General features: G+C 63.4%; 57 protein-coding genes and 1 pseudogene (2 of these 58 only partly in view). 30 read left to right on the forward strand and 28 right to left on the reverse strand.

The annotated features are described in order from the left end of the window. On the reverse strand, positions 1–414 hold the 5' end (the start) of the coding sequence (gene lon / locus ACSVIK_RS00485; RefSeq protein WP_442442407.1) for an endopeptidase La. The gene continues 1,983 nt to the left of window position 1, outside the view; 414 of the gene's 2,397 nt are visible here — the first part of the coding sequence; the start codon lies at positions 412–414; its stop codon lies beyond the left edge, outside the window. 73 nt (positions 415–487) lie between these two features. Next, entirely contained in the window at positions 488–1,192 is a 705-nt protein-coding gene (locus ACSVIK_RS00490; RefSeq protein WP_442442408.1) for a hypothetical protein, read from the reverse strand. 239 nt (positions 1,193–1,431) lie between these two features. Here ACSVIK_RS00490 and ACSVIK_RS00495 point away from each other — a divergent pair, with 239 nt between their 5' ends. After that, positions 1,432–2,181, forward strand: a complete 750-nt coding sequence (locus ACSVIK_RS00495; RefSeq protein ID WP_442442409.1) for an AraC family transcriptional regulator — start codon at positions 1,432–1,434, stop codon at positions 2,179–2,181. 115 nt (positions 2,182–2,296) lie between these two features. Here ACSVIK_RS00495 and lpcA read toward each other — a convergent pair whose 3' ends face one another. From lpcA to minC, 12 genes are all read right to left on the reverse strand, one after another. Continuing rightward, positions 2,297–2,884 carry a D-sedoheptulose 7-phosphate isomerase gene (gene lpcA / locus ACSVIK_RS00500; protein ID WP_442442410.1) on the reverse strand — a complete coding sequence of 196 codons (588 nt, stop codon included), beginning with the start codon at positions 2,882–2,884 and terminating at the stop codon, positions 2,297–2,299. Between the two features lie 12 nt (positions 2,885–2,896). Further along, entirely contained in the window at positions 2,897–4,186 is a 1,290-nt protein-coding gene (locus ACSVIK_RS00505; protein WP_442442411.1) for a M18 family aminopeptidase, read from the reverse strand. A gap of 179 nt (positions 4,187–4,365) precedes the next feature. After that, entirely contained in the window at positions 4,366–5,841 is a 1,476-nt protein-coding gene (locus ACSVIK_RS00510) for an outer membrane protein transport protein (protein ID WP_442442412.1), read from the reverse strand. Between the two features lie 99 nt (positions 5,842–5,940). Further along, positions 5,941–6,459 (reverse strand): alkane oxidation protein activator PraB, encoded by a 519-nt coding sequence (praB, locus tag ACSVIK_RS00515; RefSeq protein ID WP_442442413.1) that lies wholly within the window; start codon positions 6,457–6,459, stop codon positions 5,941–5,943. Between the two features lie 606 nt (positions 6,460–7,065). Next, positions 7,066–8,331, reverse strand: a complete 1,266-nt coding sequence (locus ACSVIK_RS00520) for an efflux RND transporter periplasmic adaptor subunit (protein ID WP_442442414.1) — start codon at positions 8,329–8,331, stop codon at positions 7,066–7,068. Further along, positions 8,321–9,805: a TolC family protein gene (locus ACSVIK_RS00525; RefSeq protein ID WP_442442415.1), complete on the reverse strand. Its 1,485-nt coding sequence runs from the start codon at positions 9,803–9,805 to the stop codon at positions 8,321–8,323. The genes ACSVIK_RS00520 and ACSVIK_RS00525 overlap by 11 nt, the downstream gene beginning before the upstream one ends. Continuing rightward, positions 9,798–11,012 carry an ABC transporter permease gene (locus tag ACSVIK_RS00530; protein ID WP_442442416.1) on the reverse strand — a complete coding sequence of 405 codons (1,215 nt, stop codon included), beginning with the start codon at positions 11,010–11,012 and terminating at the stop codon, positions 9,798–9,800. The genes ACSVIK_RS00525 and ACSVIK_RS00530 overlap by 8 nt, the downstream gene beginning before the upstream one ends. Further along, complete coding sequence (locus ACSVIK_RS00535) at positions 11,009–11,713, reverse strand: ABC transporter ATP-binding protein (protein ID WP_442442417.1); 705 nt, start codon at positions 11,711–11,713, stop codon at positions 11,009–11,011. The genes ACSVIK_RS00530 and ACSVIK_RS00535 overlap by 4 nt, the downstream gene beginning before the upstream one ends. Before the next feature lie 246 nt (positions 11,714–11,959). Beyond that, complete coding sequence (locus ACSVIK_RS00540; protein WP_442442418.1) at positions 11,960–12,595, reverse strand: RluA family pseudouridine synthase; 636 nt, start codon at positions 12,593–12,595, stop codon at positions 11,960–11,962. Positions 12,596–12,744: 149 nt separating this feature from the next. Beyond that, entirely contained in the window at positions 12,745–12,999 is a 255-nt protein-coding gene (gene minE / locus ACSVIK_RS00545; protein ID WP_159970531.1) for a cell division topological specificity factor MinE, read from the reverse strand. Further along, positions 12,996–13,811: a septum site-determining protein MinD gene (gene minD / locus ACSVIK_RS00550; RefSeq protein ID WP_442442419.1), complete on the reverse strand. Its 816-nt coding sequence runs from the start codon at positions 13,809–13,811 to the stop codon at positions 12,996–12,998. Before minD ends, minE begins: the two co-directional genes overlap by 4 nt. A gap of 292 nt (positions 13,812–14,103) precedes the next feature. Continuing rightward, positions 14,104–14,832, reverse strand: coding sequence for a septum site-determining protein MinC (minC, locus tag ACSVIK_RS00555; protein ID WP_442442420.1), 729 nt, complete (start codon positions 14,830–14,832; stop codon positions 14,104–14,106). Between the two features lie 226 nt (positions 14,833–15,058). Here minC and ACSVIK_RS00560 point away from each other — a divergent pair, with 226 nt between their 5' ends. Together ACSVIK_RS00560 and ACSVIK_RS00565 are read left to right on the forward strand one after the other, a co-directional pair. Continuing rightward, positions 15,059–15,991 carry a lipid A biosynthesis lauroyl acyltransferase gene (locus ACSVIK_RS00560; protein ID WP_442442421.1) on the forward strand — a complete coding sequence of 311 codons (933 nt, stop codon included), beginning with the start codon at positions 15,059–15,061 and terminating at the stop codon, positions 15,989–15,991. 91 nt (positions 15,992–16,082) lie between these two features. Continuing rightward, the gene (locus ACSVIK_RS00565) at positions 16,083–17,258 is read left to right on the forward strand and encodes a patatin-like phospholipase family protein (RefSeq protein WP_442442422.1); all 1,176 of its coding nucleotides are present in this window, start codon (positions 16,083–16,085) and stop codon (positions 17,256–17,258) included. Between the two features lie 3 nt (positions 17,259–17,261). On the opposite strand, the gene ACSVIK_RS00570 is transcribed toward ACSVIK_RS00565, so the two are convergent. The 4 genes from ACSVIK_RS00570 to ACSVIK_RS00585 all read right to left on the reverse strand — a co-directional run bounded on the left by ACSVIK_RS00570 (position 17,262) and on the right by ACSVIK_RS00585 (position 20,713). Then, the gene (locus ACSVIK_RS00570) at positions 17,262–18,116 is read right to left on the reverse strand and encodes a pirin family protein (protein ID WP_442442423.1); all 855 of its coding nucleotides are present in this window, start codon (positions 18,114–18,116) and stop codon (positions 17,262–17,264) included. A 112-nt stretch (positions 18,117–18,228) separates the two neighbouring features. Next, positions 18,229–18,999 carry an MlaA family lipoprotein gene (locus ACSVIK_RS00575; protein ID WP_442442424.1) on the reverse strand — a complete coding sequence of 257 codons (771 nt, stop codon included), beginning with the start codon at positions 18,997–18,999 and terminating at the stop codon, positions 18,229–18,231. Continuing rightward, positions 18,992–20,290: a serine/threonine protein kinase gene (locus ACSVIK_RS00580; protein ID WP_442442425.1), complete on the reverse strand. Its 1,299-nt coding sequence runs from the start codon at positions 20,288–20,290 to the stop codon at positions 18,992–18,994. The genes ACSVIK_RS00575 and ACSVIK_RS00580 overlap by 8 nt, the downstream gene beginning before the upstream one ends. 198 nt (positions 20,291–20,488) lie before the next feature. Then, the gene (locus ACSVIK_RS00585) at positions 20,489–20,713 is read right to left on the reverse strand and encodes a DUF2061 domain-containing protein (RefSeq protein WP_442442426.1); all 225 of its coding nucleotides are present in this window, start codon (positions 20,711–20,713) and stop codon (positions 20,489–20,491) included. Between the two features lie 202 nt (positions 20,714–20,915). On the opposite strand from ACSVIK_RS00585, the gene ACSVIK_RS00590 reads away from it, so the two are divergent. The 6 genes from ACSVIK_RS00590 to ACSVIK_RS00615 all read left to right on the forward strand — a co-directional run bounded on the left by ACSVIK_RS00590 (position 20,916) and on the right by ACSVIK_RS00615 (position 25,735). After that, on the forward strand, positions 20,916–21,290 hold the full coding sequence (locus ACSVIK_RS00590) for a DUF2784 domain-containing protein (protein WP_442442427.1): 375 nt from the start codon (positions 20,916–20,918) through the stop codon (positions 21,288–21,290). 99 nt (positions 21,291–21,389) lie between these two features. Continuing rightward, entirely contained in the window at positions 21,390–22,202 is an 813-nt protein-coding gene (locus ACSVIK_RS00595) for an SDR family oxidoreductase (protein ID WP_442442428.1), read from the forward strand. Positions 22,203–22,321: 119 nt separating this feature from the next. Beyond that, complete coding sequence (locus tag ACSVIK_RS00600) at positions 22,322–23,461, forward strand: MFS transporter (RefSeq protein ID WP_442442586.1); 1,140 nt, start codon at positions 22,322–22,324, stop codon at positions 23,459–23,461. Positions 23,462–23,534: 73 nt separating this feature from the next. Continuing rightward, positions 23,535–23,963, forward strand: coding sequence for a hypothetical protein (locus ACSVIK_RS00605; RefSeq protein ID WP_442442429.1), 429 nt, complete (start codon positions 23,535–23,537; stop codon positions 23,961–23,963). Positions 23,964–23,969: 6 nt separating this feature from the next. Continuing rightward, positions 23,970–24,302, forward strand: a complete 333-nt coding sequence (locus tag ACSVIK_RS00610) for a YnfA family protein (protein WP_442442430.1) — start codon at positions 23,970–23,972, stop codon at positions 24,300–24,302. Between the two features lie 167 nt (positions 24,303–24,469). Next, positions 24,470–25,735: an OprO/OprP family phosphate-selective porin gene (locus tag ACSVIK_RS00615; RefSeq protein ID WP_442442431.1), complete on the forward strand. Its 1,266-nt coding sequence runs from the start codon at positions 24,470–24,472 to the stop codon at positions 25,733–25,735. 903 nt (positions 25,736–26,638) lie between these two features. Here ACSVIK_RS00615 and ACSVIK_RS00620 read toward each other — a convergent pair. The 4 genes from ACSVIK_RS00620 to ACSVIK_RS00635 form a co-directional block, all read right to left on the reverse strand. Continuing rightward, the gene (locus ACSVIK_RS00620; RefSeq protein WP_442442432.1) at positions 26,639–29,152 is read right to left on the reverse strand and encodes a penicillin acylase family protein; all 2,514 of its coding nucleotides are present in this window, start codon (positions 29,150–29,152) and stop codon (positions 26,639–26,641) included. Between the two features lie 98 nt (positions 29,153–29,250). Beyond that, entirely contained in the window at positions 29,251–29,715 is a 465-nt protein-coding gene (locus ACSVIK_RS00625; protein WP_442442433.1) for a DUF2489 domain-containing protein, read from the reverse strand. Between the two features lie 7 nt (positions 29,716–29,722). Continuing rightward, complete coding sequence (locus ACSVIK_RS00630) at positions 29,723–29,917, reverse strand: SEC-C metal-binding domain-containing protein (RefSeq protein WP_442442434.1); 195 nt, start codon at positions 29,915–29,917, stop codon at positions 29,723–29,725. Positions 29,918–29,921: 4 nt separating this feature from the next. Continuing rightward, positions 29,922–30,419: an LEA type 2 family protein gene (locus tag ACSVIK_RS00635; RefSeq protein ID WP_442442435.1), complete on the reverse strand. Its 498-nt coding sequence runs from the start codon at positions 30,417–30,419 to the stop codon at positions 29,922–29,924. Positions 30,420–30,648: 229 nt separating this feature from the next. Between ACSVIK_RS00635 and ACSVIK_RS00640 the strand changes: the two genes are divergently transcribed. Further along, the gene (locus tag ACSVIK_RS00640; RefSeq protein ID WP_442442436.1) at positions 30,649–31,185 is read left to right on the forward strand and encodes a hypothetical protein; all 537 of its coding nucleotides are present in this window, start codon (positions 30,649–30,651) and stop codon (positions 31,183–31,185) included. A gap of 105 nt (positions 31,186–31,290) precedes the next feature. On the opposite strand, the gene ACSVIK_RS00645 is transcribed toward ACSVIK_RS00640, so the two are convergent. From ACSVIK_RS00645 to ACSVIK_RS00655, 3 genes are all read right to left on the reverse strand, one after another. Further along, positions 31,291–32,412 carry a hypothetical protein gene (locus ACSVIK_RS00645; protein WP_442442437.1) on the reverse strand — a complete coding sequence of 374 codons (1,122 nt, stop codon included), beginning with the start codon at positions 32,410–32,412 and terminating at the stop codon, positions 31,291–31,293. A 78-nt stretch (positions 32,413–32,490) separates the two neighbouring features. Then, positions 32,491–32,970 (reverse strand): YchJ family protein, encoded by a 480-nt coding sequence (locus ACSVIK_RS00650; protein WP_442442438.1) that lies wholly within the window; start codon positions 32,968–32,970, stop codon positions 32,491–32,493. 4 nt (positions 32,971–32,974) lie between these two features. Further along, entirely contained in the window at positions 32,975–33,472 is a 498-nt protein-coding gene (locus ACSVIK_RS00655) for a DUF6231 family protein (protein WP_442442439.1), read from the reverse strand. 490 nt (positions 33,473–33,962) lie between these two features. Here ACSVIK_RS00655 and ACSVIK_RS00660 point away from each other — a divergent pair. From ACSVIK_RS00660 to ACSVIK_RS00670, 3 genes and pseudogenes are all read left to right on the forward strand, one after another. Beyond that, positions 33,963–34,319 (forward strand): annotated as a pseudogene (locus ACSVIK_RS00660) (OmpA family protein); the annotation flags it as partial. Between the two features lie 162 nt (positions 34,320–34,481). Then, complete coding sequence (locus ACSVIK_RS00665; protein ID WP_442442440.1) at positions 34,482–34,790, forward strand: DUF1145 domain-containing protein; 309 nt, start codon at positions 34,482–34,484, stop codon at positions 34,788–34,790. Then, on the forward strand, positions 34,783–35,544 hold the full coding sequence (locus ACSVIK_RS00670; protein WP_442442441.1) for a collagen-like protein: 762 nt from the start codon (positions 34,783–34,785) through the stop codon (positions 35,542–35,544). Before ACSVIK_RS00665 ends, ACSVIK_RS00670 begins: the two co-directional genes overlap by 8 nt. 40 nt (positions 35,545–35,584) lie before the next feature. Here ACSVIK_RS00670 and ACSVIK_RS00675 read toward each other — a convergent pair whose 3' ends face one another. Next, positions 35,585–36,049, reverse strand: a complete 465-nt coding sequence (locus tag ACSVIK_RS00675) for a CopD family protein (RefSeq protein WP_442442442.1) — start codon at positions 36,047–36,049, stop codon at positions 35,585–35,587. 130 nt (positions 36,050–36,179) lie between these two features. On the opposite strand from ACSVIK_RS00675, the gene dinG reads away from it, so the two are divergent. From dinG to ACSVIK_RS00715, 8 genes are all read left to right on the forward strand, one after another. Next, a complete protein-coding gene (gene dinG, locus ACSVIK_RS00680) occupies positions 36,180–38,324 on the forward strand; it encodes an ATP-dependent DNA helicase DinG (protein ID WP_442442443.1) in 2,145 nt (714 codons plus the stop codon). Positions 38,325–38,419: 95 nt separating this feature from the next. After that, the gene (locus ACSVIK_RS00685; RefSeq protein WP_442442444.1) at positions 38,420–39,565 is read left to right on the forward strand and encodes a serine hydrolase domain-containing protein; all 1,146 of its coding nucleotides are present in this window, start codon (positions 38,420–38,422) and stop codon (positions 39,563–39,565) included. 68 nt (positions 39,566–39,633) lie between these two features. After that, the gene (locus ACSVIK_RS00690; RefSeq protein WP_442442445.1) at positions 39,634–40,284 is read left to right on the forward strand and encodes an OmpA family protein; all 651 of its coding nucleotides are present in this window, start codon (positions 39,634–39,636) and stop codon (positions 40,282–40,284) included. A gap of 192 nt (positions 40,285–40,476) precedes the next feature. Beyond that, entirely contained in the window at positions 40,477–41,124 is a 648-nt protein-coding gene (pdxH, locus tag ACSVIK_RS00695) for a pyridoxamine 5'-phosphate oxidase (RefSeq protein ID WP_442442446.1), read from the forward strand. 620 nt (positions 41,125–41,744) lie between these two features. After that, positions 41,745–42,281: a ProQ/FinO family protein gene (locus ACSVIK_RS00700; RefSeq protein ID WP_442442447.1), complete on the forward strand. Its 537-nt coding sequence runs from the start codon at positions 41,745–41,747 to the stop codon at positions 42,279–42,281. A gap of 75 nt (positions 42,282–42,356) precedes the next feature. Next, positions 42,357–43,472: a CdaR family transcriptional regulator gene (locus tag ACSVIK_RS00705; RefSeq protein ID WP_442442448.1), complete on the forward strand. Its 1,116-nt coding sequence runs from the start codon at positions 42,357–42,359 to the stop codon at positions 43,470–43,472. Positions 43,473–43,739: 267 nt separating this feature from the next. After that, positions 43,740–45,107 carry a GntP family permease gene (locus ACSVIK_RS00710; RefSeq protein ID WP_442442449.1) on the forward strand — a complete coding sequence of 456 codons (1,368 nt, stop codon included), beginning with the start codon at positions 43,740–43,742 and terminating at the stop codon, positions 45,105–45,107. Between the two features lie 55 nt (positions 45,108–45,162). Next, entirely contained in the window at positions 45,163–46,299 is a 1,137-nt protein-coding gene (locus tag ACSVIK_RS00715; RefSeq protein WP_442442450.1) for a glycerate kinase, read from the forward strand. On the opposite strand, the gene ACSVIK_RS00720 is transcribed toward ACSVIK_RS00715, so the two are convergent. After that, positions 46,273–46,533: a hypothetical protein gene (locus ACSVIK_RS00720; RefSeq protein WP_442442451.1), complete on the reverse strand. Its 261-nt coding sequence runs from the start codon at positions 46,531–46,533 to the stop codon at positions 46,273–46,275. The genes ACSVIK_RS00715 and ACSVIK_RS00720 overlap by 27 nt on opposite strands. A 139-nt stretch (positions 46,534–46,672) precedes the next feature. Here ACSVIK_RS00720 and ACSVIK_RS00725 point away from each other — a divergent pair, with 139 nt between their 5' ends. The 9 genes from ACSVIK_RS00725 to ACSVIK_RS00765 all read left to right on the forward strand — a co-directional run bounded on the left by ACSVIK_RS00725 (position 46,673) and on the right by ACSVIK_RS00765 (position 54,266). Beyond that, positions 46,673–47,134: a hypothetical protein gene (locus ACSVIK_RS00725; protein WP_442442452.1), complete on the forward strand. Its 462-nt coding sequence runs from the start codon at positions 46,673–46,675 to the stop codon at positions 47,132–47,134. A gap of 288 nt (positions 47,135–47,422) precedes the next feature. Further along, positions 47,423–50,215, forward strand: coding sequence for a monovalent cation/H+ antiporter subunit A (locus ACSVIK_RS00730; RefSeq protein ID WP_442442453.1), 2,793 nt, complete (start codon positions 47,423–47,425; stop codon positions 50,213–50,215). Position 50,216: 1 nt separating this feature from the next. Continuing rightward, positions 50,217–50,546 (forward strand): Na+/H+ antiporter subunit C, encoded by a 330-nt coding sequence (locus ACSVIK_RS00735; protein ID WP_442442454.1) that lies wholly within the window; start codon positions 50,217–50,219, stop codon positions 50,544–50,546. Continuing rightward, positions 50,543–52,048, forward strand: coding sequence for a monovalent cation/H+ antiporter subunit D (locus ACSVIK_RS00740; protein WP_442442455.1), 1,506 nt, complete (start codon positions 50,543–50,545; stop codon positions 52,046–52,048). The genes ACSVIK_RS00735 and ACSVIK_RS00740 overlap by 4 nt, the downstream gene beginning before the upstream one ends. Continuing rightward, entirely contained in the window at positions 52,045–52,548 is a 504-nt protein-coding gene (locus ACSVIK_RS00745) for a Na+/H+ antiporter subunit E (protein ID WP_442442456.1), read from the forward strand. The genes ACSVIK_RS00740 and ACSVIK_RS00745 overlap by 4 nt, the downstream gene beginning before the upstream one ends. After that, complete coding sequence (locus tag ACSVIK_RS00750) at positions 52,533–52,802, forward strand: K+/H+ antiporter subunit F (protein ID WP_159973263.1); 270 nt, start codon at positions 52,533–52,535, stop codon at positions 52,800–52,802. The genes ACSVIK_RS00745 and ACSVIK_RS00750 overlap by 16 nt, the downstream gene beginning before the upstream one ends. A 160-nt stretch (positions 52,803–52,962) precedes the next feature. After that, a complete protein-coding gene (locus ACSVIK_RS00755; RefSeq protein ID WP_442442457.1) occupies positions 52,963–53,295 on the forward strand; it encodes a Na+/H+ antiporter subunit G in 333 nt (110 codons plus the stop codon). An 81-nt stretch (positions 53,296–53,376) separates the two neighbouring features. Next, a complete protein-coding gene (locus ACSVIK_RS00760) occupies positions 53,377–53,889 on the forward strand; it encodes a GNAT family N-acetyltransferase (protein WP_442442458.1) in 513 nt (170 codons plus the stop codon). Next, positions 53,886–54,266, forward strand: coding sequence for a hypothetical protein (locus tag ACSVIK_RS00765; protein WP_442442459.1), 381 nt, complete (start codon positions 53,886–53,888; stop codon positions 54,264–54,266). The genes ACSVIK_RS00760 and ACSVIK_RS00765 overlap by 4 nt, the downstream gene beginning before the upstream one ends. 112 nt (positions 54,267–54,378) lie before the next feature. Here ACSVIK_RS00765 and ACSVIK_RS00770 read toward each other — a convergent pair whose 3' ends face one another. Next, positions 54,379–55,170, reverse strand: partial view of an NAD(P)/FAD-dependent oxidoreductase gene (locus ACSVIK_RS00770; protein ID WP_442442460.1) — the 3' end only. The gene runs 813 nt beyond the window's last position; the window shows 792 of its 1,605 coding nt (coding positions 814–1,605); its start codon lies beyond the right edge, outside the window; the stop codon is at positions 54,379–54,381.

Consider the following 55,170-nt stretch of genomic DNA (forward strand, 5'->3'; position numbering starts at 1 on the left):
CACCTCGGCCAGATACGGGCCACGGCGGCTGAGCCAGCCACGGATGCGCACGCGGGTCAGGCCCTGGGCGACGAACTGCAGCTTGCCACCTTCTTCGCTGACATGGTGCACGCGCACCAGAGTGCCGTGCTCGGGCAGGCTGTCGAGATCGAATTCGCCGTGTTCGTCCGGTGGGGTGTCGACGAAGAACACCGCCATGCACTTGTGCTCGGTGTTGCCGACCCGCGTCAGGGTGCGACCCCAGGGCTGCTGGTTGACGATCACCGGCAACACCTGCGCCGGGAAGAACGGGCGGTTGTGGATGGGGATGATGTAGAGCTTGTCCGGCAACTGCTGTGCGGGCAGTACCAGGCCGGTACTGCTGGCCTGGGCGTGAACCTCAATGCTGTCTGGGGTGTTGTCCTGATCGTTCATGGAGCACCTTTGCGTATGCGTTGGATGCTACATGGGGAGAGGCTCCGGGCTTTTCAACGGCTGCCATGCTGCTTCATGACCACTTCTGACGGATGCGCTGCAGGCGTCGTTCCAAAAGTGGTGTGAGCAGGGCGAAGCTCTCGCTCGGGGTGATGCGAACCTGGGGGGCATCGATCAAGTCCTCGCGCAGGCGATCGAGCAGGGCAGGTAACTCGGGCTCATCGTCTTCGATATGCAGATGTGAGCAGAGAAATTCCAGTTGTACCCTGAGGCCGGATGGGCAGCGCCCATGGTAGGCGGCGCGCACTGCCAGGCCACGCAGGCGGGCGAGATTTTCCTGGTCTCGACAGGCTTTGCCCAGGCCGCGAATGTCCAGGTGTTGTCTTTGGTAGAGGCGATCCTCGAGCTGTTCGAGTACTTCCAGCAGGGCTTCTATCTGGCGACAGTGGCCGTCGAAGTCGTGCGGATTGCGCCGTAGCACCGGCCATTGCTCGGACAGTGCCGGTAATTGCAGTTCGGCGCCTGGCCAGTCCTGCCAGAGCTGATCGAGCTCGTCGGCTACCGCATTGCGCTGGGTGATACCGGCGGCATCATGCAGAGCACCCAGGCCCCGATGTTTCTGCATGGCCTGGAGCAGATCCAGGCAATGGTGGATGAGCTGGTTGTCCAGTTGCCAGCGCATCTGCTCGCGTCGCGGGGAAGGGTGTCTGCCCAGCACGAACGCAAGGGTTAGCAGTGCCAGCACCAGTGCAAGCATGGTCAGGGGTTCATTGAGCATAAGGCCCGCTTCTTGGGGTGGGCTGAGTAGGACGGCGCGTCATGGCATGCAAGGCCGCGTGCCGGCAGTCTAATACATCGGGCTGGGCTGGATGCTGCAATTCTCCGGTTGCAGGGAAAATCGAGATCTTGCCGCGCCTGGGTTGCTATAGGTGCAACTTTTGTTCTTTCAGGGTTGCGGCGTTTTTTGTCGAAAGGGAGTAAAGTTGCAACCTTCGCTCCGCGTCGCAAGTCTTAGCCATGCTGCAAGCCCGTGTGATTCGCCTGGACGAACAGGCCCATGAACATGCTCATGATCATCACCAGTTGGTGATGTCTCTGGTCGGCCGCGCCGAGTTCGAGGTCGGTGGGCGTGGCGGTGAGGTGTGCCGGATGCGCGCTTGCCTGGTGCCGGGCGATGCCGCTCACCAGTTCGCCGGCATGGGCGACAATCGCATGCTGATTCTCGATCTGGATGAACAGGACACCCCCGGCGAAGACCTGGAGCTGCTGCAGCGGCTGTTCGAGAAACCCTGTTACCCGGCCCTGGATGCGGATTTCCAGAACCTGCTGAGCTACGCCGGCGCTGAGCTGGAGCGCTATGGCAGCGACTCGATCCTGGCGCGCTCCATTGGTGGCGTGTTGCTGCGAGCCTTGCACCTGCGCCTGTTCGGTGAGCAGCAACGGGCGCCGCAGGGAGCCTTGGATCTGCAGCGTCTGGATGGCTATATCGGCGAGCACCTGGCGCGGCGCATCAGCGTGGCCGAACTGGCCCAGGTGATGTGCCTGAGCCCCAGTCATTTCCATGCCCAGTTCAAGGACAGCGTAGGGCTCACGCCCCATCAATACCTGCTCAAGACCCGTCTCGACCGCGCCGCGCGCATGCTGCGCGAGAGCAATCTGCCGCTGGTGCGGATCGCCGAGGAATGCGGTTTTTCCAGCCAGAGCGCTCTGACCACGGCCATGCGCCGCTACCTTGGGCTTACCCCGAAACGCCTGCGCAGCGCCTGAGTAGGAGCGAGCTCTGCTCGCGAAGCCCTTGCCGATGCCGTTCGCGAGCACAGTAGGGTAGGGTGCGCTGTGCGCACCGTATTGAAGTCGCCCGGATGCAATCCGGGCCATGTGTTCAGGCGTAGTTCTGCGGGCTCAGCTTGCGTTCGATCAGCTCGATGAGGATATGCAGGGTCTTGATGTGCAGCTCCTGCACGCGGTCGGCGAAGTCGCCGCCGGGGGCGCAGATGCACACGTCGGCCAGGCTTTCCAGCAGCGAGCCCGGCTTGCCGGTCAGGGCGATCACCTTTACCCCCAGGGCCTTGGCGGCTTCGGCGGCCTTGACCACGTTGGGGCTCTTGCCGCTGGTGCTGAGGGCGATCAGCACGTCACCTTCACGGCCGTGGGACTCGATATAGCGCGAGAAGATGAAGTCGTAGCCGAAGTCATTGGCCACGCAACTGATATGGCTGGGGTCGCTGATCGACACGGCGGCGATGCCGGGGCGGTTCTTGCGGTAGCGCCCGGTCAGCTCTTCGGCGAAGTGCATGGCGTCGCACATCGAACCCCCGTTGCCGCAGGAAAAGGCCTTGCCCTTGTGCTCGAAGCTCTCGACCAGCAGCTCGGCGGCCTTCTGGATATTGCCCAGAGTCTGTTCATTGGCGAGGAAGGCCTCCAGCGCACGCTGGGCTTCCTGCAGGCTGTTGCGGATATTTTCGATCATCGCGTCAGAACCTCAAGGGAGTTCGGGGCTGGAATAGAAGGCGGTCAGCACCTTCACCAGGTGTTCCACGTCATGGCTGCCGGCCAGTTCGCGGATCGAGTGCATGGCGAAGGTGGGCAGGCCGATATCGACCGTGCGCACACCGAGCTGGCTGGCGGTGATCGGGCCGATGGTCGAGCCGCAGCCCATGTCGCTGCGCACCACGAAGCTCTGTACCGGCACTTCGTTCTCCAAACACAGGTGGCGGAAGAAGCCGGCGGTCTCGCTGTTGGTGGCGTAGCGCTGGTTGCTGTTGATCTTGATCACCGGGCCGGCGTTGAGCTTGGGCCCGTGGTTGCCGTCGTGCTTGTCGGCGTAGTTGGGATGCACGCCGTGGGCATTGTCGGCCGACACCAGCAGCGAACGCTGGATGCTGCGCACGAAGTCGTCTCCCTCGGGCAGCACGCGGCGCAGCACCTGTTCCAGGAAGGGGCCGTCGGCGCCGCAGGCGGAGCAGGAACCCACTTCTTCATGGTCGGTGCAGACCAGCACGCAGGTCTCTTCGTCGTCCGAGTCGAGCAGCGCCTGCAGGCCGGCGTAGCAGGACAGCAGGTTGTCCAGGCGTGCACTGGCGATGAAGTCCTGGTTGAGGCCGACGATGGCCGCGCTCTGGGTGTCGTAGAAGCTCAGCTCGTAATCCAGCACCGCGTCCGGGTTGAAGTCATGCTCCATGGCCAGTTGCTCGGCGAGCAGGGCGCGGAAATCGGCGGTTTCGCTGCTGGCGAGCTGGGCGAGAATCGGCGGCAGCTCGTTCTGCGGATTGATCGCCCAGCCCTGGTTGGCCTCACGGTTGAGGTGGATCGCCAGGCTGGGGATCACGGCGATGGGCTGGTAGAAGTCGATCAGTTGGCTCTCCACCTTGCCGTCGCGGCGATAGGTGACGCGGCCAGCCAGCGACAGGTCGCGGTCGAACCAGGGCGCGAGCAGGGCGCCGCCATACACCTCCACGCCGAGCTGGAAGAAGCCCTGGCGTTGCAGTTCGGGGCTTGGCTTGACGCGCAGGCAGGGGCTGTCGGTATGTGCGCCGACCAGGCGAATGCCGCCCTCGACGGCCGGGCGCTTGCCCAGTTTGAAGGCAATGAGCGAGGAGTCGTTGCGGGTCACGTAGTAGCGGCCGCCGGCCTCGAGGTGCCAGGACGCGCGTTCGTCCAGATGGCGGTAACCCGCGGCTTCCAGGCGCATGGCCAGGCTGGTGGTGGCATGGAAGGGGGTCGGCGAGGCGTTGAGAAAATCGAGCAGGCCTTGGATCAGTTCTTCGCGCATAGGGACTCCGGACAACGATGGCGCGAGTGTAACTCTTTTGCCTTTTATTGGCAGAGCGCTGCATGCATCGAGCGGATAGCCTGTGGCGATCAGACTGGCTGAGGTGACGAAAGAGGGAGAAAAAACGGATACCGACAGCCCTTCAATCTGCCGGCATCCGCAGTGGCCAAAATGGCCAATCAGAACTTATAGGTAGCGGAGAGGCTGAATACATCTCCCCTGGCTTTCACTTCGCCATCCATTCGTGTCCCGGCCAAACGATCCTGGTTGACAGTGCGCAGGCGTGCCTTGTCGACGAACTGGCGAGAATAGGCCGCATCGATGCTCAGATTGGGCTCGGAAGCGAAACGATAGCTGCCACCGAAGGAGACGAAGGTGCGGTCGCCATCGGGAATGCGCGCATCGCGGGTGGAGTTGCGTGTCGGCGTCTGATCCAGGGCCACGCCTGCGCGCAGGGTGAGCTGATCGGTAGCGCGATAGTCGCCGCCAATCGCGTACATCCAGGTATCCCTGTAGTTATAGGGGATGGCCACCAGGGTGTTGCCGTTGGATTTCAACTTGAGATCCTTGAACGATGACCACTCGGTCCAGGTGATGCTCGCACCCAGTGAGAGGCGGTCATTGAACTCATGCACCCAGTCCAACGTAGCACTGGCAGGTACGTCCAGGCGAGATTTGGCCTTTGCTCCGTCCGGAAATAGCTTCAGGCCAGGGAACGCTTGCTCGACGGCTGTTTTGTCGCTACCAAAGAATGGGTCTTCCATAAGGAAACGGGAGAATTCATCCGCATAGATGTTGTACCTGCCCTCGAGCTTGTTGCGAATCCGGGCGTGGTAGTTGAGGCCTAGCGTATCGCGATCGGTGGGCTTCCAGGCGACCCCGGTAAACCAGCCTACGGAGGTGTTGTCCACCTTGATACGTATCAGGGCTTCGCTGATACCTGAAGGGTAGGGTAGAAACAGTTCTGATGAGGGGGTACCTGCCGCAGCCATCACGTCGAGGTTCTGGCTGATGAAGCCTTTGGTGTTCTGAACGATGACGCCACCACCGACCGCAAAGGTATCGTTGACCTTGAACGACAGCGAGCCGGTCAGGCCAACCGTTTCGACCTTGGTATCGACGGCGAAGTCCTGGCCTTTCCAGTCTCGATCCCAGGTCGTTCTGGCGCCCATGGGCACGACTTGGCTTAAACCGAAGCTCAGTCGATCATTGATCGGCATGACCAGGAAACTGGTGGGCAGCACCGCAGCGAAACCGCCTTGGCCACCATCATTGGTGATAGGGCCATTATCGATAATGCCTCCTGTCGGATTGCCAGCCGCATCACGCTCGAATTCCCGATCCCCGCGTGGGTTCCCCTGATAGTCATAAACATTACCTTTGAAGTTCAGGCTGACACGCGCATGGTGCACGGATACCTGGGCAATATTCTGATCAATAAAGGCCATGGCGGCTGGGTTGTTGAAGGCAGCGCTGGGATCGTTCTTCCACATGGAGCCACCCGCGAATGCACGGCCCCAGCCAGGGGTGCCATAAGTGGGTACGCCGAATGCGCCAGCATGGGCTTGTGAGGTAATAAGTAGCGAGCCGGCCAGTGTCGCCAGGCAGAGGGCTCGATGGGTTATGGCAGGAAGTGCTTTATTGTTGTTTCGCATGGCTGATCTCTAATAAGGAGAACTTATTGTTCGATAACCCGCGCGCTCGTCGAATATTCCAATAAGTGCGCGGGTTATTACTTCTTTTCGGCTACTCGATCAGTTGACCGAAATGCCCGGCGCCGTGACATTCAGCGAGCGTACGGTGCAGCCGCCGGCCAAGGCCTGGGCGGAGGTGATGCGCAGGGTCGTGCTGGAGTTGATCCATTGCGCGTTGATGGTGGTCGGACCTGCGCAGTTGGAGGCGGGGACAATGGGAGGAATCCCGGCAATGGTGAAGCCCACGCCGGAAACGGTACCGGCCCAGGTGTTGCCACCATCTGAACTGGTTGTTGGAGTCAGCGTCCAGGGGAGGCCAGTGATGTTCGCCTGTGCGCACAGCGAGCTGCCGCTGACGCTGACGCTATTGATGCTGGCGGTGGCGCCGCCTGCATCCACGCTGCCATTGAAGACGACGTTGCAGTTCACCGTGGCGCCGAAAGACGACGGCCCGGAAACGGCAATGGTGCCTGTCGCGGTGAAGCTGGAGCCGGTGATGGTGGCAGCCGAGGCCGCGCTCGACACGCCCAGGCCGATTACCAGGGCACCCATAGCGCTAAGCAGTTTATGGTTTTTCATTGTTTCCTCACTAACAGAGAGTTGTTGTATGTCTGGCTGTTACGAGATGCACAACAAAAATTCGACTTTCTCTATACAGCCCTGTATTACCCCGATGATTGCACTCGTGGTTCAAGTCGGTCATGGGGCGTACAGTTCATTGAATGCGGATGGCACCCTGTTAACAGGGATATACCGTTAAGCAGGCAATGAACTGTCTTGCAGGCAGCCGATGAGCTGCCTAATCCCTATATCGAATGGCGTGTTTTTATTTCTTGAGAGGCGAGCGGCCGAAGAAATAAAACGAATGACCTGTGCGCAGCGCGAAGAAATATCGGCTCGACAGGAAATGGGAAAGGATGAAAAGTTTGTCGGTGAGCAAGTCCATCTGATTCAAGCTCCATGATGTGGCAGTTGAGTCGAGACAGTTCAAAGAATGCAGGTCGAATACCTGCGGATGAGCTGTTTCGATATCTGCTATCTAAGGTAATCCTCTCTGGCGAAAGGAAACCCCAGCCAAGGATGGGAGGAACTCTGATCGTTCGGTCAAATATGGGAATTTGGGAAGAACGTACTCATTCACTGTTTCCTCGCCATACCAATGGACGGGGGCGGGGCTTTGTGCCGTCAGTCCGGCACTCGGACATAGCCAGGTTCCAGCCCGAATACCTCCACACCTTCGGGCATCGAGCGGCCAATTTCGACTTGAACCTGACTCGCGGGCTGCTGCGGCGTGCTCCGGTAATCGATGCGCCAGTGTTGCCCGTCTTGCTGCAACGCAGCGGCTGGCACCACCAGCGCCTTGGCGTTACGGTAGGTGAGGATGCTCAGCTTGGCGCTCATCCCGAGTCTGACTCGACGCATCTGCGCTTCATTCAAGGCGGGAATGGCTACCACCACCTCGAATTGCGAACTGCCACTGGAGGCGCTGCCGAGCGCCTGCCCGCCCACCACCTTGACGCTACCGTGCAACTGCTGGCCCTCGAAGCCGTCGCCGGTGACCTCCACCGCCTGGCCTTCCTGGAGCTGATTGACGTCGAGTTCGGCGACGCGCGCGATGACGCTCAGTCCCTCGATACTGGCTAGACCGAACAGTGGTTGCCCCTGGCTGACGCGGCTGCCAACCTGCAATGGGCCTCTGGCTGCTTCTTCGGTGCTGATGCCCGGAGCTTGCACGACGATGCCGGAGAAGGGTGCCCTTATTTCACGTGCTGCCAGTTGTTGCTTGAGGGCCTGATACTTGACCTCGGCATTGGTCAGTTCCATTTCGGCGATCTGTCGGTACTCGCCTTGGCCGCGCTGAAGCGCGCTTTCCAGCTCGGCTTGCGCAGCGCGCAGGTCGAGGCGCTGGAGCTGGGTCTGACGCTGCAGGTCTTCCAGCTCGTTGCGTGGCACGATGCCCTTCTCGTGCAGGGCACGGGTTTCCTTGAGCTTCTGCTCATTGCCGTCCAGGCTCATCTGCACGCTGCGCAGCGTGCGGCGGGCGCGACTGACTTCCTGGCCGTTTTCCCAGTCCTGCAGCTCACGCACGTTGCGGCGAGCCTTGAGCAAGGTGGACAGGGCGTCGCGCACCTGCATCTCCAGCTCGCTGGCATCCATTTCCAGCAAGCGTTCGCCTTTGGCCACGCGTTGCCCCGGCTCGGCGAAGAGCTTCGCGACGTTGCCGTTGAAGGGGGCGCTGATGGTGAGGGTTCGCTCTGGCTCGATGCGTCCGACCAGACCGATACGATGCTCCAGAAGGCTGGGTTGCACCGCCAGCCAGTGGCCGGAGCTGGGTTCGACGCTGGCGCCTGAGCGAGGTTGGAAGAAAAAGGTAGCGGCCGCGCCGAGCAGCAGGGCGAGGGCGAGCAACGCCAGGCGCAGCCTGCGTCGGCGCGTCAGTTCAATGGTCATTGATGATGATCTCCCAGCTTTCCAGCGTCATGCCCAGGGTCAGATCCAATTGCGTTTGTGCGTTGAGGTAGGCAATCAGGGCGTTGATGCGGGCGTTCTCGGCGCTCTGCAGGTCGTTCTCGAAACTGAGCACCTGAAAGTTGCTGGAACGCCCGGCGGCCAGCTTGTCCCGTTCGATCGCCAGTTTGCGCTGGGACAGCTCCACGCCGCGCTGGGCGATCTCGTATTGCCGCCAGCGCGTGCCGAGGTCGCGCACCACATCCTTGACGTTGCGGATCAGTGCTTGCCGGGCCTCCTCGAGTTGCAGTTGCTGATCCTCGACGTTGACCCGCGCACTGACTTCGCCCTGGCGTCGGCTCAGGTCGCCGATGGGAATGTCCAGGCGTAGCCCGGCATAGCTGTCCCAGCTTCTCTGGTCGCCGTTGCCATAGGGAGAACCATAGCGGTCGCTAGCCTGGCTGGCGCCGATTTCGACGGAGAGATCCCACTTGCTCTGATCCTTGGCGAGCAGCAGGTTGATGTCCGCCTGCTGGCGCTGGATCAGTTGGCGTAAATAGTCGGGTTGCTGATGCTCGGCCAGGCGTATGGCCTGCTCGGGGTCGATCTCTATCGCCTCAGCCTGCAGGGTGTCGGTCGCTCGCACGGGGGAGGACAGGTCCAGCGCGAGCAGGCGCAACAGTGCGAGGCGGCTGGTGTCCACCAGGTTAGCCGCCTCTTCCACGCCGAGTTCCTGGCTGGCCAGGCTGGCTTCGGTCTGTACGGCATCGAACTCGGCCATGCGCCCGGCCTGGATCATGGCGCGGTTGACCTCCAGCAGCTCACGCGAGCGCTGCAAGGCAGCCTTGGCGATGCGCAGTTGCTCCTGAGCGCGCAGCAGGTCGCGATAGGCATAGATGATCGCTGAGACGGTCTGCGCAATGCTGGCCTTGAGGTTGAGGCGATTGGCCTGCTCGGTGAGGCGGGCGAGCCGCAGCGGGGCCGTGGTGACCTCTCGTCCACCGCCGCGTAACAGTGGCTGGATGATGCTGAAGTCGACGCCGTCGTTGCGCCGCCAGCCAGCCATGTCGGCTTCGCTGTGGTACTTGTTCCAGCCAAGACTGATGCGCGTGCCGTACTCGCCCAGTAGCGTGGTTGTCGCGCCGAGCTGGCTGCGGCGCTCACGATCATCATGGCCGCGAGCAGCACGGTAGCTGCTGGACAGATATAGCTTGGGGCTGAAGGCGTCTTCGGCTACCCGCAGGTCGAACTTGTCGGCGATCCGCCACAGATAGGCGCTCTTGATCGAGCGATTGTTGCGCAGCCCGAGAAAAACGGCATCGAGCAAGGACAAGTCGGCCATTTGCTCGCTGAGCAGAGCCGGGCGTGCCGGGGCCGGCATGCTGGGGGCCGAAGGGCTCAGCGGTTGTTCTCGCGCTGCCTGTGCCGGGGCGCATACCATGGCCAGGAGCAGGGCGGCGACCAGCCGTTCATTCATCACGCAAGGCCTCCACCGGTTGCAGGCGTGAGGCGGTCATGGCCGGATGCAGGCCGAAGAACAGGCCGACCAGCAGTGTGCTGCCGAGCCCCAGTGGTAGCGCTCCCGGTTCCAGCGAGAATGCCCAGCCTGAGACCTGGGCGTAGCCCCAGGCCCCCGCCACCCCCAGCGCGGCACCGAACAGTGCGCCGATGCTGGTCAGAGCCAGCGCTTCGACCAGGAACAGGTTGCGGATGTCGCGTTGGCGTGCACCCAATGCCAGGCGTATGCCGATCTCCCGGCGGCGCTCGTTGACGTTCATGAGCATCACGTTCATCACCCCCACTCCACCACCCAGCAGGGAAACCAGGCCAAGGGCGGCGAGCAGGTAGGTGAAGGTTCTGCTTTGCTGCTGCATGCCCTCGAGAATCTGCTGCGCGTAGGTCAGAGTGGGTTGGCTGTTACCCGCAAGGCGGCGAGTGACCGCTGCACTTAGCTGCTTCCCGGCCAGCGGCACCTGTTCGGCACTCTTGGCGCGGGCCACCACATGGCTCAAGTGCGCGTGGGGATCTAGGCGTGGCATGCCTTCGAGTGGAATGAACAGGGTTTCGTTGGCATTGAACGGCAGCAACAGGCCAGGGGCTTCCTGCTTGAGTATGCCGACGATCTGAAACTGATAGGCATGCAGGCGCAAGCGGTCGCCAACGCCGAGTGGAGCGTTGGGCTGGCTCAGCGCCTGGGCCAGTGATGCACCGATCACGGCATAGGTTTCTCGGCGATCGAAGCTCGACAGTGCGCGGCCTGCCTCGATGGGCAGGCGTGCCGCCTCGAACAACTCGGGGGTGGTGGCGATGATGTTGGCATTGCTTTGCTGGCCGTTGAATATCGCGGGGGCGCCGTAGCTCATCAGCGGTGCCAGGCTGGCGATGGCAGGTGTTTCCTGGCGCAGCGTGTCAGCATCCAGGCGCAGTGGCAGGCCGTCATGCCCCTGCGCCTGTGGGGGTAACTGCAAGATGATGGTGTTGCTGCCCAGGTTACGAAAGATCGCCAGTGATTGTGTTGCGGCATTGCCGCCGATATTGAGCAGGGCGACCACCGAACAACTGCCCATGACGATACCCAGCAGGGCCAGCAAGGCACGCTTGCCCAGTGTGCGCAGGCTGCCAATGGCTTCGACCAGGATCTGCCTGACAGTCGGGCCGCCCGTCTCCGCTATCACGGCAATCATCGCTGGGTCGACTCGTATAGCTGCCCTTGGCGCACTTCGATCTGACGTGCCAGGCGGCTGGCGATATCCGGGTCATGGGTGACTACGATCAGCGTGACTCCCTGGCGGCTGTTGAGGTCAATCAGCAGCTTCATGATCTCTTGGGCTGTGGCGGCATCGAGGTTGCCGGTCGGCTCGTCGGCGAGTATCAGCGCGGGATTGCCTATCAGCGCACGGGCGATGGCAACGCGTTGCCGTTGGCCGCCCGACAGGCTGGCAGGGCGGTGGTCGCCGCGTTCTGCCAGGCCGACCTGTTCGAGCATGGCGTGGGCCTGCACCCGTGCCTGCCTTGGCGGGATACCGCGATAGGTGAGGGGCAGGGCGACGTTATCCAGTGCACTGAGCCTAGGCAGCAGATTGAAGCTCTGGAACACGAAACCGATCAGGCGGTTGCGCAGCGCAGCCAGGTCGTCCGTGCTGGCCTGCGCGATGTCCGTGCCATTGATGTGGTAACTCCCTGTATCGGGACGGTCGAGCAAGCCCAGAACGTTGAGCAGGGTGCTCTTTCCCGAACCGGAGCGACCGACGAGGGCGCAGCTTTCTCCCCGTTCGATGATCAGGTTGATGTCTTGCAGGACGGGTAGCGTCCTGTCGGCCAGCCGATAGCACCTGCCGATGTGCTGCAACTGGATGAGCCGCGCTTCATCGTTGTTCTCGAACATCCCTATGCACTACCTGCGTCCACGTCGATGTACCGGCTGGCATCGTCTCGTCAGCCCTGCAGCGCCTATGCGGCAGCCTGCCAAAGGTTGGTCAGGTGTGGAGTGACCAGCCGTGCCAACTTTCAGGATTGGCAGTGCTGCCTGACCTGGGTAGCCAACTTTCTTCTGGTTTGCGGGGTAGGTGTTACCGACGCCCACACAATCCTGATGAGGTGGGTGGGCAATGCTCTGGGCGAATCGGGAGGGTCAGAACGGCGCCGGGCACTCGAAGCGCAGGCGTTCGCCGGTTTGCGGGTGGGTCAGGGCGAGCATGCTGGCGTGCAGGCACAGGCGCTCATGGGCGGCCAGGGCCTGGTCATGGGCGTAGAGGCGATCACCCAGCAGCGGGTGACCGATGGACAGCATGTGCACGCGCAACTGGTGGGAACGGCCGGTGATGGGGGTGAGTTCGACCCGGCACCAGTCGCCGCAGCGTTCGATGATGCGCCAGTGGGTCAGGGCGTGTTTGCCCAGTTCGTGATCGACCACGTGGCGTGGCTTGGTCGGCGGGTCGTAGCGCAGCGGCAGGTCGATGCTGCCGCTATCGGCCTGTGGCTGACCCCAGCATAGCGCGGTGTAGGCCTTCTCGGTTTCGCGGTCGTGGAACTGCCGGGACAGCTCGCGATGGCTGTCGGCGTCGCGGGCGAGAACGATGATGCCGGAGGTCTCCCAGTCCAGCCGGTGGACGATGCGCGCTTCGGGGTAGCCGTTTTCCTGCAGGCGGGTGACCAGGCAATCCTTGTTGTCATCGGCGCGGCCGGGCACCGACAACAGCAGGGTGGGCTTGTTGATCACCAGCAGGGCGGTGTCCTGGTGGAGTATTTCGATCTGGCTTAGCGGCATGGGGCGTTCGCAACGGTCTGGTAGGAGCGAGCTCTGCTCGCGAAAAATGCAGGTTACCGATATTCGCGAGCAGAGCTCGCTCCTACAGGCTATCGATGACTACAAACGAACACGGCGGCCGAAGCCGCCGTGCGCGTGGCCAGGATCGATCAACGATCCGGCAGGGTGATGTTGAGCTCCAGGATCGAGCAACTGCCCTGGTCTTCCAGCGCCACCTGCACGTCCTTCTGATCGATATTGACGTACTTGCGGATTACCTCGACCAGTTCCTTCTGCAAGGCTGGCAGGTAATCCGGCTGGGTGCGTTGGCCGCGCTCATGGGCGACGATGATCTGCAGACGTTCCTTGGCGATGGACGCGGTAGTTTCCTTCTTGCGCGAACGCAAGAAGTCGAAAATATTCATTCTCGACCTCCAAACAGGCGTTGCAGGAAGCCCTGTTTCTTCACATCCAGGAAGCGGTGCGGCATGTCCTTGCCGAGCAGGCGGTCGACTGCATCGCTGTAGGCCTGGCCGGCGTCGCTCTGGTCGTCGAGGATGACCGGAATGCCCTGGTTGGAGGCTTTGAGCACAGCCTGGGATTCGGGGATCACACCAAGCAGGCGGATGGCGAGGATTTCCTCGACGTCTTCGACGCCGAGCATCTCGCCCTTGGTGACGCGCTCGGGGTTGTAGCGAGTCAGCAGCAGGTGTTCCTTGATCGGCTCGCCGCCCTGTTCGGCGCGGCGCGACTTGCTGGCCAGCAGGCCGAGCATGCGGTCGGAGTCACGTACCGAGGACACTTCCGGGTTGGTCACGACGATGGCCTCGTCGGCGAAGTACATGGCCAGGTGCGCGCCTTTCTCGATACCGGCCGGCGAGTCGCAGACCACGTACTCGAAGTTCTGCGACAGTTCGGCGATGACCTTCTCTACGCCTTCCTGGGTCAGGGCGTCCTTGTCGCGGGTCTGGCTGGCGGCCAGCACATAGAGGTTCTCCAGGCGTTTGTCCTTGATCAGGGCCTGGGTCAGGGTGGCTTCGCCGTTGACCACGTTGACGAAGTCATACACCACGCGGCGTTCGCAGCCCATGATCAGGTCGAGGTTACGCAGGCCGACGTCGAAGTCGACGATGACGGTCTTGTGCCCGCGCAGGGCGAGGCCGGTACCGATGGCAGCGCTGGTGGTGGTTTTACCGACGCCACCCTTGCCGGAAGTGACTACGAGGATCTTGGCCAAGGTGATTCACCCCAAAAAATGAATAAAACGCGGGAGTCCGAGGCCAATCAAGGCCTCCGGATGCCCTTTTAACGGAGCCTCTAAAAACTGGCTGCGTTGTCATCGCGGCGTTGAAAGCAGGTTCGAAATGCTCATTTAGCACTCGTAAACTGCGCTTTCTCACCTGCTCTCGCCTTGCGCTGACTGCCTCGGCTCGGGCCTCCTGCTTCGCTCTACCTCCTGCATCCATGCAGTCGTCGCCGACGTTTTTAGAGGCTCCTTTTATGTCCGTAAAAAGTGGCGGAAGTATCCGTTAAAGACGGGTGATGTTCAACACGTCCCCTGACAGGCTGACCTGCACTCTATCGCCCCACAGCGGGTCGCGGCGCAGGTCTTCGGCGACCTTGTAGTGGCCGGCGATCGAGAGCATCTCGGCGCCCATCTGCTGGCAGAAGATGCGTGCCTGGGCGTTGCCTTTGACACCCGCCAGGGCGCGGCCGCGCATGGGGGCGTAAACATGGATGTTGCCATCGGCGAGAAGTTCCGCCCCGGCGCTGACCGGCGCCAGCACGATCAGGTCGCTGCCCTGGGCATAGACCTGTTGGCCTCCGCGTACCGGCGTGGTGATGATGCGGCTGGGCCGATGCTCGGGCTCGGCCGGTTTCTCCGGGGCTTTGGGCGGTGCCGGGTCGATGGGCCGTTCGCGCGCGCCGGAGGGCGGCAATACCGGCAGATCCAAGGCTTGGGCGGCGGCGATGTCGCCCTCGCGCGCGGCGCGGATGGCCAGGGTGCGCAGGCCGTGGCGACGGCAGACGGCCATCAGTTCGGCCAGGTCAAGTTCACCTTCGCCTTCGGGTAGCTTGTCCAGCGCCAACACCAGTGGCGTGTTGCTGAAGAAGGCCGGGGCCTGGGCGACCTTTTCCGTCAGTTGCGCGTCGAGGCGTTCGAGGTCGTTGTGCGCCAGTTCCATCACGGTGATGGCGAGCATACTGCCCTTGAGCTGGAATACGGGGTCTTGGGCGAGGAGGTCGGTTTGGCTCATGGTGAGGCGATGGGCCTTCTGGCGATGCGAAAGATGCCGGACTTATAGCGATTCGAGCTGCAGGCCGCAACCAGCACGGCGCCTGCTGGCCAATGGAGATCATTGGATGACGAGCGATTCGGGCGTTTTCCCCGCCAGTGCGGGGGCCATGCACCAGGCCGGATGTCCGAGCCGGTGGGAAAACTGCGTTAGAATGCGCGGCCTTGCTCGTAACTGGAACCCCTTCATGGATCGCCCCCGCTTTCGTTCCTACTTCCTTCATCCGCGCTTCTGGCCGCTGTGGCTGGGTTTCGCGCTGCTGTGGCTGGTGGTGCAGTTGCCCTATGGCCTGCAACTGAAGTTGGGACGTGCACTGGGCGCCTTGATGTATCGCACGGCGGGGTCGCGTCGGCGTATCGCCACCCGCAACCTGGAACTGTGTTTTCCAGACATGAGCGCTGCCGAGCGCGAGCGCTTGCTGCGCGAGAACTTCGCCTCCACCGGCATCGCCTTCTTCGAGATGGCCATGAGCTGGTGGTGGCCCAAGGCGCGTTTGGCCCGGCTGGCGCACGTCGAAGGTCTCGAGCATCTGCAACAGGCGCAGGCCGAGGGGCAGGGGGTGATCCTCATGGCTGTGCACTTCACCACCCTGGAGATCGGCGCCGCGCTGCTCGGGCAGTTGCACACCATCGATGGCATGTACCGAGAGCACAAGAACCCGCTGTTCGATTACATCCAGCGCCGTGGCCGTGAGCGACACAATCTCGATGCCAGCGCTATCGAGCGCGAGGACATCCGCGCCATGCTCAAGGTGCTGCGCGCCGGCCGCGCCATCTGGTACGCGCCGGATCAGGATTACGGACGCAAGCAGAGCATCTTCGTCCCGCTGTTCGGTATCCAGGCCGCCACCGTCACCGCCACCAGCAAGTTCGCCCGCCTGGGCAAGGCGCGCGTGGTGCCCTTTACCCAGCGCCGTCTGGACGATGGCAGTGGTTATCGTCTGGTGATCCATCCGCCGCTGGCGAATTTTCCGGGTGAGAGCGAAGAGGCCGACTGCCTGCGCATCAATCAGTGGGTCGAGCAGGTGGTCAGCGCCTGCCCCGAGCAATACCTGTGGGCACACCGTCGTTTCAAGACGCGCCCCGAGGGTGAACCCAAGCTGTACGGGAAACGCAGATAGCGCGAAGCTGGGCCTGGGCCAGGGTATCGTGCCCGTCGAATGCCAGTGTCCGTCAGCCTTTCTATACTCAAACAAAAACTCAGGATCGCCCATGACCGTCATAGCCCGTTCGCATGAGCCCGTCACGGGTTTGATCCTGTCCGGTGGCGGTGCCCGTGCGGCTTATCAGGTCGGGGTGTTGGCCGCCATCGCCGATCTGCTGCCAGACGCGTCGCACAATCCCTTCCCGGTGATCGTCGGCACCTCGGCCGGGGCGATCAACGCCGTCAGCCTGGCCTGTGGCGCCTTGCAGTTTGGCGAGGCGGTGCGTCGCCTGACCATGGTGTGGCAGCGCTTTCATACCCACCAGGTGTATCGCAGCGACTGGCCCGGCGTATTGCGCCAGGCCTCACGCTTCATCGCCCACAGCTTGCTCGGTCTGGGGCGCGATACGCCGGTGGCATTGCTCGACAGCTCGCCGCTGCGTGATCTGTTGCAGCAGGAGCTGGACTTTTCCGGTATCGCCGCCGCAGTGCGCCAGCGCAAACTGCGCGCCGTGGCTGTGACGGCCTTCGGCTACGACAGTGGCCAGGCGGTGACCTTCTATCAGGGGCGGGCGACCATCGATCCCTGGTTCCGTCATCGTCGCCTGGGTATCCCCACACGTCTGGGGCTCGACCACCTGCTGGCCAGTGCCTCGATTCCATTGATATTTCCACCCATGAGAATCGGCCGCGAGTATTTCGGCGATGGCGCGGTGCGCCAATCGGCGCCGATCAGCCCGGCCCTGCACCTAGGCGCCAGTCGGGTGCTGGTGATCGGGGTCAGTGGCAATGGCCATGCCGTCGAGCCGACGAGCAAGAGTGCCGGTCTGCGACCACCGACCCTGGCGCAGATCGGCGGGCACATGCTCAACAGCACCTTCATCGACAGCCTGGAAAGCGATATCGAGTTGCTCAACCGCATCAACCAGTTGAGCGCGATGCTGCCTGGCGAGTCACGCCCTCGCAATCTGGGCTTGAAGCCCGTGGAGGTACTGGTGGTGGCGCCGAGCCGGCCGCTGGATCAGATCGCCGCCCGCCATCGACGCGAGTTGCCCAGGGCCTTGCGCCTGTTCCTGCGCGGCCCGGGGGCGACCAAGGCCGGTGGCGCCGGCGTGCTCAGCTACCTGCTGTTCGAGCCGGGCTACTGCAACGAACTGATCGAGCTGGGTTACCAGGACACCATGGCACGCAAGGCGGAGCTCTGCGCTTTTCTCGGCCTGGCCGAAGCGGTGCAGATGGCCTGATAGTCAGGCCAGCACGCCATCGCGAAAATCGCGCAGGGCCTGTTCGATCTCCTCACGGCTGTTCATCACGAAGGGGCCGTATTGCACGATGGGCTCGTTCAAGGGCTTGCCGGCGATCAGCAGCACGCCGGCGCCCTGGCTGCTGGCCAGGTGCAGTTCGCCGGCATCGGACAGGCGTACCAGGCGACCCGCCACGATCGGCTCCGGGCTGGCGTCCGGCAGATCCAGCTCACCCTGGTAGACGTAGAGCATCATTCGATGTCCGTCCGGCAGTTTGGGCGCGATGGCGCCGCCGGCTGGCAGGCGCAGGTCGAACAATTGTGGCTCGGTATGCGGGCGTTGCACGGCTCCGGCCTGGCGTATCTCGCCATCGTCGAATTCGCCGGCGATCACCACTGCTTCCACGCCCTGTGCCGTGGTCAGGCGGGGAATGTCGGTAGCGGGAATATCGCGGTAACCGGCTTCGCCCAGCTTGTCCTTGGCCGGCAGATTGAGCCAGAGCTGGAAGCCACGCATGGCACCGGACTCCTGCTCGGGCATCTCGCTGTGGATGATGCCGCGCGCGGCGGTCATCCATTGCACGCCGCCGCTGCCGAGCAGGCCGACATTGCCCAGATGGTCTTCATGGCGCATGCGCCCTTCGAGCATGTAGGTCACCGTCTCGAAGCCGCGATGCGGGTGCGGCGGGAAGCCGGCGATGTAATCGTCGGGGTTGTCGGTGGCAAACTCGTCGAGCATCAGGAAGGGATCGAAGCGTTCCAGACCGGGGCCGCCGATCACGCGGTTGAGGCGCACACCGGCGCCATCGGAGGCGGGTTGGCCGGGCTGGATGCTGAGAACGCGGCGTTGCGTGGTCATGACGGGCTCCTGAAAAGGTGGCATGACGTCATGCTAGGCCGATTGAGTCGATATTTGGGTGAAAAAACTTCGGCTCATGTATCGAGTGGTTCGATACATGAGCCGGTGGCCGTCAATCGGCGATCTGCAGTTTGCGCGATTCGGTGTACAGGTAGCGCAGCTTTTCATACTCGAACGGCGAGTTGAACTGGCCATAACGGAAGCTGGTGTTGGCGCGCTGATCGATGCCGCGCAAGACGCTTAGACCGGGGTTTTCGCTGCTGGCGTCGGCGTAGTTCAGGTAGTTCACCGCGTTCTCCAGGCCGTAATCCACCACCAGGCCACTGGTGTCTCGCAGGTTGGAAGGCCCCAGCAGCGGCAGCATCAGGTAGGGGCCTGCTGGTACGCCGTAATGGCCGAGCGTCTGGCCGAAGTCCTCGCGGTACTTGGGCAGGCCCATGGCGGTGGCCGGATCCCAGATGCCGCCGATGCCGATGATGGTGTTGAACAGCAGGCGCGCGGTGCTGTTCATCGCGCGTTTGCCCTTGAACTGCAGCAGGCTGTTGGCCAGGCTGGGTATTTCACCGAGGTTGCTGAAGAAGTTGTGCACGCCCGTTTGCAGCAGATCCGGCGTGACGTACTGGTAGCCCTCGACCACCGGCAGGAAGACCCACTGATCGAAGCGATAGTTGAAGTGGTAGACGCGCCGATTCCAGGGCTCCCAGGGATCGGGCACCTGCAGGGCGTCGCTGGAGGCGCGCTCGAACTCCTGTTGATCCAGCCCAGGGTTGAACTTGAGGTACTGCAGCGGGTTGGTGAAGCCGTCGGCATCGACTCGGCGTTCGGCCATGACTTGCCCGCTGGCCAGCAGCAGGGCGACGATCAGAATGCTGTGCTTAGCCACGGAAGAACTCCAGCATGGCGTCGGCGTTGACGCGGTAGTTGAGATTGCCGCAGTGCCCGCCACGAGGGTAGAGGGTCAGGCGGTCGCCAAAGGTGCGACGCAGGAAGCCGATGTCACCCGGGCCGAGGATCAGGTCATCGGCGTTGTGCATCACGGCGATCTTGTCGCTGCTCTTGAGGTAGTCCTCCAGGGCGTAGAGGCTGGTTTGCTGCACCAGTTGGTTGAGGCTGCCACCGTCGTAACGGGCGCGCCACATGGGCAGCAGTTGTTCGGTCATGTAGCAATCGAAATCACAGCGCAGGGACATTTGGAAGAAAGGGGTGAGACTGGTGCTTTCGGTGATGCGGTAACCACGTGGGGTGATCAGGCCGCGGCGGTTGAGCAAGTCGGAGGTGAAAACAATGTCGGCGGCGGAGAAGCGAAACGAGGTACCGATGAGCATGGCCATCTGCTCGTTGGTGAGGTGCTCCCTGGATTTCTGGAAGTCGTAGAGCATGGCTTCGTTGATATCGTAGCCGCCCTTGTCGTTGAAGTAGCGGGTCAGCTTGCCCAGTACCAGCTCATAGAAGTTGGTGCTGTTGTTGATGCCCTGCACGCGGGTCTGCACCAGCTTGTCGAGGTTGGTGATAGAGGTGTAGAGGTTCACCGGCGGGTTGAGCATCAGCACGCGCTTGAAGTTGAAGGCTCGGCGGGTTTCGTCGAGATGGCTGACGAAGGCCGCATGCAGAGCACCCAGGCTGTAGCCGGTAAGAAGAAAGTCGCTGACTTCGAGATTGGGATGTTGGGCGCGTACCGCCTGCATGGCGCGGTACAGATCCTCTGCATCATCCGGGCTGTAACCCGGTGTGGCGAAACGCGAGGTCGAGGCCATGAAGTCATAGCTGGTGGGGGAGGAGAGCTGCACGACGTGGAAGCCCGCACCGTAGAACAGCTTCTTCAGGTATTCGGTGGTGTTGCTGGCGTAGCTGGCGCCGGTACCGGCGATGATGAAGATCAGCGGTGCGCGACCTTTCTGCCTGGCGAGGCGGTAATGCATGCGTGTGACCGGCCAGAAATTCTCCGACAACTCGAATTCGCGTTCAGGGCGCAGGCGTATCGAATAGTCGCTCTGGTCGATATCGGCATCATCCGGCAGGGTGGGGCGCAGTGCCGGGGGCGTGGTGGTGATGGTGGCCTCGAAAGGATTGGCCAGCGGGTAGCCGTAGCTCTGCACGTCGATATCGGCGGCGACGGCGGATACGCAGAACAGCAGGCCACCCAACCAGGTGGTCAGTCGTGCAAGGCTGGACATGAAGGATAAGTCCCTTTGCGAAGAGATCGTTGGATTAAGCAGCGGGTTTATGACAACGACAAGTCGGGCAAAGTGCCATGGCGTTCGCTTTGCCGGCCGATGAGCCAGTATGAACCAGCGATCACGAACGAGGGGCGGCATGGCGACGGCTTCGATCCTGGTGCCGAGTATGCCGCGCGGGAGGTGGGGGCTGGCAAGTCAGGCGTGGTGATGCAGCCAGGCATGCTTGGGCCGTTCCTGCGGGATCTGGCGACGCTTCTCGAAGCGCTGCCAGATCTTCTCGTGGAAATAGAAACCGACCGAGTTGCACAGCGGCTCGACCGCAGCCACCAGGCCACTGACCGCGATACTGCCTGTGAGCAGGTAGGCGACGGCGAAAGCGATGCAGAAATGCATGATGGTGAAGGTCAGGGTCTTGAGCATGGCACACCTCGATGAGAATCATTTACCGATGTTGCCAGGCTAGTGCTCTGCAGGCGCGAAATGAAATTCGGCCTTTGCATGGTGTCGATAGGCATGTTGAATCGATAACGTTTAATCGAAAGTTTAAGTCTATTTTTCATGGAGTCTTGGTGCCGGGGTTATCTTTGTTGGAATCTGGGTACCCTTCATCGAGGAAATGGGAATGCTTCTGCGCCTGGCGGCCGATGCGCTGGTGCTGCTGCACCTGACGTTCATCCTGTTCGTGATGCTTGGCGGGCTGCTGGTCTGGCGCTGGCCACGGCTATGCTGGTTGCACCTGCCGGCCGTGGCCTGGGGCATAGTGGTCGAGGCCCTGCATCTGACCTGCCCGCTGACACCCTGGGAAAACCAACTCCGCTATGCAGCTGGTGATGCCGGGTATTCCGGCAGTTTCGTCGAGCATTACCTGTTGCCGGTGATCTACCCCAGTGGGCTGACCCCGCAGATTCAGCTAGGGCTCGCGGCGCTGGTGGTCGCGGTCAATGGGGTTGTCTATACGGGCCTGGTCTGGCGCCGTCGCAAGCGTTCTGCGCACTGATTTGCCCAGCTCATTCATGAGGTTGATGGAGGCGCGGAGAGGTGCGCGCCTTGGCTACACTGCCAGCCATCGCAACCGAACAGTCAAAGGCAGACCGCTATGCAAAACCGCATGATGATCACTGGCGCAGGTTCCGGGCTGGGGCGTGAAATCGCCCTGCGCTGGGCGCGTGATGGCTGGAACCTGGCGCTGGCCGATGTCAACGAGGCCGGCCTGGCGGAAACCCTCGCGCTGGTGCGGCAAGCGGGGGGCGATGGCTTCGTGCAGCGCTGCGACGTGCGCGATTACAGCCAATTGACCGCCCTGGCGCAGGCCTGCGAGGAAAAGTTCGGCGGCGTCGACGTGATCGTCAATAACGCCGGGGTGGCCTCCGGTGGCTTCTTCAGTGAGCTGTCGCTGGAGGACTGGGACTGGCAGATCTCCATCAACCTGATGGGCGTGGTCAAGGGCTGCAAGGCCTTCCTGCCGCTGCTGGAGAAGAGTCAGGGGCGAATCGTCAACATCGCCTCCATGGCGGCGCTGATGCAGGGGCCGGCGATGAGCAACTACAACGTGGCCAAGGCTGGCGTGGTGGCCTTGTCGGAAAGCCTGCTGGTGGAACTGCGCGAGCAGGGGGTCGGCGTGCATGTGGTGTGCCCATCGTTCTTCCAGACCAATCTGCTCGACTCTTTCCGTGGCCCGACCCCGGCCATGAAGGCGCAGGTGGGCAAGCTGCTGGAAAGCTCGCCGATCAGCGCTGCCGATATCGCCGACTACATTCATGCTGAAATGGCCAAGGGCAGCTTCCTCATCCTGCCGCACGAGATGGGGCGCATGGCCTGGGCGCTGAAGCAGAAGAACCCACAGGCGCTGTATGACGAAATGGCCAGCATGGCCGAGAAGATGCGCAGCAAGGCGCGTTCGATGAGTTGACCATTTGGTCAATTTGGTGGGCCGGCGGGCTTGCCTCGCCGAGGCGTCGGGGGTAGGGTTGCGCCCCCTGCCGGCCGACTGAGTGTGGAACCCTCGTGACCGTTTTTCCTCGGGGCCTGATGTTGCTGGCCCTGATACTGGCGGCGATCAACCTGCGTCCCGGTATCACGTCTCTCGCGCCGCTCATCGAGCGCATCGCCACCGAGCTTTCCCTGAGCCGTGGCTTCATCAGCCTGACCACGGCCCTGCCGGTGCTGTGCATGGGGCTGCTCGCGCCGCTAGCGCCGCGTCTGGCCCAGCGCTGGGGGTTGGAGCGCGCCATCATGCTGTGCCTGGCGTTGATCAGCCTGGCGCTGGCGCTGCGCCTGGCCGCCCGGCAGAGCAGCCTGCTGATCGGCAGCGCGATCTTGCTCGGCGCGGCCATTGCGGTGGCCGGGCCACTGCTGTCGGGCTTCATCAAGCGCCATTTCGCCGACCAGGTCGGCCGTGTGGTGGGTTGGTACTCGCTGGGCATGGCTATCGGTGGCGGCGCTGGTGCGGTGCTCACCGCGCCACTGACCCAGCTATTCGGCGATGCCTGGGATCTGGGGTTGGCGAGTTGGGCGGTGCCGGCGCTGATCGCGACAGCCTTGTGGATAAGCCTGCCTAATCGAATGAGCAGCGCAGCGGACGGCGAAGCCGCCGGCTTGCCCTGGCGTGTGCCCAGGGCCTGGCTGGTGAGCGCTTTCTTCACCTTGCAGGCCGGGCTGTTCTATGCCATCGCCACCTGGATAGTCGCGCGTTATCACGAGGCGGGCCTGAGCATGCTGCACAGCAACTCGCTGCTCAGCATCATCATGCTCATGGGCATGCCTAGTTCCTTCCTGCTGCCCTGGCTGGCCCAGCGCCTCGATGCGCGCTACGGCCTGTTGATGGCGTGCGGCCTGACCACCTGCCTGTGCCTGAGCATGATCACCTTCATGCCGAGCCTGATGCCGGAGGTCTGGGCATTCGCCATGGGCTTCTCGCTGGGCGGCTCTTTCTCGCTGTCGCTGGTGCTACCCCTCTATGAAGCTGGCTCGCCACTGGCGGTCAGTCGCTGGACGGCGATGATGCTGTTCACGGGCTACAGCCTGGGCAGCCTGACGCCTATCCTGACCGGGCTGGCGCGTGATCTCTCCGGTAGTTACCGCTTGCCGTTCGCGGTACTGAGTACAATGGCGCTGGTCATGGTGGGCCTGGCCTGGCGCCTGGGGCGCAGGCAGCCTGCACGTCGCTGATTATCGGCGGCAGTTCCTTTCGTGCCCTGGCGGCCTGTGTTAGAAGGCTGTCTGTTTTTTCTGGAGTGCCGGTGTGGAGTCCGAATCCATCGTCTATGGCTGCATCCGCGATTGGCCGTCGGATGATCCCGAGCAGCGCCGCCTGCGCCGCGAAAGCAACCGCAGCGTCCTGGCCGAGCTGCCGGCCGGGGAGTTGTGGCCCTTCCTCGGACGGGAAATGTTCTCTTTCTGCGAGCTGCCCGGAGCCGGGCTGTACCAGACCCAGGTGATCCACTTCGGCGCCAGCTATGGCAGCGTCGAATACGAATGGAACCTGTGGATCGAGACCTTCGAGACATTGCTCAAGCGCCTGTACTGGGCCAGCGCCGTGGTGCATCTGGAGACCGAACTCAACGGCATGCACACCTTCCGCTGGGAGTCCGACAGCGGCTTTCACAGCCCCCAGGAAGGCGCCTTGCGCGTGCGCTGTGCCTGGGAGCGTGAAGGCAGTCTGCGCGGCTAAGAAGTGATGCTCAACTACCTGCTGTTCCTGCTCGCCGCCCTGTTCGAGATTGCTGGCTGTTACGCCTTCTGGATGTGGCTACGTCTCGACCGCACTGCCTGGTGGATGCTGCCTGGCTTGCTCAGCCTGACCCTGTTTGCGCTGCTGCTGACGCGGGTGGAGGCTGCCTTTGCCGGGCGCGCCTACGCGGCTTACGGCGGCGTCTATATCGTCGCCTCGCTGGGCTGGCTGGCCTGGGTGGAGAAGAGCCGGCCGCTGGCCAGTGACTGGCTGGGCGCTGCGCTATGCCTGGTCGGTGCCGGCATCATCCTGTTCGGGCCACGACTGCAGGCATCGTGAGTCTGGCTATATGCCTTATAAGCAAGCGGATTAAAAAGTTCCGCTGTAACCAAATCTTTATATATCGGCAACTGCGCTGAAATAACCCCTCGCCAAGATTCCCCCCAACACGAACGAGCCATTGCTCGGGTGTTTTCAACACTTAAAGTCCAACAGGGGAATCCTCGATGATCCGTAAGCACTTCGCCGGTTTCGCAGCCAGCGCTCTGGCTCTGGCCGTCTCCGCCCAGGCTTTCGCCGGTACCGTTACCACTGACGGCGCCGACATCGTAGTCAAGACCAAAGGTGGTCTGGAAGTCGCTACCACTGACAAGGAATTCGGTTTCAAGATCGGTGGTCGTCTGCAGGCCGATTACAACCAGTTCGACGGTATCTACACCAAGAACGGTAAGACGGCCAACGAGGCGTTCTTCCGCCGCGCCATCCTGGAAATCTCCGGTACCGCCTACAAGGACTGGAAGTACGTATTCAACTACGACTTCGGCAATGGCAACGGCAAGGATGATTGGGACGAAGCGTCCATCGCCTACACCGGTTTTGCTCCTGTGACCGTCAAGGTCGGTCGTTTCGATCCTGACTTCGGTCTGGAAAAGGCCACCAGCTCCAAGTGGATCACCGCTATCGAGCGCTCCTCGATTTATGACATCGCCCCCTGGGTCAACGACAAACAGAAAGGCATGGGCGTGCAGGTCAGTGGTGTAGCGGGCAACATGTTCTACGGCTCGGCCGGCTACTTCAACAAGGAAGATGGCGCTGAATACGAAGACGAGAATGGCAAGAACCAGGGTACTTACAACCTGCGTGCCGTAATCGCACCGATGGCCGAAGCCGGTAACGTCCTGCACTTCGGTGTCAACTATGCCAACCGTAAAGTGGAAGACTTCAACGGTGCCGTGGTTTCCCGTCTGGGTGTGCGTGGCACCACCGAAGACGCCACAAACGGCAACCGTCCGACTTTCGCTCCTGGTTTTACCGGGCAGTTCGACGGTGACAGTGCCTGGGGTCTGGAAGCCGCCTTCGCAGCAGGTCCGTTCTCGATCCAGAGCGAATACCTGAAGCGCGATATCGATGCCAAGTCGGATTCCGTTCGTAACGATCGCGAGGCGACTGGTTACAACGTGCAACTGGCATACACCCTGACCGGCGAAGCGCGTGGCTACAAGCTTGACGGCGGCAAGTTCGACAGCATCAAGCCCAACGACAAGCAAACGGGCGCTTGGGAAGTCTTCTACCGCTACGACAACATCAAGGTTGAAGAAAGCGATTTCGACGACACCAAGGGCAAGAGCCACACCATGGGTGTGAACTGGTACGCCAACGAGGCCGTCAAGGTTTCCGCCAACTACATCAAGGGCAAGACTGATAACGTGACCAACGCTGCCAAGGACGACGACGGTGACGCCGTAGCCCTGCGCCTGCAATACGTGTTCTAAGCTGCTTCGCGAGTAGTAGCTCCTGTTGAGCCCCGCCACTGGCGGGGCTTTTTTATGTGTGAATAAAAGCCGTGACACCGGACTGGCAATACGTTGTTGGTTGTCTTTGTGTCAGTTCCGCACTGCCGCGTTTTTGTTGATGTTTTTGGTTTCGCCCTGCCGGGCGAGTCACTTTTGTGGGCAAAAGTAACCAAAACCCTCCGCCCGGTCATCCGGCCCTCGCTGCGCGAGGGTTCGCTCACTCCATCGTCGTTCCAGAGGCCCGCCGCGGTGGGCCATCCCTGGCCCATCGCGGCTCTCGCGACATCCATGTCGCTCAACCTCTTCCACGACGACTCCGTTCGCCCTCCTGGGGGGCTCTGCACGCGTCTGAACCTGCGGTAACCCAGAATTAGCGCTGAGTGTTTGAGAGGGCAGCCGTAGGGCGGACTCAGGAGCCTAAGCGAACAGTCCGCCGGGCCATGCCGAGTTCGGCAACACGGCTCAAGCCCCGTACTCCTACCAACGGCGTACTGCTTCCGAGCGGCCGGCATCCCGGTACGCCCGAATGAAACTATTGGTTTAACTCGACGGCCACATCGCTACTTCAGAGCCACCAGAACACACCGTGCATATCCTGAAATGCCGGTTCGTTCAGGCGCACGAATGGCCTCTTCAGGAGGGTGAGTGGAGTCGTTGCGTAGAGGGGCGAGCGGCATGGATGCCGCGCTGGCAAGGGACGCGTTAGTCGTGCTGTGACTCTGAAGAAGAACCTCACGGGGCCAGATTGCCAGATCAAGAAAGGCACTGCATGCAGGCAAAAGAAAAGGCGCCAGAGGCGCCTTAAAGATGATCTATGGAGTAAGTCGATTATTCAGAGTGGGACGCTGAGCTAAAGGTTCAGCGCCACCCGACGAACGGTCATCATTTGCCTGGCATCAACAGCAAACGCTGGTCGCCGTAGACCTTGTCGAGATTCTCCGCCTTGAGCGGGAAGCTCATGTAGCCGCCCTTGAGCCAGGCTTCGATACCGTCGGCATAGTGCGGGCTGGCCGGGTTGCCGGATTGGCCCGAGCTGTTCACGCCGATCAGCGGCTCGTCTGCAGCGAAGTCGACGACGATGCGCATGGCCGGGATCAGGAAGGTGTCGAAGTTCTCGCCCCAGGGATAGCCCGAGACGTTCAGCGTGCTGTAATCGCCACCGGCCGGGTAGGGGCCGCGATCCAGGTAGCCTTTCAGCGCGTTGATGCTGGTGCGCTGGCTGGCGCTCATGTAGGGCGCCAGGCGGGTGGTGTCGGTGACCCATTCGTAGGTGTGCAGCTTGCCCCACTGCCAGTTGCGTCGCTCGCTGCCCAGGCGGCTTTCCAGCAGGTCGATGCTGGCGGCCAGACTGCGCGCCAGGATGGCGGGTTTGTCTTCTTTCTGCGGGGTGCGAATGTCGTCCCAGAACGGGCTGTCAGGGCGGCCGAGCAGGTGATCGGCCTGCGCCGAGTAGGAGGTATTGGCGGTTTCCACCAGGGCTTTCCAGGCCGGGCTGGTTTCCGGGCCGAGTTCGTCGAGGAAGATCTGCCGCGCGCTTTCCTGCAGGAAGGCGCCGTAGACGGCGGCATCGGCCGAGCTGGCAGCCAGCTTGCCGTCGAACGCCTGCAGACGCTTCAGCGCTTCCTCGGCGCGTTCGCGCTGGCCGGCGGGCAGGGCGGCGATGGCCCGGCGCAGCGGTTCGTGCATGCCCGGCTCATTGAACATGGCCTGCAGCTTGGCGACGAAGGTGGAGGTCTGGTCGTACTGCATGGCGATCATGCTGCGCTGGTCATGACGGCCATTGCCGGCCAGCTCGGCGATGCGCTCGGCGCGCTCCGGGTAGTACCAGGAACTGGAAAGCTGCATGCCGTAACCCGGCGGCACGCTGCGCTGGTTGGCGGTGCCCAGCCAGCCTTGCGGCGGATCCTGGTCATAAGGGTGCAGCATGGGGTCGGCGAAACCGTCCCAGGCGTAGCGCTCGTCCCAGCCGGGCGAGGGCAGCAGGCCACGGCCTTCGCGGCGGTTGGGATAGCGCCCGGTGACTTGCCAGCCGATGTGCTGGGCGTCGGCGAAGAGGATGTTCAACGGCATGGCGCGAATTTCCCGCGCAGCCTCGAAGGCTTCGTCCACCGACTGCGCGCGGGACAGCTCGAAGAAGGCGTCGAGGCTCTTGTCACGCTCGAACTGGGTGGTTTTCAGCGCCAGGCCATAGCTGCTCTGCAGGGGCAGTGGTTGCAGCATGTGCTTGCGCTCGCCCAGTACCGTATTGAGCAGTGGGCCATTGCGGGTCTCGTAGAGGGTCTCGCGGATCGGGCGCTGGCCCTTGATGAAGAAGGTTTCCTGGCGCTCCTGCAGCGGCAGCCACTTGCCGTCGGCCAGATACAGCAGGCGGTTGCCTTCGCGCTTGATGCGCTCGAGGAAGATGTCCTGGTTGTCGCCCATGACCATGGTCATGCCCCAGGCCAGCTTGCCGTTGTAGCCGGCGATCACGGCCGGTACGCCGGCCAGGGAGATGCCGGCGGCCTGATATTTGGGCGAGCGGATTTGCACGAAATTCCACAGCGAGGGCATGCTCAGCGGCAGGTGGGTGTCGTTGGCCAGCAGGCTCTTGCCGCCACGGCTGCGCTCGGGGGCGATGGCCCAGTTGTTCGAGGCGGCAACGCCGAGCATGTGCTGGTCGGCGATCTGTGCCGCCGTGCGGGCAATCGCCTGCAGGCCCGGCAACTGGCCCTTGAGGTCGAGGCCAGCGAGTTTTTCCGCTTCGGCGAAGGGCAGGGGCTCGTCCGGGTAGATCGGCAGCAGCCAGGGCAACTTGTCGACGCCCACCTGCTGGGCCATGGTCAACGCAGCGATTTCTTCCTGCAGGTTCACCGCCAGGCCGAAGTTCAGCAGACAGAACAGCAACACCGAATCCTCTGGCTTCCAGTATTCCGGGCGGTAGCCGGACTCGGCCAGTTCCATCGGCAGGCGATCGCGGTAGCGGAACAGATAGGCATTGACGCCGCGTGCATAGACCTCGAAGAAGCGCTTGAGGCGTGGCGAGGCGTCGGCGTAGAGGATCTCGGCGCTCTTCTTCAGGTTCACCGCGCGCATGAAGCGATCCATCTCCAGCACGCCGGGGCCGGCCATTTCCGCCAGGCGACCCTGGGCCAGCAGACGCATGCCGACCATCTGGCTGAGGCGATCCCCGGCGTGCACGTAGCCCAGGGTGAACAGGGCGTCGTGGAAGGTGCTCGATTCGATCAGCGGCATGCCGAGGGTGTTGCGCCGCACCGATGCACTTTCGGCCACGCCCTTGAGCCGTTCCACGCCTCGGGTGGGTGGCACGCTGTCGGCGTAGCGGCTATTGAGCAGGGATTGGCAGCCGGTGAGGCTGATCAGGGAGGCTGCGAGCGTCAGGCGGGCCAGCGTGCGCATGGCGGATTTCCTTGGTGTGCGGAGGGTGAGGCCGGTCAGGCATTGACCGGTCACAAAGGCGCCAAGGTAAAGAGGCCGGGGTTGCCTGGCAAGAGGGCTCAGGCGTTTGCCTGAGGCCCTTTGAGCCCTTCGTCCAGCAACCAGCGTGCGGCAGTGCGAGCGGCAGCCTTGTGCTGCAGTTCCAGGACGTTGAAGCGCTGCTCGAAGCGCCGCCGTTCGGCCTTGTCCAGGGCTTTCCAGGCCGCATGGGTGGGCACGTCGGCGGTGGCCTCGAAGAGCTGATGGAAGACCAGGCAGCGGCTGTCGTTGCTCAGGTCGCTGTCGTAGTTGTCCAACAGTACCTTGATGCGGATGGCGCCTTCGATCAGCGGGAGCTGTTCATCCAGCAGGCTGCTGGCGAGGATGTGCAGATCGCCGCCGAGCCGCTGCAGACGTTCCCGCTGAGCCTGAACCTGGGCGTTCTGCCGTGCCCAGACGCGCCGCCAGAGGTACCAGGCGTAAGTGGCCAGGCCCGCGATCAGCAGCAGGCCCAGAACCAGTAGCGTCAGGCCGAGCGTACTCATGCCCGAGTCAGGCACCGTGGCACTTCTTGAATTTCTTCTGGCTGCCGCAGGGGCAGGGGTCGTTGCGACCGACATCCTTCAGGGCGTTGCGCACCGGCTCCTGATGGCCGTGGTTGCAATGCGGGCCATGCACATGGCCGTGATCATGGTGATCATGGTCGTGGTTGCAGTCAGGGCCGTGAACGTGGGGTGTGTTGCTCATGAGGTCACTCCGGGATGAAATCGCCGGGGATTATCTCGCCATTGCGCCTCATGTGCACGCTGCGACCGAACAACATGCCGGTCTTCACTTCGCCCTCAAGGCTGTAGCGGATGGCCTGGTCGGGTTTTTCCAGCATCTTCACCACCTGGCGCACGTGCCGCCACAGGTTGGTGCGCACGGGCACCTCGAAGCTGTGGTGACCATGAGCAGGCACGGTGAACCATTCGTTGGAAGCACCCTCGGCCAGCGGGATGTCATTGAGCGTGATGTCGTACTCCAGCCCACGTACCGGCAGGCTGACGCCATTGGGGTTGTCGATGCGAAAGCGCAGTCGGAACTCCTGTTCGAGCAGCCTGGCCTTGATGACATCCACCTTGATGAGTTGGACGTCCGGGTCCTTGAAGCCACCTGTCATCCAGGTGGAGCATCCAGCGAGGCCACTGCTGAGGCCTACAAACATCATTAGGCTGATAATTCTTATCGTTTGCGCCTGATAAAACATTTCATACCCCCGATGCGCTCCAGTGTAACAAGCAACTGCTTGGCTGCAACCTGGGTAGGCGTCAATTATTTTTCGCCTGTGTCGATCACTGTGTCAGGGCCTTCAACTGGCTGTCTAGAGGGCTTCCTGGCGCAGCGAGAGACTCGACATGGGCAAGCTGAGATGGCGTCGCTGTGAGGCGGTAAAAAGCTGCGCCATACTGAGCGGCGAATAGGACAGGAGTGTGACCATGAGTCGCTACGAGATCGCCTTTTCCGGGCAACTGGTGCCGGGCGCCGATCCAGAGACGGTGAAGGCCAATCTGGCCCGGTTGTTCCAGGCCGATGCCCAGCGCATCGCCCAGTTGTTTTCCGGGCGCCGTATCGTGATCAAGAACAACCTCGATGCCACCGCTGCCGAGAAGTACCGGTCGACACTGGAACGTGCCGGAGCCTTGGTCGAGGTGCTCGACATGGACGGGCCCATCGAGGAGGTGGAGCTGGCGCCGCCGCCTGCCGAGGTCGCGCCCGGCGCAACGGCGACGTCCGGACGCTTGCAGGTGGCGCCGCGCGATGAATACATGGCTGCCTTCAGCGAGGTGGATGCACCCGACTTCGGCATCGCCCCGGTGGGCAGCGATCTGCAGGAGGCCAAGGCCGAGCCGGTGGCGCCTGCCGTGGATCTGTCGCAGTTCAGCCTGGCGCCGGTGGGCAGCGACATGGGCCAGGCCAAGGCCGAAGCAGCGGCTCCACCACCTGATACCTCGCACCTCAAGCTGCAGGAGTGACGCGCTCCGACCCGGCCCGGAAGCAATCCGGGGCCAGGTCGAGAAAAGCTCCCGGATTGCATCCGGGCTACGCAGTACCGCGACCCTTTACCCGGTCGCGGCCTGCTAGCCCGCCTGGCTTTTGCACTTGGCCTCGGCGTCTTGCGGTTTCAGCTTGCGAACCGTGACGTAGAACAGCTCACAGGTCTGCAACTTGTCCGTCACCTGCCATTTCTGCGTGCACGCGCTGAGGGTTTGCTGGGCATTGCCCGATGGGTTCTGGCCCATGCCGGCCTGCCAGCAGGCGGCGCTGAGATCCTGCCCCATGACCTTGATGCCGGTGGCGTCGGCCTTGGCCTGGCTACCTCCATTATTGGCCGGGTCGGCTGCATACCAGATATAGCTTGGGTGGTTGGCGCCCAGCACTGCGACCGTCTGGCCGGGCGCAGCGGTGATCTGGCCCAGGCCGAGCACTGGCAGGGGTACGCCGTATTGCTGCTGGATCCAAGTGCGCACCGGGCTGCCGAAGGCGACCATGGGCAGACTGGTGCCACCCTTGCCCGCACTGAGTTCGCTGACCATGCGCTGCTGGTAACTGTTGAAGTAGTCGTAGACGCCTTCCAGGGTGCTGCCCGCGCTGGCCGGCGCGGCGATGGGGGCGATGTCAACGATGGTCTGGTAGGCCGGTGTCTGCGTCGCTGCGATGCCGTTGTAGGTAAGCAGACCCGCCCAGCGGTCGGTGGTGCTGGAGCGCAGGTAGTCCTGCGCCTGCGTCAGGGAGTAGTCCGGCGGGAAGTGCAGCAGCTCGACGCTCTTGCGATTCTCCAGGGCCATGCCCAGCGGCAGGAAGAAATACCAGTTGTACTGCCACTTGCCGTCGCGGTTCAGTTGGCTGGCGCCCTGGTAAGCCAGGTCACCGGAATCGAGCAGTTGCGTGAGTGGCTTGCCGTAGTCGGCCGGTACGCCACTGAAATAGGCATGGATGCGTTCGCCTTCGTGCTTCACCTCGACACTGGCCTGCGCATAGCCGTCGCGTTCGAGGCTCTGTTCGAGGTAGTGCTCGACGGTCTGTTCCAGTGTCCAGTCGCGGTAGCAGATGACGTTGCAATTGTTGGGGTAGGCGAACAGCCGTGTGACGCGTTGGCTGTCGCCGAGATCGACGTATTGCCCGGCGTGTTCTCCGGGGCCACTGGCGCAACCGGCCAGCAGGCTGGCCAGGATGAGGCTGAGGGCGCTTTGCTTGTGCATGTGCTTCTCCTTGTTGGGCGGGTGGTTGGCACACCCGGCTCGTTCAACTCAAGCAGAAGCGCTGAGACTTGTCAGGGATCAACTCAGATAGGCACTGCAGCATTTCTTGAATTTCTGCCCGCTGCCGCATGGGCACGGGTCGTTACGCCCGCTCTTGAGTGGCACGGTCGGGTCGAGAAAATACCAGTGCCCGGCGTGCTGCACGAAAGAGGAGCACTCGCGATGGCTGTGCTCGCCCTTGGTGTCATGCCAACGTGCGGTGAAGCTGACCTGGGCGTGTTCGGGCTGGCCACCGAATACCTCGCTGCCGTGCACCTCCAGACCGAGCCAGGTACTTTGCGCGCTCCAGGCCACCATGGCATCACGATCCAGCCTGGACTGCTGGGCGGGTAGCGTGGTGGTCACCAGATAGTCCACCAGCCCCAGCACGTAGGCGCTGTAGCGCGAGCGCATCAGTTGCTCGGCGCAGGGCACTGGAGTGCCCTGATGATAACGACCGCAGCACTGCTCGAGCGGGTTGCCGCTGCCGCAGGGGCAGTTGGGAAATGGCGTGCTCATCGGTTTACCACCAGTATTTGCCGAAATTTTCCGGGTTAGCCCAGAACTTTGCGTTCAACCAGTCGGGAACTTGCTTGTAGTCGAGTAGATCATAGGTGAACAGGTGTAGCATTTGGCCTTCACGCTGAAACTGCTCGCTGGCCTGCATGGCCAGGGCGAAGAAATCGGTTTCCTGCCAGTCGCAGGCCGCCAGATCCACCAGCGCGGCGACACGGCTGGCATTGAGATTGCGTATGCCAGCGAGCAACTCCAGGCCCTGGCGCTTGGGCAGGTGCTCGAGGCAATCGACCAGCAGGGCGAGGTCGAAACGCTTGCCACTCAGCTCGGTCGCGAGCGGGGCTGCTGGGGCGAGGTCTATTCGGCACTGTGGGTGTGCCGCTTGAAAGGCACTGACGGCGGGCAGGCTGCTGGCGCCAACCAGCAGCAGCGTTTGCGGTGCATAGCGGTCGAGCAGCGCCGCCAGGGCCTGCTGCGGTGTACGGGAAGATGGGCGGCTGGTCATCGGGCGTCCTCGTGTGGGGAGATAAAGGCTACCCCAGAGCCAGACAATGGCCTAGGGTATGGCCGACAGGTTCGTGACGATGAGGGCGTCGTGAACGCGTTCGTGGTTGCGTACATCAGCGGTGAGTAGATGGATAACTGGCGGAGAGAGTGAGAGCCGTCTTTACTGAATTGTTATCGGTTATGGGCCGATGAACATTGGAGACCTAAAAACTATGAGTATCACAAGGAACGCTGTACCCCTGGTTCTGGCCAGTACCCTGTTGACCGGTTGCGCTGGCTTGCAGAAAACTGACTGGCCCACCTGTGCTGCCGTTGGCGGTGTCGGTGGCGCTGCGCTGGGGGCAATCGAAAGTTCTTCCTGGGCGGGTGGTGGCGCCCTGGTGGGTGCCGGTATGGGTGCTGCTTATTGCTGGGTGCATGGCGCCGACCAGCAGCAGGTGGCAGTGGTCGAGGAAGAAGTGATCGTCGAAGAGCCGGTCGCGCCGGAGCCGATGGAAGTCGTGCGCGTCGAACTGGACGTGAAGTTCGACTTCGACAAGGCGCAGGTCAAGCCGGAAAGCTATGGCGATATCAAAGCGCTGGCTGACTTCATGAAGCAGTACCCGTCCACCACCACCGTGGTCGAAGGGCACACCGACTCCGTCGGCAGCGATGCCTACAACCAGAAGCTGTCCGAGCGCCGCGCCAATGCGGTGCGTGACGTGCTGGTCAAGCAGTACGGCGTAGAAGGCAACCGCGTGGATGCGGTGGGCTATGGTGAAACCCGTCCGGTGGCCGATAACGCCACGGCCGAAGGTCGCGCCATCAACCGTCGCGTCGAAGCAGGTGTCGAAGCGCGTCCCTGATAGCAGTGGACGCTGGTCAGGCCCCGTCTGATTCCGGTCAGACGGGGCCTCGTCATTTCTGGGGATGCAGAAAATCCCGGAAAACTGCCCGCCTGCTCTGGTGGTTGCGCGCCTGACCCGTTAACTTGCGCAGCATTAGAACAATGCTTACCGAGGGCGGGGATGAAGGGTTTGATGATTGGCGGCAAGGCGTTGTCCTTGGCGTTCTGGTTGCTGGTGCTGGGGGCGCTGGCGGGGCGGTTGGACAGCCCGTTCGAGCAACTGATTCTGCTGTTGGCGGCCTCGATGGCGCTGTTGCACGGCCTGCAGCTATGGCTGTTCTCGAACCTGCTGGCAGCGACTGGCAATGGCTGGGGGGCGCGCCTGCAGGTGTTGCTGTTCGGCATCTTCCACCTCTATTCGCTGAAGCCGGCGCAGAACGAGCCCGCCAGCCCGAGCGCTGGCGCCGAGCAGGAGGCTGTCCATGCGTAGCCTGGCCTTGACGTTATGCCTGTGTGTCACTCCGGTGCTGGCTGCCTCGCAGATCGAGGTGCCGTCCAATAGCCTGATGCGCTTGCCGGCAGGTCATGCCTCGCTGCAGTTGCAGCGGGTCGAGGTGGCCGATCACGCCACCTTGCTGGTTCCCCCGGGGGTGACCGAGCTGCGCATCGGTGAGCTGACGATGGGCCGCGACGCGCGCATCGGGGTTGCTCCCAGCGAGCAGCCGCTGCGCCTGGTGGTAAAGAACGCCGATGTCGGGCCTGGCGCCTGGATCAGCGCCAAGGGCGCGCCTGGCACTCATGAGCATCCGGCTACCCCGGGGCGAGAAATCAGCATCAAGATGCATGACCTGACGCTCGAGTCGCTGACCCTGGACGTGCGCGGTGGCCGCGGCAGGCCAGGCTATGACGGCCTTGATGGCGCCCATGGGCAGCCCGGCGGCTGTACCTGGGGCAGTGCCAGTGCGGGCTACGATGGCCAGGACGGCAGCGACGGGCATCCCGGGGCGCCGGGTGGCAAGGTTACGCTGGAGGTGCCCTACCATGTCGAGGTCGAGCGTGTGCAGGTACTGCTCGATGGCGGCGATGGCGGCCCGGCTGGTTCGGCTGGCAAGGGTGGGCGCGGTGGCCCAGCCAAGGATTGCTGGCTGTATGGCGTCAAGGGTGCGCCGGATGGTCGCCCAGGCGAGCCGGGGAGGGAAGGCAGTGCCGGGCCCGAGGGTGCAATGCAGGTGCTGCGTTTCTGAGCCTGTGCGCCGGGTGTGAGCCCGGCGCCACCAGCCCGATTCAGAATGACGGGCGCATGGCCACCAGTGCGATCAGCACCAGGCCAATCAGCAGGTTGCTGCCCACCACGCGGCGAATGCGCCCCAGCACTTCGCCGCCGGCTGGCCAGTTCTCCGCTTCCACGGCGCGGCGCAGTTCCGGCAGTTGCAGCGCCTGAATGCGCAGAAACAGCGCCAGCATCACCAGATACAGCCCCATCATGATATGCACGTAGCGCGGCGCCCCGTCGAAACCCGAGTAGCCGGCGTGCAGCATGCCCATGCCGGTCACCGGCAACACCAGCACCGCAATCCAGACCCAGACGAAGAAACGCTTGAACACGTTCAGCCACAGGCGCAGACGGGCAGGGGCCTCAAGCACCTCGACGGCGGCGGGGCGCAGAATCATCCAGGCGAAGAACATGCCGCCGACCCAGATCAGGGCGGCCAGCAGGTGCAGGGTGTAGAGCGGTGCGTAGAAGGTCATCGGGCCTCTCCTGTCGGTTCTTGGCGCAATCGTTCGGCACAGGGTTCTGCGCCGGATCGATTGGCGCGTTATGATAGCGGCCGCTCCGCGAATACTGAAAATTTATCCAGCCTTTTTCGTTACGGAATCCATGCTCAGCAGCGAACTCAAGTCCCAGATCCAGGGCGCCTATTCCCGCTTCCTCGAGGCCAAGTCACTCAAGCCTCGCTACGGTCAGCGGTTGATGATCGCCGAGATCGCCAAGGTGCTCGGCACCATCAAGAGCGATGACGAGGGCAAGCGCCTGGGCGACCCCGCCGTAGTGGCCGTGGAGGCCGGCACCGGTACCGGCAAGACAGTCGCCTACAGCCTGGCCACCATCCCCACGGCCAAGGCCGCCGGCAAGCGCCTGGTGATCGCCACCGCCACCGTGGCCCTGCAGGAGCAGATCGTGCACAAGGATCTGCCCGATCTTTTACGCAACAGCGGCCTGAACTTCAGTTTCGCCCTGGCCAAGGGCCGTGGTCGCTACCTGTGCCTGTCCAAGCTCGACAACCTACTGCAGGACGGCGCCGCGCAGAGCGCCACGGCGCAGATGTTCGAGGACGAAGGCTTCAAGCTCGACGTCGACGAACAGGGGCAGAAGCTGTTCACCGCGATGATCGAAAAACTCGCCGGCAACAAGTGGGACGGCGACCGCGACAGTTGGCCCGAAGAGCTGGAAGACAGCCGCTGGTCGCAACTGACCACCGACCACAGCCAGTGCACCAACCGCCACTGCCCGAACTTCCAGCAGTGCGCCTTCTACAAGGCACGCGAAGGCATGAGCAAGGTGGACGTGATCGTCACCAACCACGACATGGTGTTGGCCGACCTCGCCCTCGGCGGCGGCGCGGTGCTGCCGGATCCGCGCGAAACCATCTACGTGTTCGACGAGGGCCACCACCTGCCGGACAAGGCCATCGGCCACTTCGCCCACTTCACCCGCTTGCGCAGCACCTCCGAGTGGCTGACTCAGATCGACAAGAACCTGACCAAGCTGCTGGCGCAGAACCCGCTGCCAGGTGATGTCGGCCGCCTGATCGAACAGGTGCCGGAGCTGGCGCGCGAGCTCAAGACCCAGCAGCAGTTCATGTTCACGGCCTGCGAAGAGGTGGCCGACTTCAAGGCTGGCGAGGACATGGAGGGGCGCGAGCGCCCACGCCATCGCTTCGTTGGTGGCGTGGTGCCGGAGCACCTGCGCGAGCTCGGGCTGGAGTTGAAAAAGGGTTTCTCCAAGCTCAACGATCTGTTCACCGGCGTCACCGAGCTGCTCAAGGAGGCGATGGACGGCGAGGGCGCGGTGGGCATCGCCAGCCACCAGGCCGAGGAATGGTATCCACTGTTCGGCAGCCTGATGGCACGGGCCAAGGGCAACTGGGAACTGTGGCTGGCCTTCACCGCCGAAGACCCGGAAGAAAGCCCGCCCATGGCGCGTTGGCTGACCCTGGCCGAGAGTGGTGCCTTGTTCGACATCGAGGTCAACGCCAGCCCCATCCTCGCCGCCGAGACCCTGCGCCGCAACCTGTGGAACGTTGCCCACGGCTGCCTGGTGACCTCCGCCACGCTCACCGCCCTGGGCACCTTCGACCGCTACCGCATGCGCGCCGGGCTGCCCAAGGTGGCCGTCACCGCCATCGTGCCGAGCCCCTTCCATCACGCCGATGCCGGGGTGCTGCGGGTGCCCGATCTCAAGGCCGACCCGCGTGATGCCACCGCGCACACCGCTGCGATCATCCGCGAACTGCCGGCACTGGTCGCCGGCAGCCGGGGCACGCTGGTGCTGTTCTCCTCGCGCCGGCAGATGCAGGACGTGTTCGACGGCCTCGAGCGCGACTGGCGCAAGCGCGTGTTCATCCAGGGCAACCTGTCCAAGCAGGAGACCCTGAACAAGCACAAGGCACGCGTCGATTCCGGCGAGGAGAGCGTGCTGTTCGGCCTGGCCAGCTTCGCCGAAGGCGTCGACCTGCCCGGCGCCTACTGCGAGCACGTGGTGATCGCCAAGATCCCCTTCGCCGTACCGGATGACCCGGTGGAAGCGGCCCTGGCCGAGTGGATCGAGGCGCGTGGCGGCAACCCCTTCATGGAAATCGCCGTGCCCGATGCCTCGCTGCGCCTGGTGCAGGCCTGTGGCCGCCTGCTGCGCACCGAGGCCGACCGCGGCAGCATCACCCTGCTGGATCGGCGCGTGGTCACCCAGCGCTACGGCAAGGCGATTCTCAACGCGCTGCCGCCCTTTCGTCGGGAAATCCACTGAAGCGCCCGTGACACGGGCGTTTTGTCGATTGGCAGCGGTTCCCAACCCGCGCATTGGCTGAAACAATGCGCGCAATTTGGTCAAAGGAGTCAAACGTGCAGGTTCAGGGCTATTTCGACTTGCGCTTCGAGGCGGTGAAGGAAGCCTTCGCCAGCCTGTTCGACGATCCCCAGGAGCGTGGCGCTGCGCTGTGCATCCAGGTCGGCGGGGAAACCGTGGTGGATATCTGGGCCGGGGTGATGGACAAGGACGGCCAGCAGGCCTGGCACAGCGACACCATCGCCAACCTGTTCTCCTGCACCAAACCCTTTGCCGCCGTGGTCGCCCTGCAACTGGTGGGCGAGGGCAAGCTCGAACTCGATGCCCCGGTGGCTCGCTACTGGCCCGAGTTCGCCGCCGCCGGCAAAGAGCACATCACCCTGCGCCATCTGCTCTGCCACCAGGCTGGGCTGCCTGCGCTGCGCGAGTTGCTGCCGGCTGAAGCCCTTTATGACTGGTCGACCATGACCGCTGCCCTGGCCGCCGAAGCCCCCTGGTGGCCGCTCGGCGAAGGCCAAGGTTATGCGCCGATCACCTATGGCTGGCTGGTCGGCGAACTGATTCGCCGCGTCGAGGGGCGTGGCCCCGGCGAGAGCATCGCCGCGCGTGTCGCCAAACCCCTGGGGCTGGACTTCCACGTCGGCCTGCCGGACAGCGAATTCGACCGCGTGGCGCATATTGGCCGTGGCAAGGGCAAACTCGGCGATGCCGCCGCGCAGCGCCTGCTCAAGACGATGATGAGCGACGCCAGCGCCATGAGCACACGCTCGTTCACCAACCCGCCGTCGATCATGACCAGCACCAACAAGCCCGAATGGCGGCGCATGCAGCAACCGGCGGCGAATGGCCACGGCAATGCCCGCAGCCTGGCCGGCTTCTATGCCGGCCTGCTCGACGGTCGCCTGCTGGAAAGCGAACTGCTCGCCGAGATGACCCGCGAACACGGCGTCGGCGAGGACAAGACCCTGCTGACCCGCACCCGTTTCGGCCTCGGCTGCATGCTCGACCAGGCCGAGGTGGCCAACGCCACCTACGGCCTGGGCGGCAATGCCTTCGGCCATCCAGGGGCGGGCGGCTCCAGCGGCTTTGCCGACCCCGAGCGGGATGTCGCATTCGGCTTCGTCATCAATAATCTGGGGCCCTATGTACTGATGGATCCGCGTGCGCAAAAAATAGCGCGCATGCTGGCCCAATGCTTGTAACTGCCTGGCCATACTGCCGGGCAGTCGTACTTTCAATAACACGAATCGACTGAGACCCTGGGGGCTTCATGCGTAACACCATCATCGCCTTGAGCTGCTGCCTGCTCTTCGCTGGCTGCTCCAACACCGACAAGAAAGAAGAAGTGGCCGTGGCCGTCATGCCACCGCCGCAGGTCACCCGCGCCTGGCTCGACGAGTACGAACCCAAGGTGCGTGAAGCCGTCAAGGGCAGCAACTTCGAGTTCGAGCGCCGCGACAACCTGCTGGTGGTCACCGCGCCGGTGCAGGGCTCGTTCAACCCGGATCGCCCGCAGATGCTGCTGCCGTCCAGCCTCGGCCCCATCGCCCGCGTGGCCAAGCTGCTCGAAACCGACAACGACATCGCCGTGGTGGTGCTCGGCCATGCCGACAGCAGCGGCGACGCCGCCGCCAACCGCGACCTGAGCCAGCAGCGCGCCCGCGCCGTGACCTCCATCTTCCGTCTCAGCGGCCTCAAGCAGAACCGCCTGCAGGTCATGGGCCTGGGCTCCGACGCCCCGCGTGCGGCCAACGACAGCGCCGCTGGCCGTGCCCTCAACCGCCGCGTGGAAATCCTCCTGACCTCGCGTGACACCATGCAGGGCCTGATCGCCAAGTACAGCCATCCGGCCAAGGCCGAACTGAAAGACGCGCCCAAGGTAGCTGCCGTAGATCAAGGAAAACAAAGCAAGTCGGAGTAAGCTTGGGGGCATTTCCAACCTAATAGGCAACTCTAAAAACGTAGGCGAGGCAGTCAGCGCAAGGCAAAAACGGGCGAAAAAGCGGAGTTTACGAGTAGTAAATGAGCATTTTGATCGGACTCGCGCACGAGGCTGTTTTTAACGCAGCGATGGCAACGCAGGTAGTTTTTAGAGGTGCCCTGAGGAATTGTCATGACCCAAACTTTGGCCGACATGCGCCGTGACTACACCCGCGATGGCCTGAGCGAGACTCAGGCCCCGCTGGAGCCCCTCTCCCTGTTCCGCCAGTGGTTCGAGGATGCGGTGAAGACCGAGCAACCGCCGGTCGAACCGAACGCCATGACCCTGGCCACCGTCGACGACGACGGCCGCCCGCACTGCCGCGTGCTGCTGCTCAAAGGCCTCGACGAGCAGGGCTTCACCTTCTTCAGCAACTACGACAGCGCCAAGGGCCGCCAGCTCGCCGTGCGTCCATTCGCCGCCATGACCTTCTTCTGGCCGAGCCTGGAACGTCAGGTGCGTATCGAAGGGCGTGTGGAGCAGGTCACCCCGGCCGAATCCGACGGCTACTTCCAGGTACGCCCGCTGGGCAGCCGTATCGGCGCCTGGGCCTCGCCGCAGAGCCGCGTGATCCGCGACCGCGCGGAGCTGGAAAACCTGCTGGCAGAAACCGAAAAACGCTTCCTCAACCAGACCCCGCACTGCCCACCGCACTGGGGCGGCTATCGCCTGCTGCCCGAGCGCATCGAATTCTGGCAAGGCCGCCCCAGCCGCCTGCACGACCGCCTCAACTACCGCCTCAAAGGCGAGGCCTGGATACGTGAGCGGCTGGCGCCTTGAGCGCCAGTCACTGCGAAGAGCGTAATAGGGCGTACTCGCGAAGCAGTACGCCGTGGACTGTTCGCTTGCGCTCCTGAGTCACCCTACACTTCGCCTACACCCAACTGCTGTCAGGTGAGCACGCAGCCCGGACAACCGCCGCAAATGGTGGATGAAAAAAGCGCCATCCACCCTACGCCGAAACACCCGCCGCGTAGGGTGGACAACGCGAAGCTTGTCCACCAAGGTTCGGGTAACACCACCGTTCAAGGATGAGCCGTCGTGCCCAATTACCAGAACAATCAGGGGACAGTTGTAGGGCGTACTCGCGAAGCAGTACGCCTTTTGTTCTGTCTGGTGGACTGTTCGCTTCGCTCCTGAGTCCACCCTACGCGACTACTCGCCACGACAGTCCGGGCTTTACGGGATTTGGAACAATCAGGGACAGACCACGATATTGATGCTGACGGGGAATTCCGGGCTGGATAAGTGGCTGCCTTTGGCCGAAAGCCCCCCACAGAAGCCACCACCATCCTCCCACCTGCGACCACCGAGCGCACCAACCGCTAAGAAGGCTGAATGAATCGAGCACATAGGCTACCCTTGCGCCACGAACCAACCAGGACGCTGTGAACCGAACGATGGGTTTTGAACAATTAGCCGAGCTACGTGACCGCCTGCGCGCCGAGAAACAGCAGGGCAAGCAGGTGCAGCAGGACAAGCAGGTAAAGAGCGAAGGGGCCAAGCCGCACAAGCGCAAGGCGCCGCCGAAGGCCAAGGCGCGTGAGCAGGATCCGGCGCTGGAGGCGATCTGGCGGTTGCAGAAGCATTTCCCCCTGGCCTTTCCGGTCAACCCCGCGCCCAAGGTGCCGCTGAAAGAGGGCATTCTCAAGGATGCCGAGCAGCATCTGGAACTGCTCGGCATCACCACTGAGCAGCTCAAGCTGGGCATCGCTGCCTGGTGCCGCGGCGGGCGTTACTGGGCTGCCATGACCGAGAATGCGCCGCGTCTGGATCTGCAAGGCCAGCCCGTTGGCGTGGTGACGGCGCCGCAGGCGCTGCATGCCAAGCAGCAGGCCAGGCGCCAGCGTGCCGAAGCCCGGCGCAAGCAGGCCAAGGAGAAAGCCCCGGCAGAGGACAAGGCCGTCGAGGCCGCAGCGCCAGCAAGCGCTGAGTGAAGCCGCACGGCGCTTCCATCGTGAAGCGCTGCTGATCGGCCTACAATGGCGGCCTCATCCGCGAGGCCGTTCTCCATGCTCGAACTCGATTCCACTCTGGCGCAGCATATCGTCGACCGTGCCATGGCCATCCTGCCGCATAACATCAATGTGATGGATGCGCAGGGCATGATCATCGGCAGTGGCGATCCCAGCCGTCTGCACACCCGTCACGAGGGTGCGCAACTGGTGCTGGCCAATCGTCGCGTGGTGGAGATCGACGAACAGGCGGCAGCCTGCCTGCGTGGGGTGAAGCCTGGGGTGAACCTGCCACTGCTGCACGCCGACCAGTTGATCGGCGTGCTCGGCATCACCGGCGACCCGGAAACCGTGCGGCCCTACGCCGAGCTGGTGCGCATGGCCGCCGAGATGCTCGTCGAGCACCGTGTGCTGCAGGCCGAGCGGCACTGGCAGCGGCACCAGCAGGAAGCCTGGCTGCGTCATCTGCTCGACCCTCAGCAGGGCCTGGCCGGGCTGGCGTCCGAGGCCGAGCGCCTGGGCTTGCACCTAGGCTGGCCTCGGCAGATGTGTCTGCTGCGCTTGAGCGAGGAGGGCGACCCCTTGCCGCGTCAGGCCCGCCTGTTGGCAGCGCTGGGCGGCAAGAGCGAGCATCTGCTGGCGCCGCTGGGGCGTTTCGAGCTGCTCTGGTGTCGGCCCTACAGCGCCACGCGGGACGATCAGGCCTGGCTGGCTCAGGCCGACGAGCGCGAGTGGGGCGTGCAGTGCCTGGCGCTCAGCGATCCCTTGGCCGACCTGGCCGAGTTGCGCCAGGCCAGCCTGGTACTGCGTGATCTGCAGGCCTATGGCCGGGCACGCTTTCCCGAGCGGCGCCTGTTGCGCCTGGATGAGCTGAGATTGCCCACCTTGCTCTATACCCAACGCCATAACTGGCTGTTGCAAGGCTGGCTGGCGCCGCTACGTCGGGTGCTGGCGCAGGACACCCAGGGCAGTCTGCGTGAAACCCTGGAGGCCTGGTGCGCCCATGACGGCCAGGCACAGGCCTGTGCCCAGGCGCTGGGCATTCATCGCAATACCCTGCGTTATCGTCTGGAGCGCATCAGTGAGCTCAGCGGCCTGGATCTCGGTCGCTTCGAGCAGCGCCTGCAGTTGTCTCTGGGGCTCGGGCTGCTGGAGCCGAGTGCCCAGGATTGAAGGTCTGCAGATAGCGGCATGGCGCGCTGTTGTAGGAGCGGATTTATCCGCGATGGGATTGGCCGTGCACCCCAGAAGATCGCGGCTGAAGCCGCTCCACAAGAAGACGGCTTTGTGCGAGTGCACAGGGCGATACGCCATCATGCCGGGGCTGTTGGTGCCTGCGCACAGAGCGGTGTGGGCATGAGCTGAGCCACAATGGAGTGCCTGTTCGGCATTCCCAAGCGGATGTGGCATCCGCTCATAACAACAATGAGGAGACTGGTCATGGGCCTGGTCCTGATTCTGGTGGCACTGATCGCGTTCATCGTGCTGTCCACCACCCGTTTGAAACTGCACCCCTTTCTTGCCTTGCTCGGCGCCGCGTTGATCGCCGGCTTCGCCTATCAACTGCCCAGCGGCGAAATCATCAAGACCATCACTGCCGGCTTCGGCGGGATTCTCGGTTACATCGGCATCGTCATCGTGCTCGGCACCATCATCGGGGTGATCCTCGAGCGCAGCGGCGCCGCCATCACCATGGCCGAGACGGTGATCCGTGTGCTGGGCCAGCGTTTTCCCACGCTGACCATGTCGATCATCGGTTATCTGGTGTCGATCCCGGTGTTCTGCGACTCCGGCTACGTCATCCTCAACTCGTTGAAGAATGCCCTGGCCGCACGCATGAAAGTCTCCGTGGTGGCCATGAGCGTGGCCCTGGCCACCGGCCTCTACGCCACCCACACCTTCGTGCCACCGACGCCGGGGCCGATTGCCGCTGCCGGTAATCTGGGCCTCGACGCCTCGCTGGGTCTGGTGATTCTGGTGGGCCTGCTGGTGGCCGCGGTGACTGCCATCGCCGGCATGCTCTGGGCCAACCGTTACCTCAAGCAGGATGACAGCCAGTTGCTGGAGGAAGCCCCCAGCGAACTGCTTGCCGAAAACGTCGATTTCGATGCCCTGCGCGCCCGTTACGGCAAGCTGCCGAATGCCTGGCAGGCCTTTGCCCCGATCTTCGTGCCCATCGCCCTGATCTGCCTGGGCTCCATCGCCGCCTTCCCGAGCAAGCCGTTCGGCAGCGAAGGCCTGTTCGCGGTGCTGAGCTTCCTCGGCCAGCCGGTCGCTGCGCTGCTGGTGGGCCTGGCTCTGGCCTGCACCCTGGTGGCGGGCGAGGGCAAGCGTCAGCAGTTTCATGACCATGTCGCCCATGGCCTCAAGGAGGCCGCGCCGATCCTGTTGATCACCGGTGCTGGCGGCGCCTTCGGTGCCGTGCTCAAGGCCACGGCCTTGGCTGGTTACCTGGGCGATAACCTGTCGGCGCTGGGTATCGGCCTGTTCATGCCCTTCTTGGTGGCGGCGGCGCTGAAGAGCGCGCAGGGTTCCTCCACCGTGGCGCTGGTCACCACCTCGGCCATGGTCGCGCCGCTGCTGGGTAACCTGGGCCTGGACAGCGAGATGGGCCGCGTGCTGACCGTGATGGCCATTGGTGCTGGCGCCATGACCGTGTCCCACGCCAACGACAGCTTCTTCTGGGTGGTGACCCAGTTCAGCCGCATGAAAGTGGCCACCGCCTATCGTGCTCAGACCCTGGCCACCCTGGTTCAGGGCATCGCTGGCATGCTCACCGTCTGGCTGCTCAGCCTGGTGCTGCTGTAATCCGCTCCATCGGCGGGTGGCCGTTCGGTCACTCGCCCCTGCCGAGGTTCGCAACATGAAAATCGTCATCGCCCCCGACTCCTTCAAGGAGAGTCTCAGTGCGCCCGACGTGGCGGCTGCCATCGCCCGTGGCTGGCAGCAGGTGTTCCCCGAGGCCGAGTGCCTGCTGCGGCCGATGGCCGATGGCGGCGAAGGTACGGTGGATGCGCTGCTCGCGGCCGTGGGTGGTGAGCGCCGCGAATGCCAGGTGCGCGGCCCCATGGGCACGCCCGTGCAGGCGCACTGGGGCTGGCTGGACGACGCGACGGCAGTGATAGAGATGGCCGCCGCCAGTGGGCTGCACTGGGTGCCGCGCGAGCAGCGTGACGCCTGCCTGGCCAGCAGCTACGGCACCGGGGAGCTGATCCGCCAGGCGCTGGACGCCGGGGCGAAGCGCATCATTCTCGGCCTCGGCGGCAGTGCCACCAACGATGGCGGTGCCGGTTTGCTGCAGGCTCTGGGCCTGCGTCTACTCGATCAGCAGGGGCGTGAGCTGCCACCAGGCGGCGCTGCGCTGGCCAAGTTGGATCAACTCGATCTCAACGGTCTGGATGCACGCTTGCTGTCGGTGCAGGTAGAAGTGGCGGCAGACGTCGACAACCCGCTGTGCGGCCCGCGCGGCGCCTCGGCGGTGTTCGGCCCGCAGAAAGGGGCGACGCCCGCGCAGGTCGAGCAACTGGATGCTGCCCTCGCACGCTTCGCGCGCATCGTTGCCGCCACCCTCGGGGAGGATCATGCGCAGTTTCCTGGCGTCGGCGCGGCCGGGGGGCTGGGCTTTGCCGCCCGGGCCTTCCTCAAGGCGACCTTTCGCCCGGGAATCGCGCTGGTGGCCGAGCTGTCCGGCCTGGCCGAAGCCGTGGCGGGGGCCGATCTGGTGATCACCGGGGAAGGGCGGATGGATGCGCAGACCCTGCACGGCAAGGCGCCGATGGGCGTGGCCAAGGTGGCGCGGGTGGCGGGCGTGCCGGTTATCGCTCTGGCCGGTAGTCTCGGCGAGGATTATCAGGCGCTTTACGAAGCCGGCATCGAGGCGGCCTTCAGCCTGGCACCTGGGCCGCTGAGCCTGGAGCAGGCGATGGCAGGTGCGGCTGCCGAGCTGGAGGCGCGGGCGGTGGATATCGCGCGGCTATGGCGTCTGGCCGGGCGTGGCTGAGCCGCCTTCATAATCCTGGGCAGCCTGTTCGAGAAATGCCGACAACTGCTTGCGCGGCAATTTTTGCCGACGGGCAACCTTCAGGCGCTCGAGCATGAAGCTACGCTTGTCTGCATCGGTACCGGCCAGCGAGAGTGCCAGGTCGCGATCCACCCAGCGCCGTATGCGCAGGTATAGCCAGCTATGGAAGACCAGGCCGGCGAGGGTGGTGACCAGGATGATGAAATAGTCCATGCAGTACTCTGATACCTCGATTCACAGCTCATTCTAGCTGTCGGGCGGCTGTACGGGGCTGTGTCTTTACGCCGCGTCGGGTGACACTTTGCCGCCACGGCTGTCTAATGGTTCAACTGATCAACGGAGGAAGTCCACCATGCGTAAGCCTGCAGTATTGACTGTGTTCGTTGCCGCGACTCTGACCCTGGGCGGTTGTGCGTCTAGCCTGACCGGCGACACCTACAGCCGTGACGAGGCGCGTCAGGTGCAGACGGTGCGCATGGGTACCATCGAGTCCCTGCGCCCGGTGAAGATCGAAGGCACCAAGACCCCGATCGGTGCCGGCGCAGGTGCGGTCATCGGTGGCGTCGGCGGCAGTGGCCTGGGTGGCGGTCGCGGCAGCGCGGTGATGGCGGTGATCGGCGCGGTGGCCGGTGGCCTGCTGGGCGCCGCTGCCGAAGAGGGGCTGACCCGTACCCAGGGTGTGGAGATTACCGTGCGTGAGGACGATGGCACCCTGCGCTCCTATGTGCAGGAAGTCGAGCCCAACCAGGTGTTCCGCGTCGGTGAGCGCGTGCGCATCATGACGGTCAATGGCACCAGTCGCGTTACGCATTAAGGCGCTTGATCGCAGAAACCGGTGCAGTCGTAGGCTGCTCCGGTTTTTTTATGCATGCTCATCTATCGCTCGATAGATAGATTCGCTTATTCAGCGGCCGGTGCGTTTAGTAATAATTCAATGCATGACGATCCGCCGATAGGTATGGATAATCGGTGGTTATTCTTGGCACGACAACGACTTAGCTGATTCGTTGTGGTGTGGGGTTCGTCACCGTCAGGGAGTTGCGACTCCAGTTCTCGTCGTCGGTCGTGGTTGGCCGGCGTGCCTGCATAAGGGGTTTTGCTGATGGCGCTTGCGTTGATCGTCGCCTTGCCATTTCTGGGGCTGTTCCTTCCGGTGCTCACCGAGCGCCTGGGACGTTCGGCCTGTGCCGTCGCGGCTGCACTGCCACCGTTGATCGCGTTGGTGCTGTTGTTCAGCCTGCAGCCAGGCGTGTTCGCCGGTGAGGTGCTGCGGGTCAAGCTCGAATGGTTGCCACAACTGGGTTTCAACCTCAGCCTGCGCCTCGACGGCCTGGGTTTTCTCTTCGCCCTGCTGATTCTCGGCATCGGTCTGCTGGTGATCCTCTACGCCCGCTACTACCTGTCCAAGAGCGAGCCGATGGGGCGCTTCTTCGCCTTCCTGCTGCTGTTCATGGGCGCCATGCTTGGCGTGGTGCTGTCGGAAAACTTGCTGCTGATGCTGGTGTTCTGGGAGCTGACCAGCCTGTCGTCGTTCCTGCTGATCGGCTTCTGGGGTTCACGCTCCGATGCGCGCAAGGGTGCGCGCATGGCCCTGGCGATCACCGGCGGTGGCGGTCTGGCGCTGTTGGCCGGCATCCTGCTGATCGGGCATATCGCCGGCAGCTTCGAGCTGTCGCAGGTACTCGCCGCCGGCTATGCGATCCGTGCCCACGAGCTGTACCCGCTGGCGCTGGTGCTGGTGCTGCTGGGGGTGTTCACCAAGTCGGCGCAGTTTCCCTTCCATTTCTGGCTGCCCCATGCGATGGCCGCGCCGACGCCGGTTTCGGCCTATCTGCACTCGGCGACCATGGTCAAGGCCGGCGTATTCCTGCTGGCGCGTCTGTACCCGGCGCTGGCCGGTTCCGAGTGGTGGTTCTATCTGGTCAGCCTGACCGGCCTGACCACGCTGTTGATCGGCGCGACCCTGGCGCTGTTCCAGCATGACCTCAAGGGGTTGCTGGCGTACTCGACCATCAGTCACCTGGGCCTGATCACCCTGCTGTTCGGCCTCGATACGCGCCTGGCGGCGGTGGCAGCGGTGTTCCACATCATCAACCACGCCACCTTCAAGGCCTCGCTGTTCATGGCCGCCGGCATCATCGACCATGAGACCGGCAGCCGCGACATGCGGCGCATCAATGGCATGTGGAAGTACATGCCGCACACGGCGATGCTGGCCATGGTGGCGGCCTCGGCGATGGCTGGGGTGCCGCTGCTCAACGGCTTCTTGAGCAAGGAAATGTTCTTCACCGAAACCCTGCACCAGCACCTGCTGGGCAGCTTCAACTGGGTGATTCCGGCCGTGGCGACCCTGGCCGGGGTGTTCTCGGTGGCCTATTCGCTGCGCTTCATCCATGACGTGTTCTTCAATGGCGAGCCCATCGACCTGCCCAAGTATCCGCCGCACGAGCCGCCGCGCTACATGAAGGTGCCGGTGGAGGTGCTGGTGTTCCTGTGCTTGCTGGTGGGCATCGTGCCGGCCTACACCGTGGCGCCGCTGCTGGCTGCGGCGGCTTCAGCCACCCTGGGTGGGGAACTGCCGGAGTACAGCCTGGCGATCTGGCATGGCGTCAACCTGCCGCTGATCATGAGCGTGGTCGCACTGGTGGGCGGTGTACTGGTGTATGCGCTGCGCAAGCCGCTGTTCCGCTGGTACGCCGGGATGCCCAGGGTCGATGCCAAGCTGGTGTTCGAGCGTGTGGTGATGAGCCTGTTCGCCTTGGCCTCGGCTTTCACCCGTGGCTTGGAGAATGGCTCGTTGCAGCGTTACATCGCCTATTTGCTGGGCGCCGGGATCATCGTGGTGGTGCTGGCTCTGGGGCCGTTGCCGGAGCTGATCGGCCCCGTCGCGCTGAGCCCGATCGACGGCATCACCGCTCTGGGCCTGGGCATCCTGGCCCTGGCGGCGCTGGTCACGGTGATCTTCCACCGGCAGCGCCTGGTGGCGCTGCTGATGCTCAGCGTGGTCGGCCTGATGGTGGCCCTGGCCTTCGCCCGCTTCTCCGCGCCGGATCTGGCCCTGACCCAGCTATCGGTGGAGGTGGTGACCATCGTTCTGCTGATGCTGGCGCTGTTCTTCCTGCCGGCGCAGACGCGGGTGGAGTCCAGCAGCATGCGCGCACTGCGCGATTTCAGCCTGGCCATCGGCAGCGGGGTGATGGTGGCCATGCTGGCCTTCGCCGTGCTGACGCGCCCTTACGACAGTATCGCTGGCTACTTCCTGGCCAACAGCGTTTCCGGCGGCGGCGGCACCAACGTGGTCAACGTGATTCTGGTGGACTTCCGCGGCTTCGATACCCTGGGCGAGATCAGCGTGCTGGCCATCGCCGGAGTGGGCATCTACGCCATGCTCGATGGTCTGCGCCTGTTCCAGCCCAATGCCGACGCCGAAGGGCGTAGCTGGGCGCGTGATCGTCACCCGCTGATCCTCGCCACCCTGTCGCGCGTGCTGTTGCCGATGGCGCTGCTGATTTCGGTGTTCATCTTCCTGCGCGGTCACAATCTGCCGGGTGGCGGCTTCATCGCCGGCCTGGTCACCGCCGTGGCGCTGATCCTGCAATACGTCGCCAGCGGTGTGCAGTGGACGCAATCGCGTCTGCCGCTCAATTACCACCGCCTGGCAGGCGGCGGCGTAATGATCGCTACCGCCACGGGGTTGGGCAGTTGGCTGTTCGAGCGCCCGTTCCTGACCTCGGCGTTCGGTCATTTCCATATCCCCCTGGTGGGGGAGATCGAGCTGGCCACGGCCATGCTCTTCGACTTGGGCGTTTACCTGACTGTGGTCGGGTCGACCCTGCTCATTCTCGCCAACCTGGGCAAGTTGACCCAGGAAAAGCCCGGACAGGAGGTACTCTGACATGGAGGCGCTATTTGCCGTCGCGCTTGGCATTCTGACCTCGAGCGGCGTGTATCTGTTATTGCGAGCCCGCACCTTCCCGGTGGTGATGGGCCTGACCCTGATTTCCTACGCGGTCAACCTGTTCCTGTTCGCCATGGGGCGCCTGCAAACCGGGGCCTCGACCGTGATCGGGCTTGGTTCGCAGTATGTCGACCCGCTGCCGCAGGCGCTGGTGTTGACCGCCATCGTCATCGGTTTCGCCATGACCGCTTTCGTCGTGGTGCTGGCGCTGCGCAGCGTGGGTGAGCTGAGTACCGACCACGTCGATGGCCGGGAGCAGCATCGATGAACCATGCGTTGATCCTTCCTCTGCTCCTGCCCATGTTGGCAGGCAGTCTGTTGCTGGTGGCTGCGCGTCGTGACATGCCGTTCAAGCGGCTGGTTTCCGTCGCTGCCACCGTCTTGCTGGTGCCACTGAGCCTGTGGCTGCTGCTGCAGGCTGATCAGGGCGTGATTCAGGTCTATGCCCTGGGTAACTGGCAGCCGCCGTTCGGCATCGTGCTGGTGCTCGACCGCCTCAGCGCGCTGATGCTGTTGGTCACCTCGGTGCTGGCGCTGTTCGCGGTGCTCTATGCCATGCGTGGCGACGACGAGCGTGGGCGCAACTTCCATGCGCTGTTCCAGTTCCAGTTGCTGGGCATCAATGGTGCGTTCCTCACCGGCGACCTGTTCAACCTGTTCGTCTTCTTCGAGATCCTGCTGATCGCTTCCTACTCGCTGCTGCTGCATGGCGGCGGCAAGGATCGGGTGCGGGCTGGGTTGCACTACGTGGTGCTCAACCTGGTCGGCTCGGCCTTCTTCCTGATCGCTGTGGGTACGCTGTATGGCGTGACCGGCACGCTGAACATGGCCGACATGTCGGTACGCGTCGCTGCAGCCGGTGCCGATCATGCGCCACTGATCGCGGCGGCGGCCATGCTGCTGCTGGTGGTGTTCGGCCTCAAGGCGGCCTTCCTGCCGTTGTACTTCTGGCTACCGCGTGCCTACGCCTCGGCCACCGCGCCAGTGGCGGCGCTGTTCGCCATCATGACCAAGGTCGGCCTGTATTCGATCCTGCGCGTCTACACCCTGGTATTCGGCGACGAAGCCGGCAACCTCTCGCACATGGTGCAGGAGTGGCTATGGCCGCTGGCCCTGTTGACCCTGGCGCTGGGCGCCATCGGTGCCTTCGCCTCGGTCACCCTGCAAGGCATGCTTGCCTATCTGGTGGTGCTGTCGGTAGGCACGCTGCTCGCCGGCATGGCCCTGGGTACGCCCGAGGCGCTGCAGGCGGCGCTGTTCTACCTGATCCACAGCACCTGGGTAGCGGGGGCGTTGTTCCTCATCGCCGATCTGATCAGTCGCCAGCGTGGCATCAAGCTGGGGCAACTGATCCAGGGCCCGGCGTTGCAGAACCCGCACATTCTCGGGGCGCTGTTCTTCGCCGGGGCCATTGCCGTGGCTGGCTTGCCACCGCTCTCCGGTTTCTTCGGCAAGGTGTTGCTGCTCAAGGCCGTCGGGCCAGGCTGGGAGGCCGCGCTGCTGTGGCCGGTGGTGCTGATTGGTGGCCTGGTGACCCTGATCAGTCTCAGCCGCGCTGGCAGCACGCTGTTCTGGCGCGTCGGGCTGAGCCAACTGGACAGTGCCGAGCTGGACACCGGCCGTCTGCTCGCTGCCATCGGCCTGCTGCTGATGAGCCCGCTGCTGGTGGCCTGCGCCGCGCCTGCGCTGGACTACCTCGCCGCCACGGTGGCGCAACTGCATGACCTGGGGAGTTACCACATGATCCTGCACAGCGGAGGTGGCGCATGAACGCGCGTCGCTGGTTGCCGCATCCGCTGCTGAGCCTGTGTCTTCTCGGCGTCTGGCTGCTGTTGGTGAACAATTTCAGTTTTGGTCACTGGCTGCTGGGGGCATTCCTCGGCTGGCTGATCCCCCTGGTCAGCCAGGTGTTCTGGATCAACCCGCCGCAGGTGCGCAAGCCGCTCAAGCTATGCCTGTTCCTGCTGCGCGTGCTGGGCGACATCGTGGTGGCCAACCTGGAGGTGGCCAAGCTCATCCTCGGCCCCACCAGCCGCCTGCGCCCGGCCTTCGTCGAGGTGCCGCTACAACTGGACGACGAGCTGGCGCTGACCATGCTCGCCAGCATCGTGTCGCTGACGCCGGGCACCGTCTCGGCCGATCTCAGCGACGACAAGCGCACACTGCTGATCCACAGCCTCAACGTGGATGACGAAGCCGAGCTGGTACGCAGTGTCCAGACCCGTTACGAAGCCCCGCTGCTGGAGGTGTTCGCATGCTCGCGTTCGTGATCCCGATTTGCCTGGCCATCATGGGCCTGGCGCTGGTGCTGACCCTGGCCCGGCTGATCAAGGGGCCGGACATGCCCGACCGCATCCTGGCCCTGGATACCCTGTACATCAATGCCATCGCCTTGCTGGTGCTGTTCGGCATCTGGCTGGGCTCGGATCTGTACTTCGAGGCAGCGTTGCTGATCGCGGTAATGGGCTTCATTGGCACCGTGGCCGTGGCCAAGTATCTGCTGCGCGGCGACATCATCGAATAAGAACGATCTGCTGCGCGTCGGCCCTGCTGCGTTAAAAACTGGCTCGGAATGCTCATGTACAAAAGTACAGTCGCTCGCGACTCCGACCGTTCCTCACCTGTTTTTGCCTTGCATGGCGCTAGCTCGCGAGATCGTAAAATCGTTCTACGGAGATTGCTGTATGCAAACTTGGATCGAAGGCTTGGTCGCGCTGTTCCTGCTACTCGGCAGCCTGTTCGCCCTGGTGGGTGCCATCGGCCTGTACCGCCTGCCGGATTTCTTCATGCGCCTGCATGGCCCGACCAAGGCCACCACCATGGGGGTGGGTGGCATGGTCATCGCCTCGCTGATCTATTTCGGTACGCGCGGCAATGGCATCAGCCTGCACGAACTGTTGATCACCCTGTTCCTGTTCATCACCGCGCCGGTCAGTGCACACATGCTGGCCAAGGCCGCCTTGCAGCAGAAGCTGCCGCTGAACGAGCGGACGCGTGGGCGCCCCTGGGAGCAGTGACAGTTTTCCCGCGCGGCTGTATCTGTCGGCGCGCATGCCGGGTTCCTAGACTGAGCGCCTGACTCGGACGAGGTGACCCTCATGCTGCAGCTGCGCGCGGCCCGGACGGCCGATATCGAGGCCATGTGCGATCTGCTCCTGGAGCACGGCCCCAACCCCTGGAACTACTTGCCCGAAATTGAGGTGCGCGCGCATCTGGCGGCCATCGCCACTGGGCAGACACACGCCTGGCTGGCAGAGGAGGGCGGCCAGTTGCAGGGTTTCGTCAGTTACCGGCTGACCGATGCCTTCGCCGAACATCAGCCGCCTTCACGTGCCGCACAGGCGCACGCCTATATCTGCGAGGCAGTGGTGCATCGCCAGCAGGCCGGCCGAGGCCTGGGCTCGCGGCTGCTGCGAGAGGTGGTGGACAGGCTATTGGCGCAGGAGCTGCGAGACATCTATATCGACCGCCATGAGGAAAATGTTGCCTCGGCGGGGATGATGCGCAAGGCCGGCTTCGTCGAGTTGCGCACCTATGTCGACTCCGAACGCCGGCCCAATGGCTCGGGGCGTTCGACCTTGTGCTGCTTGAGAGCTGAGTCCGAGGAGTGATCAAACGTCTGGCTACCATCGCCTTGCTGGCCGTCCTGCAGCCATTGCTGGCCCTGGTGCTCTACCAGGGGGCTTTCGAGGCTTATCGGCAGATGGTTGGCAGCATTCGACGCGATCTCAACTATGGGCTGCAACTGCATCATTCGCTCTACGTGTTTGGCGCTTTGGCGCTGGCCAATGCGATCTGGCTGATGAGTTGCCGCAGTCGTCGCAGTGGCCTGATCGGCAGTTGCATCTGCCTGGCGCTGTGGACGCTGTACTGGGTCAACGCCTTTGCCAGCACGCCGCTGCGCAGCCTGCTGGTGGTCAGTGTGGGTGTGCTGGTATTGGCATTGTCTGCAACGCTGTTGCTGCTGCGTTTTGGCAGGCGCCGATAGAGGCGGCTGGGCGGCGTTCCGTTTCAGCCGGTAAAGGGCTGGCGCGGCGTGCGCAAGCATCGCGGCTGAAGCCGCTCCTACAGGGTGTGCAGTTGTGATCAGGCTTTGGCTGTTAGCCGAGCATATCCTTGATCACTGCCTCGGCTACGCGGATACCATCCACGCCCGCCGAGAGAATGCCGCCGGCATAACCCGCGCCTTCACCGGCCGGATACAGGCCCTTGAGATTGAGGCTCTGCAGGTCATCGCCACGGGTGATGCGCACCGGCGAGGAGGTGCGCGTTTCGATGCCGGTGAGCACCGCATCGGCCAGGTCGAAGCCCTTGATCTGCTTGGCGAAGGCCGGGATGGCCTCGCGGATCGCCTCGATGGCGAAGGCCGGCAGCGACGGCGCCAGGTCACCTAGGCGCACGCCCGGCTTGTAAGACGGCTGCACTTCACCCAAGGCGGTGGACGGCGTGCCCTTGATGAAGTCGCCCACCAGTTGCCCCGGCGCCTCGTAGTTGCGCCCACCAAGCACGTAGGCGTGCGACTCCAGGCGCTCTTGCAGTTCGACGCCGGCCAGCGGGCCGCCCGGGTAGTCCTGCTCGGGGGTGATGCCGACGACGATGCCAGCGTTGGCGTTGCGCTCGTTGCGCGAATACTGGCTCATGCCGTTGGTGACCACACGCTCCGGCTCAGAGGTGGCAGCGACCACGGTGCCGCCCGGGCACATGCAGAAGCTATACACCGCGCGACCGTTGCTGGCGTGGTGTACCAGCTTGTAGTCGGCGGCGCCGATTTTTGGGTGGCCGGCGTACTTGCCCAGACGAGCACGGTCGATCAGCGATTGCGGGTGCTCGATGCGGAAACCCACCGAGAAGGGCTTGGCTTCCAGATAAACACCACGGGCATGCAGCATGCG

The organism is Pseudomonas sp. NCHU5216 (genome assembly GCF_052156495.1).
GTDB lineage: Bacteria > Pseudomonadota > Gammaproteobacteria > Pseudomonadales > Pseudomonadaceae > Aquipseudomonas.

Coding starts and splice junctions, on each gene's coding strand:
- minE (WP_159970531.1), bottom strand. CDS start 12,999: ATGAATATTTTCGACTTCTTGCGTTCGCGCAAGAAGGAAACTACCGCG.
- ACSVIK_RS00705 (WP_442442448.1), top strand. CDS start 42,357: ATGCTCGAACTCGATTCCACTCTGGCGCAGCATATCGTCGACCGTGCC.
- ACSVIK_RS00585 (WP_442442426.1), bottom strand. CDS start 20,713: ATGCTCAAGACCCTGACCTTCACCATCATGCATTTCTGCATCGCTTTC.
- ACSVIK_RS00510 (WP_442442412.1), bottom strand. CDS start 5,841: ATGCGAAACAACAATAAAGCACTTCCTGCCATAACCCATCGAGCCCTC.
- ACSVIK_RS00620 (WP_442442432.1), bottom strand. CDS start 29,152: ATGCGCACGCTGGCCCGCCTGACGCTCGCAGCCTCCCTGATCAGCCTC.
- ACSVIK_RS00635 (WP_442442435.1), bottom strand. CDS start 30,419: ATGTTTTATCAGGCGCAAACGATAAGAATTATCAGCCTAATGATGTTT.
- ACSVIK_RS00615 (WP_442442431.1), top strand. CDS start 24,470: ATGATCCGTAAGCACTTCGCCGGTTTCGCAGCCAGCGCTCTGGCTCTG.
- ACSVIK_RS00520 (WP_442442414.1), bottom strand. CDS start 8,331: ATGACCATTGAACTGACGCGCCGACGCAGGCTGCGCCTGGCGTTGCTC.
- ACSVIK_RS00490 (WP_442442408.1), bottom strand. CDS start 1,192: ATGCTCAATGAACCCCTGACCATGCTTGCACTGGTGCTGGCACTGCTA.
- minC (WP_442442420.1), bottom strand. CDS start 14,832: ATGAGCCAAACCGACCTCCTCGCCCAAGACCCCGTATTCCAGCTCAAG.
- ACSVIK_RS00735 (WP_442442454.1), top strand. CDS start 50,217: ATGGAGGCGCTATTTGCCGTCGCGCTTGGCATTCTGACCTCGAGCGGC.
- ACSVIK_RS00645 (WP_442442437.1), bottom strand. CDS start 32,412: ATGCACAAGCAAAGCGCCCTCAGCCTCATCCTGGCCAGCCTGCTGGCC.
- ACSVIK_RS00760 (WP_442442458.1), top strand. CDS start 53,377: ATGCTGCAGCTGCGCGCGGCCCGGACGGCCGATATCGAGGCCATGTGC.
- ACSVIK_RS00700 (WP_442442447.1), top strand. CDS start 41,745: ATGGGTTTTGAACAATTAGCCGAGCTACGTGACCGCCTGCGCGCCGAG.
- ACSVIK_RS00650 (WP_442442438.1), bottom strand. CDS start 32,970: ATGAGCACGCCATTTCCCAACTGCCCCTGCGGCAGCGGCAACCCGCTC.
- ACSVIK_RS00535 (WP_442442417.1), bottom strand. CDS start 11,713: ATGTTCGAGAACAACGATGAAGCGCGGCTCATCCAGTTGCAGCACATC.
- ACSVIK_RS00560 (WP_442442421.1), top strand. CDS start 15,059: ATGGATCGCCCCCGCTTTCGTTCCTACTTCCTTCATCCGCGCTTCTGG.
- praB (WP_442442413.1), bottom strand. CDS start 6,459: ATGAAAAACCATAAACTGCTTAGCGCTATGGGTGCCCTGGTAATCGGC.
- ACSVIK_RS00670 (WP_442442441.1), top strand. CDS start 34,783: ATGCGTAGCCTGGCCTTGACGTTATGCCTGTGTGTCACTCCGGTGCTG.
- pdxH (WP_442442446.1), top strand. CDS start 40,477: ATGACCCAAACTTTGGCCGACATGCGCCGTGACTACACCCGCGATGGC.
- ACSVIK_RS00710 (WP_442442449.1), top strand. CDS start 43,740: ATGGGCCTGGTCCTGATTCTGGTGGCACTGATCGCGTTCATCGTGCTG.
- dinG (WP_442442443.1), top strand. CDS start 36,180: ATGCTCAGCAGCGAACTCAAGTCCCAGATCCAGGGCGCCTATTCCCGC.
- ACSVIK_RS00755 (WP_442442457.1), top strand. CDS start 52,963: ATGCAAACTTGGATCGAAGGCTTGGTCGCGCTGTTCCTGCTACTCGGC.
- ACSVIK_RS00530 (WP_442442416.1), bottom strand. CDS start 11,012: ATGATTGCCGTGATAGCGGAGACGGGCGGCCCGACTGTCAGGCAGATC.
- ACSVIK_RS00665 (WP_442442440.1), top strand. CDS start 34,482: ATGAAGGGTTTGATGATTGGCGGCAAGGCGTTGTCCTTGGCGTTCTGG.
- ACSVIK_RS00495 (WP_442442409.1), top strand. CDS start 1,432: ATGCTGCAAGCCCGTGTGATTCGCCTGGACGAACAGGCCCATGAACAT.
- ACSVIK_RS00525 (WP_442442415.1), bottom strand. CDS start 9,805: ATGAATGAACGGCTGGTCGCCGCCCTGCTCCTGGCCATGGTATGCGCC.
- ACSVIK_RS00715 (WP_442442450.1), top strand. CDS start 45,163: ATGAAAATCGTCATCGCCCCCGACTCCTTCAAGGAGAGTCTCAGTGCG.
- ACSVIK_RS00730 (WP_442442453.1), top strand. CDS start 47,423: ATGGCGCTTGCGTTGATCGTCGCCTTGCCATTTCTGGGGCTGTTCCTT.
- lpcA (WP_442442410.1), bottom strand. CDS start 2,884: ATGATCGAAAATATCCGCAACAGCCTGCAGGAAGCCCAGCGTGCGCTG.
- ACSVIK_RS00625 (WP_442442433.1), bottom strand. CDS start 29,715: ATGAGTACGCTCGGCCTGACGCTACTGGTTCTGGGCCTGCTGCTGATC.
- ACSVIK_RS00640 (WP_442442436.1), top strand. CDS start 30,649: ATGAGTCGCTACGAGATCGCCTTTTCCGGGCAACTGGTGCCGGGCGCC.
- ACSVIK_RS00675 (WP_442442442.1), bottom strand. CDS start 36,049: ATGACCTTCTACGCACCGCTCTACACCCTGCACCTGCTGGCCGCCCTG.
- ACSVIK_RS00630 (WP_442442434.1), bottom strand. CDS start 29,917: ATGAGCAACACACCCCACGTTCACGGCCCTGACTGCAACCACGACCAT.
- ACSVIK_RS00540 (WP_442442418.1), bottom strand. CDS start 12,595: ATGCCGCTAAGCCAGATCGAAATACTCCACCAGGACACCGCCCTGCTG.
- ACSVIK_RS00750 (WP_159973263.1), top strand. CDS start 52,533: ATGCTCGCGTTCGTGATCCCGATTTGCCTGGCCATCATGGGCCTGGCG.
- ACSVIK_RS00580 (WP_442442425.1), bottom strand. CDS start 20,290: ATGTCCAGCCTTGCACGACTGACCACCTGGTTGGGTGGCCTGCTGTTC.
- ACSVIK_RS00610 (WP_442442430.1), top strand. CDS start 23,970: ATGCTCAACTACCTGCTGTTCCTGCTCGCCGCCCTGTTCGAGATTGCT.
- ACSVIK_RS00655 (WP_442442439.1), bottom strand. CDS start 33,472: ATGACCAGCCGCCCATCTTCCCGTACACCGCAGCAGGCCCTGGCGGCG.
- ACSVIK_RS00565 (WP_442442422.1), top strand. CDS start 16,083: ATGACCGTCATAGCCCGTTCGCATGAGCCCGTCACGGGTTTGATCCTG.
- ACSVIK_RS00570 (WP_442442423.1), bottom strand. CDS start 18,116: ATGACCACGCAACGCCGCGTTCTCAGCATCCAGCCCGGCCAACCCGCC.
- ACSVIK_RS00690 (WP_442442445.1), top strand. CDS start 39,634: ATGCGTAACACCATCATCGCCTTGAGCTGCTGCCTGCTCTTCGCTGGC.
- ACSVIK_RS00725 (WP_442442452.1), top strand. CDS start 46,673: ATGCGTAAGCCTGCAGTATTGACTGTGTTCGTTGCCGCGACTCTGACC.
- ACSVIK_RS00595 (WP_442442428.1), top strand. CDS start 21,390: ATGCAAAACCGCATGATGATCACTGGCGCAGGTTCCGGGCTGGGGCGT.
- ACSVIK_RS00745 (WP_442442456.1), top strand. CDS start 52,045: ATGAACGCGCGTCGCTGGTTGCCGCATCCGCTGCTGAGCCTGTGTCTT.
- ACSVIK_RS00720 (WP_442442451.1), bottom strand. CDS start 46,533: ATGGACTATTTCATCATCCTGGTCACCACCCTCGCCGGCCTGGTCTTC.
- ACSVIK_RS00590 (WP_442442427.1), top strand. CDS start 20,916: ATGCTTCTGCGCCTGGCGGCCGATGCGCTGGTGCTGCTGCACCTGACG.
- ACSVIK_RS00600 (WP_442442586.1), top strand. CDS start 22,322: ATGTTGCTGGCCCTGATACTGGCGGCGATCAACCTGCGTCCCGGTATC.
- ACSVIK_RS00505 (WP_442442411.1), bottom strand. CDS start 4,186: ATGCGCGAAGAACTGATCCAAGGCCTGCTCGATTTTCTCAACGCCTCG.
- ACSVIK_RS00740 (WP_442442455.1), top strand. CDS start 50,543: ATGAACCATGCGTTGATCCTTCCTCTGCTCCTGCCCATGTTGGCAGGC.